Origin of the sequence: Candidatus Berkiella aquae, assembly GCF_001431295.2 — a bacterium.
GTDB classification, from domain to species: domain Bacteria; phylum Pseudomonadota; class Gammaproteobacteria; order Berkiellales; family Berkiellaceae; genus Berkiella; species Berkiella aquae.
The window spans coordinates 3,285,896-3,343,566 of sequence record NZ_LKAJ02000001.1 but is presented as its reverse complement, the minus strand read 5'-3'; the positions used below and the strand labels follow the sequence as shown (position 1 = coordinate 3,343,566).

48 protein-coding genes (2 of these 48 running past the window's edge) are annotated in these 57,671 nt (G+C 39.4%); 29 read left to right on the top strand and 19 right to left on the bottom strand.

Features of this window, described 5'->3' with window-relative positions; all coding sequences use genetic code 11:
• Positions 1-629, top strand: the 3' portion of a protein-coding gene (locus HT99x_RS14750) for a Ulp1 family isopeptidase (protein ID WP_075065165.1). It extends 367 nt beyond the left edge of the window; the window shows 629 of its 996 coding nt (coding positions 368-996); its start codon lies beyond the left edge, outside the window; its stop codon occupies positions 627-629.
• On the opposite strand, the gene HT99x_RS14745 is transcribed toward HT99x_RS14750, so the two are convergent.
• From HT99x_RS14745 to HT99x_RS14720, 6 genes are all read right to left on the bottom strand, one after another.
• Entirely contained in the window at positions 616-1,341 is a 726-nt protein-coding gene (locus HT99x_RS14745) for a ferredoxin reductase domain-containing protein (RefSeq protein WP_075065166.1), read from the bottom strand. The genes HT99x_RS14750 and HT99x_RS14745 overlap by 14 nt on opposite strands.
• A gap of 4 nt (positions 1,342-1,345) precedes the next feature.
• The gene (gene ubiD, locus HT99x_RS14740) at positions 1,346-2,815 is read right to left on the bottom strand and encodes a 4-hydroxy-3-polyprenylbenzoate decarboxylase (RefSeq protein WP_075065167.1); all 1,470 of its coding nucleotides are present in this window, start codon (positions 2,813-2,815) and stop codon (positions 1,346-1,348) included.
• A 3-nt stretch (positions 2,816-2,818) separates the two neighbouring features.
• Positions 2,819-4,075 (bottom strand): transcription termination factor Rho, encoded by a 1,257-nt coding sequence (gene rho, locus HT99x_RS14735; RefSeq protein WP_075065168.1) that lies wholly within the window; start codon positions 4,073-4,075, stop codon positions 2,819-2,821.
• A 314-nt stretch (positions 4,076-4,389) separates the two neighbouring features.
• On the bottom strand, positions 4,390-4,716 hold the full coding sequence (gene trxA, locus HT99x_RS14730; RefSeq protein WP_075065169.1) for a thioredoxin TrxA: 327 nt from the start codon (positions 4,714-4,716) through the stop codon (positions 4,390-4,392).
• A 158-nt stretch (positions 4,717-4,874) separates the two neighbouring features.
• Positions 4,875-5,876, bottom strand: coding sequence for a porphobilinogen synthase (gene hemB / locus HT99x_RS14725; protein ID WP_075065170.1), 1,002 nt, complete (start codon positions 5,874-5,876; stop codon positions 4,875-4,877).
• Between the two features lie 69 nt (positions 5,877-5,945).
• Complete coding sequence (locus tag HT99x_RS14720) at positions 5,946-6,422, bottom strand: hypothetical protein (protein WP_075065171.1); 477 nt, start codon at positions 6,420-6,422, stop codon at positions 5,946-5,948.
• A 333-nt stretch (positions 6,423-6,755) separates the two neighbouring features.
• Here HT99x_RS14720 and HT99x_RS14715 point away from each other — a divergent pair, with 333 nt between their 5' ends.
• On the top strand, positions 6,756-7,607 hold the full coding sequence (locus HT99x_RS14715) for a sterol desaturase family protein (protein WP_075065172.1): 852 nt from the start codon (positions 6,756-6,758) through the stop codon (positions 7,605-7,607).
• Here HT99x_RS14715 and HT99x_RS14710 read toward each other — a convergent pair whose 3' ends face one another.
• Together HT99x_RS14710 and HT99x_RS14705 are read right to left on the bottom strand one after the other, a co-directional pair.
• Complete coding sequence (locus HT99x_RS14710; RefSeq protein WP_075065173.1) at positions 7,608-8,801, bottom strand: hypothetical protein; 1,194 nt, start codon at positions 8,799-8,801, stop codon at positions 7,608-7,610.
• A 119-nt stretch (positions 8,802-8,920) separates the two neighbouring features.
• Positions 8,921-9,274: a hypothetical protein gene (locus tag HT99x_RS14705; protein ID WP_075065174.1), complete on the bottom strand. Its 354-nt coding sequence runs from the start codon at positions 9,272-9,274 to the stop codon at positions 8,921-8,923.
• 166 nt (positions 9,275-9,440) lie between these two features.
• Here HT99x_RS14705 and rpoH point away from each other — a divergent pair, with 166 nt between their 5' ends.
• Complete coding sequence (gene rpoH / locus HT99x_RS14700) at positions 9,441-10,331, top strand: RNA polymerase sigma factor RpoH (protein ID WP_075065175.1); 891 nt, start codon at positions 9,441-9,443, stop codon at positions 10,329-10,331.
• Here rpoH and HT99x_RS14695 read toward each other — a convergent pair.
• The 4 genes from HT99x_RS14695 to gpmI form a co-directional block, all read right to left on the bottom strand.
• Positions 10,290-12,305: a heavy metal translocating P-type ATPase gene (locus HT99x_RS14695; RefSeq protein WP_075065176.1), complete on the bottom strand. Its 2,016-nt coding sequence runs from the start codon at positions 12,303-12,305 to the stop codon at positions 10,290-10,292. The genes rpoH and HT99x_RS14695 overlap by 42 nt on opposite strands.
• Positions 12,306-12,437: 132 nt before the next feature.
• The gene (locus tag HT99x_RS14690; RefSeq protein ID WP_075065177.1) at positions 12,438-13,931 is read right to left on the bottom strand and encodes a S41 family peptidase; all 1,494 of its coding nucleotides are present in this window, start codon (positions 13,929-13,931) and stop codon (positions 12,438-12,440) included.
• A 64-nt stretch (positions 13,932-13,995) separates the two neighbouring features.
• A complete protein-coding gene (locus tag HT99x_RS14685) occupies positions 13,996-15,168 on the bottom strand; it encodes a peptidoglycan DD-metalloendopeptidase family protein (protein WP_075065178.1) in 1,173 nt (390 codons plus the stop codon).
• On the bottom strand, positions 15,131-16,735 hold the full coding sequence (gene gpmI / locus HT99x_RS14680; RefSeq protein ID WP_075065179.1) for a 2,3-bisphosphoglycerate-independent phosphoglycerate mutase: 1,605 nt from the start codon (positions 16,733-16,735) through the stop codon (positions 15,131-15,133). The genes HT99x_RS14685 and gpmI overlap by 38 nt, the downstream gene beginning before the upstream one ends.
• Before the next feature lie 187 nt (positions 16,736-16,922).
• Here gpmI and HT99x_RS14675 point away from each other — a divergent pair, with 187 nt between their 5' ends.
• The 3 genes from HT99x_RS14675 to HT99x_RS14665 are packed head-to-tail and all read left to right on the top strand — an operon-like array spanning position 16,923 to position 18,844.
• Complete coding sequence (locus HT99x_RS14675) at positions 16,923-17,345, top strand: rhodanese-like domain-containing protein (protein ID WP_075065180.1); 423 nt, start codon at positions 16,923-16,925, stop codon at positions 17,343-17,345.
• Between the two features lie 24 nt (positions 17,346-17,369).
• Positions 17,370-17,849, top strand: coding sequence for a protein-export chaperone SecB (gene secB / locus HT99x_RS14670; protein WP_075065181.1), 480 nt, complete (start codon positions 17,370-17,372; stop codon positions 17,847-17,849).
• A complete protein-coding gene (locus HT99x_RS14665; protein WP_075065182.1) occupies positions 17,846-18,844 on the top strand; it encodes an NAD(P)H-dependent glycerol-3-phosphate dehydrogenase in 999 nt (332 codons plus the stop codon). Before secB ends, HT99x_RS14665 begins: the two co-directional genes overlap by 4 nt.
• On the opposite strand, the gene HT99x_RS14660 is transcribed toward HT99x_RS14665, so the two are convergent.
• Together HT99x_RS14660 and HT99x_RS14655 are read right to left on the bottom strand one after the other, a co-directional pair.
• Positions 18,841-19,296: a TrmH family RNA methyltransferase gene (locus HT99x_RS14660; RefSeq protein WP_075065183.1), complete on the bottom strand. Its 456-nt coding sequence runs from the start codon at positions 19,294-19,296 to the stop codon at positions 18,841-18,843. The two genes, HT99x_RS14665 and HT99x_RS14660, sit on opposite strands and share 4 nt — an antisense overlap.
• A 47-nt stretch (positions 19,297-19,343) precedes the next feature.
• Positions 19,344-20,288, bottom strand: a complete 945-nt coding sequence (locus HT99x_RS14655; protein WP_075065184.1) for a L,D-transpeptidase family protein — start codon at positions 20,286-20,288, stop codon at positions 19,344-19,346.
• Positions 20,289-20,466: 178 nt separating this feature from the next.
• Between HT99x_RS14655 and HT99x_RS14650 the strand changes: the two genes are divergently transcribed.
• The 12 genes from HT99x_RS14650 (at position 20,467) to HT99x_RS14595 (ending at position 30,431) form a co-directional block, all read left to right on the top strand.
• Complete coding sequence (locus HT99x_RS14650; protein WP_075065185.1) at positions 20,467-21,384, top strand: pilus assembly protein PilM; 918 nt, start codon at positions 20,467-20,469, stop codon at positions 21,382-21,384.
• Positions 21,381-21,977, top strand: a complete 597-nt coding sequence (locus HT99x_RS14645) for a hypothetical protein (RefSeq protein WP_139016555.1) — start codon at positions 21,381-21,383, stop codon at positions 21,975-21,977. Before HT99x_RS14650 ends, HT99x_RS14645 begins: the two co-directional genes overlap by 4 nt.
• Positions 21,974-22,684 carry a hypothetical protein gene (locus tag HT99x_RS14640; RefSeq protein WP_259566917.1) on the top strand — a complete coding sequence of 237 codons (711 nt, stop codon included), beginning with the start codon at positions 21,974-21,976 and terminating at the stop codon, positions 22,682-22,684. Before HT99x_RS14645 ends, HT99x_RS14640 begins: the two co-directional genes overlap by 4 nt.
• On the top strand, positions 22,677-24,365 hold the full coding sequence (locus HT99x_RS14635) for an ATPase, T2SS/T4P/T4SS family (RefSeq protein WP_075065188.1): 1,689 nt from the start codon (positions 22,677-22,679) through the stop codon (positions 24,363-24,365). Before HT99x_RS14640 ends, HT99x_RS14635 begins: the two co-directional genes overlap by 8 nt.
• An 11-nt stretch (positions 24,366-24,376) precedes the next feature.
• The gene (locus HT99x_RS14630) at positions 24,377-25,615 is read left to right on the top strand and encodes a type II secretion system F family protein (RefSeq protein WP_075065189.1); all 1,239 of its coding nucleotides are present in this window, start codon (positions 24,377-24,379) and stop codon (positions 25,613-25,615) included.
• A 62-nt stretch (positions 25,616-25,677) separates the two neighbouring features.
• On the top strand, positions 25,678-26,205 hold the full coding sequence (locus tag HT99x_RS14625; protein WP_075065190.1) for a prepilin-type N-terminal cleavage/methylation domain-containing protein: 528 nt from the start codon (positions 25,678-25,680) through the stop codon (positions 26,203-26,205).
• Between the two features lie 14 nt (positions 26,206-26,219).
• A complete protein-coding gene (locus HT99x_RS15930; RefSeq protein WP_075065191.1) occupies positions 26,220-26,777 on the top strand; it encodes a pilus assembly FimT family protein in 558 nt (185 codons plus the stop codon).
• A gap of 122 nt (positions 26,778-26,899) precedes the next feature.
• On the top strand, positions 26,900-27,268 hold the full coding sequence (locus HT99x_RS14615) for a hypothetical protein (protein ID WP_139016556.1): 369 nt from the start codon (positions 26,900-26,902) through the stop codon (positions 27,266-27,268).
• Entirely contained in the window at positions 27,255-27,758 is a 504-nt protein-coding gene (locus HT99x_RS14610; protein ID WP_075065193.1) for a hypothetical protein, read from the top strand. Before HT99x_RS14615 ends, HT99x_RS14610 begins: the two co-directional genes overlap by 14 nt.
• A complete protein-coding gene (locus HT99x_RS14605; RefSeq protein WP_075065194.1) occupies positions 27,727-28,407 on the top strand; it encodes a prepilin-type N-terminal cleavage/methylation domain-containing protein in 681 nt (226 codons plus the stop codon). The genes HT99x_RS14610 and HT99x_RS14605 overlap by 32 nt, the downstream gene beginning before the upstream one ends.
• Positions 28,404-28,823 carry a hypothetical protein gene (locus HT99x_RS14600; protein WP_075065195.1) on the top strand — a complete coding sequence of 140 codons (420 nt, stop codon included), beginning with the start codon at positions 28,404-28,406 and terminating at the stop codon, positions 28,821-28,823. The genes HT99x_RS14605 and HT99x_RS14600 overlap by 4 nt, the downstream gene beginning before the upstream one ends.
• Before the next feature lie 141 nt (positions 28,824-28,964).
• The gene (locus HT99x_RS14595; protein WP_075065196.1) at positions 28,965-30,431 is read left to right on the top strand and encodes a hypothetical protein; all 1,467 of its coding nucleotides are present in this window, start codon (positions 28,965-28,967) and stop codon (positions 30,429-30,431) included.
• A gap of 2 nt (positions 30,432-30,433) precedes the next feature.
• Here HT99x_RS14595 and HT99x_RS14590 read toward each other — a convergent pair whose 3' ends face one another.
• The 3 genes from HT99x_RS14590 to HT99x_RS14580 all read right to left on the bottom strand — a co-directional run bounded on the left by HT99x_RS14590 (position 30,434) and on the right by HT99x_RS14580 (position 32,988).
• Positions 30,434-30,943 carry a DUF4124 domain-containing protein gene (locus HT99x_RS14590; protein ID WP_075065197.1) on the bottom strand — a complete coding sequence of 170 codons (510 nt, stop codon included), beginning with the start codon at positions 30,941-30,943 and terminating at the stop codon, positions 30,434-30,436.
• 2 nt (positions 30,944-30,945) lie between these two features.
• Complete coding sequence (gene glnA, locus HT99x_RS14585; RefSeq protein WP_075065198.1) at positions 30,946-32,355, bottom strand: glutamate--ammonia ligase; 1,410 nt, start codon at positions 32,353-32,355, stop codon at positions 30,946-30,948.
• Between the two features lie 72 nt (positions 32,356-32,427).
• Positions 32,428-32,988: a hypothetical protein gene (locus HT99x_RS14580; RefSeq protein WP_075065199.1), complete on the bottom strand. Its 561-nt coding sequence runs from the start codon at positions 32,986-32,988 to the stop codon at positions 32,428-32,430.
• A gap of 171 nt (positions 32,989-33,159) precedes the next feature.
• Between HT99x_RS14580 and typA the strand changes: the two genes are divergently transcribed.
• The 8 genes from typA to HT99x_RS14540 all read left to right on the top strand — a co-directional run bounded on the left by typA (position 33,160) and on the right by HT99x_RS14540 (position 43,981).
• A complete protein-coding gene (gene typA / locus HT99x_RS14575; RefSeq protein WP_075065200.1) occupies positions 33,160-34,977 on the top strand; it encodes a translational GTPase TypA in 1,818 nt (605 codons plus the stop codon).
• Between the two features lie 217 nt (positions 34,978-35,194).
• On the top strand, positions 35,195-36,145 hold the full coding sequence (pip, locus tag HT99x_RS14570; protein ID WP_075065201.1) for a prolyl aminopeptidase: 951 nt from the start codon (positions 35,195-35,197) through the stop codon (positions 36,143-36,145).
• Positions 36,146-36,174: 29 nt separating this feature from the next.
• On the top strand, positions 36,175-36,483 hold the full coding sequence (locus HT99x_RS14565) for a hypothetical protein (RefSeq protein ID WP_075065202.1): 309 nt from the start codon (positions 36,175-36,177) through the stop codon (positions 36,481-36,483).
• 302 nt (positions 36,484-36,785) lie between these two features.
• Complete coding sequence (locus HT99x_RS14560; protein ID WP_075065203.1) at positions 36,786-38,312, top strand: hypothetical protein; 1,527 nt, start codon at positions 36,786-36,788, stop codon at positions 38,310-38,312.
• A gap of 70 nt (positions 38,313-38,382) precedes the next feature.
• Positions 38,383-39,591, top strand: coding sequence for an MFS transporter (locus HT99x_RS14555; RefSeq protein WP_075065204.1), 1,209 nt, complete (start codon positions 38,383-38,385; stop codon positions 39,589-39,591).
• Complete coding sequence (locus HT99x_RS14550) at positions 39,578-39,838, top strand: hypothetical protein (RefSeq protein WP_075065205.1); 261 nt, start codon at positions 39,578-39,580, stop codon at positions 39,836-39,838. The genes HT99x_RS14555 and HT99x_RS14550 overlap by 14 nt, the downstream gene beginning before the upstream one ends.
• Positions 39,839-40,052: 214 nt before the next feature.
• Positions 40,053-40,670, top strand: coding sequence for a hypothetical protein (locus tag HT99x_RS14545; protein ID WP_075065206.1), 618 nt, complete (start codon positions 40,053-40,055; stop codon positions 40,668-40,670).
• A 254-nt stretch (positions 40,671-40,924) separates the two neighbouring features.
• Complete coding sequence (locus HT99x_RS14540) at positions 40,925-43,981, top strand: hypothetical protein (RefSeq protein ID WP_075065207.1); 3,057 nt, start codon at positions 40,925-40,927, stop codon at positions 43,979-43,981.
• A 6-nt stretch (positions 43,982-43,987) separates the two neighbouring features.
• Here HT99x_RS14540 and HT99x_RS14535 read toward each other — a convergent pair whose 3' ends face one another.
• Positions 43,988-44,650, bottom strand: coding sequence for an alpha/beta fold hydrolase (locus HT99x_RS14535; protein WP_075065208.1), 663 nt, complete (start codon positions 44,648-44,650; stop codon positions 43,988-43,990).
• 9 nt (positions 44,651-44,659) lie between these two features.
• On the bottom strand, positions 44,660-45,556 hold the full coding sequence (locus HT99x_RS14530; protein ID WP_158003350.1) for an EAL domain-containing protein: 897 nt from the start codon (positions 45,554-45,556) through the stop codon (positions 44,660-44,662).
• Between HT99x_RS14530 and HT99x_RS14525 the strand changes: the two genes are divergently transcribed.
• The 3 genes from HT99x_RS14525 to HT99x_RS14515 all read left to right on the top strand — a co-directional run.
• On the top strand, positions 45,550-54,885 hold the full coding sequence (locus HT99x_RS14525; protein ID WP_075065210.1) for a preprotein translocase subunit SecA: 9,336 nt from the start codon (positions 45,550-45,552) through the stop codon (positions 54,883-54,885). The two genes, HT99x_RS14530 and HT99x_RS14525, sit on opposite strands and share 7 nt — an antisense overlap.
• A 102-nt stretch (positions 54,886-54,987) precedes the next feature.
• Positions 54,988-56,883 (top strand): ATP-binding cassette domain-containing protein, encoded by a 1,896-nt coding sequence (locus HT99x_RS14520; protein ID WP_075065518.1) that lies wholly within the window; start codon positions 54,988-54,990, stop codon positions 56,881-56,883.
• Positions 56,884-57,169: 286 nt separating this feature from the next.
• On the top strand, positions 57,170-57,671 hold the 5' end (the start) of the coding sequence (locus HT99x_RS14515; protein WP_075065211.1) for a trypsin-like peptidase domain-containing protein. Its footprint extends 1,028 nt past the window's final position; 502 of the gene's 1,530 nt are visible here — the first part of the coding sequence; its start codon is at positions 57,170-57,172; its stop codon lies beyond the right edge, outside the window.

Here is a 57,671-nt window from a genome sequence, read left to right as displayed (position 1 = left end):
CACTGGAATTTTCAGAGAAGATTGCGCATCTAGAGTCAAGTTATCATCATGCGAAAGATTTTATCTCTTCGCTCAACTCCTCTGATAGAACAAATTTACGTAATAAACTTAAAGCAGCCAACGTCATTTTTTGGCCATATTGTGATGATTGTCATTGGTATTTGCTGCTCATAGAAAGAGTACGTGGTAACGTTTTTACTGTAAAATGTTTAGATGGCTTCAATCACACGCAAAATCATCCAGGGATTATTGCTAAAGGGGAAGCTTTATTAGGAAGTATCTATAGTCACTGTCAGATTGTAGCACAAGATGATGTGAGTTATCTGGTTCCTCAACAAGACAACGGCAGTGATTGTGGAACCGTTATTAGTTACTATGCCCTTAGAAAAGCACAAGACGAAGACTTATCCGTTTATGCAGATTACAGCAGATATTCTTGTAATTATGTCCAATTTCGTCTTCATATGGCACAAAAACTGGCTGAATCAATGATAGCACCTGCATCCCAGCGTACTTATTTACCGCAAAGTAGTAGTCCAAGCTCAAGCTCAAGCTCAAGAAACAAATCGAAGACAAGTCCCGTACAACCGGCTTCAGAGGATAAAAGAAGATCCATTAAATCGTTTTAATCGTTTTGGGTAACATATCTGAAATAAAGCGATGGGTTTTTAGCCCCTGATGGGTGAATAATCTTTGTGCTGCCTGAATCATTTCAAAAGGTCCACTGGCAAATAAACATAACGCTTTCATATCAGGGTGTTTTTGGGCGACATAATCATGAACAAAGCCGGTTGGGGCTGTCCAAGAAGGGTGCTGGTGGGGCTCGGATAAGACTAAGGTATAGTCAAAGCGCGGATAACGTGTTTTCCATTGTTGTAATAAGGGTTCATCATAGGCATCTTCGGGGCGGCGAATGCCCCAATACAGCAACAAGGGTTGTTGACTATTCACCAAGGCGAGTTGTAACAGTGCTTTGATAGGTGCAAAGCCAGTACCCCCCGCTAAGAAAACAAGTTCCTCTTGCGATTGAATATTTTGCTCTAAAGTGCTTTCGCCAAAAGGGCCTCGCAACACAACGTTAGCATCTTGTTCAAGCTCATTTAAAAAAAGCTTTGCTATAGGGTGTGCCTCATCATGGCGCAGATGAAATTCGATATGGCCATCGGTTTGCGGAGCATTGGCAATAGAAAGTAATAAGCAGTGGCCTGAGCGGAGTAAAATTTCAACAAATTGCCCGGCTTGATAAGTCAGAGCGTGTGAAATTGGAACTATCGTAATCAATGAGATATCACGGGTTTTAATGAGTTTTTCTTGGCAAAGATAATGATAGGTATTTGTCATGATTTTATAACCCAAGCGACGGCCATAATTCATCAATACGCGTAATGATGTCTTGAGATTGGTGTATCGGTTTACCCCATTCGCGATCGGTTTCGCCAGGCAGTTTCGTTGTTGCATCAAGTCCCATTTTGCCCCCAAGACCTGAAACAGGCGATGCAAAATCAAGATAATCAATTGGCGTATTATCCAGCAGTACGGTATCTCTTTTGGGATCCATCCGTGTGGTAATTGCCCAGATCACATCTTGCCAGTTTCTAGCATCAACATCATCGTCAGTAACAATAATGAATTTGGTATACATAAATTGCCGTAAAAATGACCAAACTCCGAACATCACTCGTTTAGCATGACCGGGATATTCCTTTTTAATCGTGACAACTGCCATGCGATAAGAGCAACCCTCTGGCGGTAAATAAAAATCAACGATTTCTGGAAACTGTTTTTGTAAAACCGGTACAAATACTTCATTTAAAGCAACGCCTAAGACAGCAGGTTCATCAGGGGGTCTGCCAGTATAGGTGCTATGATAGATAGGGTTATCTCTCATAGAAATGCTTTCAATCGTCATCACCGGAAAACGTTCTACTTCATTGTAGTAACCCGTATGATCGCCAAAAGGGCCTTCTAATGCCGTATCATTAGGATAGATAAAGCCTTCTAAAATCATTTCGCTTGTTGCAGGAACATCTAATGAATGCAGATGGCAAGGGACGAGTCGTGTTTTATGACCTCGCAATAATCCGGCAAACGCATATTCTGATAAAGTATCAGGGATAGGGGTGACAGCGGCGAGTATTGTCGCTGGATCCGCCCCAATTGCAACAGCGATGGGAAATGGTTTGTCTTTGTGTTTTTGACACCATTTAGCGTAATCTAACGCACCGCCACGATGGCCCAGCCAACGCATAATCACTTTGTTCTTAGCAATAACTTGTTGTCGATAGATCCCTAAATTTTGTCTTGATGCATAAGGGCCTTGTGTGACAACCAATCCCCAAGTAATCAGCGGGGCAACATCTTCAGGCCAACATGTTTGAATTGGTAAACGATAAAGATCAATTTCATCACCTTGCAAACGATTACGTTGACAAAGGGCTTTACCAAGCGTTTCTCTGGTTGGCGCCATATTGAGGATTTGCTTGTAAAGAGGCAATTGTTTTAATGCATCTTTAAATCCTTTGGGAGGTTCGGGTTCTTTAAGGAAAGCAAGAAACTTGCCCACTTCGCGTAAATCACTTAAAGATTCTTGCCCCATTGCTGCGGCAACTCGCTCTGGTGTGCCAAATAAATTGGTAAGTACCGGGATCGAGTGATTTTTGGGTGATTCGAATAGTAAAGCGGGGCCTTGTTGTCTTAAGACACGATGAGAAATTTCAGTCATTTCCAAAAAAGGATCAACACTTGCACTAACGCGCTTGAGTTGATCCTTTTCTGCTAAATGACGAATAAAGTCACGAAGATCTTCGTATTTCATTCATTAACGTTTCATAGCATCAAAGAAATCTTCATTGTTCTTTGTGCCTTTGAGGCGTTCAATGAGGAATTCAATCGCAGCTAATTCATCCATAGGATGCAATAACTTACGCAGAATCCACATTTTCTGTAATTCATCAGGTGTGGTGAGCTTTTCTTCACGTCTTGTACCGGAGCGATTAATGTTAATCGCAGGATAAACGCGTTTTTCAGCAATACGGCGATCGAGATGTAATTCAAGGTTACCTGTTCCTTTGAATTCTTCGTAAATCACTTCATCCATCTTCGAGCCAGTATCAATCAGCGCAGTTGCAATAATGGTTAAACTGCCACCTTCTTCAATATTACGAGCCGCACCAAAGAATCGTTTAGGGCGTTGTAATGCGGCCGCATCAACACCACCGGTTAATACTTTGCCTGAATGAGGAATGGTTGTGTTGTAAGCACGAGCTAAACGAGTGATGGAGTCAAGTAAAATAACGACATCCATTTTATGCTCAACCAGACGTTTTGCTTTTTCGATAACCATTTCAGAAACTTGCACGTGACGATTAGGTGGTTCATCGAAGGTGCTCGCAATCACTTCACCTTGTACGGAGCGTTCCATCTCCGTGACTTCTTCGGGACGTTCATCGATTAATAGAACAATCAATTTGCATTCAGGATAATTCGTTGAAATAGAATGCGCGATATTTTGTAACATCATTGTCTTACCTGCTTTAGGAGGTGAAACAATAAGGCCACGTTGTCCTCTACCAATCGGAGAGACTAAATCAATAATTCGTGCCGTAATATCTTCTGTACTGCCATTGCCCACTTCCATTTTAAGGCGTTTTTCAGCATGCAGTGGGGTGAGATTTTCAAATAAGAGTTTATTGCGGACTGCTTCAGGATTTTCGTAGTTAATTTCGTTGACTTTCAGTAGAGCAAAATAACGTTCGCCTTCTTTAGGGGGGCGAATTTTACCGGAAACCGTATCGCCTGTGCGCAATCCAAAACGACGGATTTGACTAGGGGAGACATAGATATCATCTGGGCCTGGCAAATAAGAGGTTCTGGCAGAGCGCAAAAATCCAAAGCCATCTTGTAAAAGTTCGAGGACACCATCACCATAGATGTCTTCACCGCTTTTTGAATGAGCCTTTAAGATCCCAAAAATGAGATCCTGCTTACGCAAGCGCGGAACATTTTCAACGCCCAATTCAAGGGCCATTTCAGAAAGCTCTGCAGCAGGTTTATTTTTTAATTCTGAAAGATTCATACGTGTGCTTATTTAGTTGATGGATGATGGAATTTGGCTTGATCACAAAGGATGGAATAGTGACGACTATTTGATGGATAACGTTTAGTGGACATTAAACCTTGAACACTCTGTGACAAAACCTTATTCATTTGCTCTTTCATTTTCAGTGAATGCCAAAGCATTTGCATACAAGGTGACGTTACACTGAAAAACAAAGACGGAGTATAAATAGGGAACTTGGAGTTTAGCAAGAGGCGCTTTGCTTGGCCATGCTAGCCCAAGTCATCACGCATCCTACCAAACTTTTTTTTAAGATGCTAGGGGAATATCCACTATAGGTGAGTATCCAAAAAGGCGGTTAATTGTGATTTAGAAATCGCACCAACTTTTGTGGATTCTAGCTCGCCATTTTTGAATAACATCAATGTAGGAATACCACGAACGCCAAATTTTTGGGGGGTTGTCGTATTATCATCAATATTGATTTTAGCGACTTGCAGGCGTCCTTCGTAGGCTTTTGCAATATCATCAAGAATGGGGGCAATCATTTTGCAAGGACCACACCATTCTGCCCAAAAATCAACAAGAACGGGTAATTCTGCATTCATGACATCCTTTTCAAAAGAGTCATCACTGACAGCAATAATCTGGTTATTCATGGTAAATTCACTCTCCTCAATCGGTATTCTATTTAAATTTCGTTATCTCATGCTAACAAGGCTTATCTCAATTGTCATCGCATTTGGTACATCTAGTTAATTTACTATGAATATATGGGCGATGTCCTTGCTATTCAAGTCTTTTTGACGCAGCTACACTATTTTTGCATCAACGTCATCGCAACTTCTTTGGCAAAATAAGTCAAAATGGCATCAGCGCCTGCTCGTTTCATGCCTAATAAGCTTTCCATAATCACATTTTCATTGAGCCAACCTTTTTCAATAGCGGCTTTATGCATCGCATATTCGCCACTCACCTGATAGACAAAGGTTGGAACACCAAAAGTTTCTTTTACTCGCCACACGATATCAAGATAAGGTTGTCCGGGTTTTACCATGACAATGTCGGCGCCTTCTTGTAAATCCAGTTCGACTTCGCGTAACGCTTCCAAGGCGTTGGCGGGATCCATTTGATAAGTTGCTTTAGAGCCCTTGCCAAGCTGTGATTTAGAGCCGACAGCATCGCGAAAAGGGCCGTAAAAAGCAGAGGCGTATTTAGCAGAGTAAGCTAGGATATTAACGGCTGAAAAACCGTCTTTTTCCAAGGCTTGACGAATTTTGCCAATACGCCCATCCATCATGTCAGAGGGGGCAACCATATCGACCCCAGCGCGTGCTAGGCTGAGTGCTTGTTCGACCAATACCAAGTTTGTTTCGTCGTTTAAGATATCGCCCTGTTCGTTCGTTAAACCATCTTGACCATGGGTTGTAAAGGGATCTAATGCTACATCAACAATCACACCTAACTGTGGGAAATCCGATTTCAGTGCGCGAACCGCTTGTTGCATTAAACCATTATCATTATAGGCTTCTTTGGCATCGAGGGATTTTTTAGCAAGAGGCACATTAGGAAAAAGTGCGATAGCAGGGATATTGAGTTCCACTAATGTGGCTGCTTCTTTTAATAATTCATCGATGGTTAAGCGATCTAACCCTGGCATTGACAAAATAGGTTCGCGTTTTTGATGCCCTTCGATCACAAAAAGAGGATAAATAAGATCAGAAACGTGTAGGTGGGTTTCTTGAATGAGCTGGCGACTAAATTCCTGAAGCCGTAAGCGGCGTAAACGGGTTGAAGGGAAGCCAGCAAATCGACTCATTTTGTTCATTCCTCAAAAAAATCAAGGAATGAACGTTAACAAAAAATTTCTCAAGTTTGAAGAGATTGGCTATTCCCAGCTTAATCCAAGATGTGTCAAAGCAACCAGATCGGCATGCTGTTGTTGACAATATTTTACAAAAACATCTAAAGCCGATTGTTGGGCCTTGTATTTTTTTAAGATCTGAATACGTTGCTCTTTAATACCCGCAGTATCGAGCGCTTGCAATAAAATGCCTTCCATAAAACATAGCGGGGGCAAGTGGGTATATTGCTGTTGGATCTGTTTTAACAAAGCTTTGATTAATCGAAGTTCTTGGCGTTGCCAAATGCGATGTTCTTGATAAAGATGAAGAAGGCAAACTGTGCTGACTAGCAAAGCGCTGGTTGTGGTCGCTATTTCAATAATCAGTACTGTATCAAACAGATTTGTCATGGCGCATAAAAAGGCTGCGCATCCAATCAGGGCAATGCCCCATATTACCTGCTTGACGAGTTTGTTACCAAGTTCATTAGAGATTTCAGTTGAATAATGATTATATTGCATGTGACACCGCGGCTTAAATGAGATTAATCTAGAAAGGCTCCTATTTATTCGTTAATAAAGTGTAGAACAGAAAAAAATTTTTGCTGACTGTGAAGCAAACATACCTCAAACGGGATGGGTACAGTATAATTTTATATATACCGCTCGTACTTGAAGATGCGAGATTCTTCAATTCCTGGCGAGGGGTATAATCTTGTTTGAATGCTGCGCGCCGAGTAAATCGGCACTTGCAATCAGGGGATCCCCATCGCGTAGGGAAGCACTTCAAATCATGCTTTGCATTTTGAAGTGTATTGGGTATATACCGCTTACCAGTTAAAGGGCGCCACCACCATGGAAAAATGGATTGTTCAATATCAAGATATCTGTCGCCTGTTGATCTTTATTTTCTTTTTTCTATTGCTCGCAACAATAGAAAAAAAATATGGCATTTGGCGATGGGCAGACAAGCGATCTGTACGCTGGACTACCCATTTGAGTTTGGCGCTTATTTCTAAAGTAACCATCCGGCTGATTTTTCCTTTTTTGGCAGTTACAACCGCCTGGATAGCACAGCAAAAGGGAATAGGGTATTTCAATCAAAATCCGACCCTGTGGATAATTGAGGTAATTCTTTCCATGGTTTTTTTGGATCTTGTGATGTATACACAGCATTTGATGATGCATCGTATCAAAGCATTTTGGCGAGTTCATCGAGTGCATCACATGGATAGACACCTTGATGTGAGTACGGGAATACGATTTCATCCCATAGAAGAAATGTTTACCATGGGGTTTAAATTATTGGCAGTGGCTTTTATCGGCGCGCCGGTTATAGCCGTATTTCTTTATGAAATACTTCTAAATGTGATGACCATGTTTGTGCATATGAATGTTTATATACAACCCAGGTTTGATAAAGTACTTCGCCTCTTTATGATTACCCCGAACATGCATCGTATCCATCATTCTGATTATCTTAAAGAAACCAATAGTAATTATGGGTTTTGTTTAAGTATTTGGGATAAATTGTTTGGCACTTATACGTATCGTTCAATTTCGGGTGATAATAAAATTTATATTGGTTTAGAAGAGTTTCGTTATCCGCAATTTAAAACATTACCCAATATGTTGCTGGTTCCTTTTAATCCTAGGCGCTTGAAAGTAAGGCACCGCAAAAGGGTGCCTTCTCGAATGAAGAGTTGATTATGGTGATCCTAGCCCTACAGTTGCCGTTGTTTGGGGTACTGCTGTCAAGGTCGTAGGAGTGACAGGTGGCATCCCTTGGGCTTGTGTTTGCTGAGGGAATTGGATTAATAAGTTAACGTTACCGCCATTGCCACCTGTTGCATTAGCCTTGCCACCGGTTGCGGTAGCTTGCGCTGTTGCAGCAGAAGAAGACCATCCTTGTAATCCTGAATATAAGCCATAGCCTGCAAGACTTGTGATACCAACACCTGCAGCGACAACCCAACCCGGATGTATGCCTAGCGCTTCTGCTATCAAGTGAACAGAGCTTTCAACCGCATGATAAACATCATTGGGTTTTTGCGATAATTTGGAGATCCCATTGTATGCACTTGAGCAAGCATCCGCCATAAAGCGAGCGGTAGGCTCGGCACGCTGTTCAAGGCTTCTCATGAAATGGTTTTGGTATTGGCTTGTCTGCTCTTTGATTGTTTCAGTAACCGGCGTAATCACATTTCTGATAGTCGGCGCAACTTCTTGAAACAGCTGGGTAGGTGTGTCTTGTTGGAACACCTGCTCTAAAGGTGTTGGACCGATATCTTTAGCAGCGCTACCCCATTCTGAAAAAGGGGTTGTCATCATGTCTTTAAAAGAAGACAAAAGCCCTGTGATAGTTGAACCGGTTTCTCCAGGCATGGTAGCCGCTTGTTTTACCGCTGCAAAGGTTTGTTCTGGCAGCATGGGACATTCGCAAACGATTTCGACATTTTGTGTTGCTTGCATTAAACCTTGATTTTGCAAGTAATCTATAAAAGGCGTAGTGACTTTTTCAACAAAAGGCTTTAAGAATTTTTCGCCAATAGGAGCTAATTTTTGCCAGTGCTTTTCGATCTCGCCTTGATATTCGGCAAGCAATCCTTCTAGTGCGGTCCAGCCAATAAATTTTTTGCCTCCTTTTAAAGGGGTTAACAAAAAAGAACTGGTTGAAACAGGATTGATATTTCTAAACCAATTCAATGGATTGAGGCGAGAAGCAAAGCTTTTTTGTTCGGTACTGGGATCTTGTTTACCTTGTGCCCAATCAGCAACATCGCCGATTTTATCTGCAACAAATAGAGCGCCGACTTGGGGTAGGATTTTGCCAATGGTATGCCAAATCATTTGGGCACCATCAGCGGCCACTTTGGTATAGAGTTCATTGGTATTTGGCATAATTCGTTCTCATTTCAATCATTTAAAATTAAGAACGCAGACTAACTACCAATGCTCCACTTCGCAATGACTAGGCAGATAAGCGGTAGGATCTCGCTGAGGAGAGGGCTTGTTCGAGCTTAAGCGGCACCAGAGATAGTATTAATGCGCAAAAACTCATTCACTGCAAAGCATAACGCTTCTTTAAAATGCATGGGAAGCAGCAGTTGGCCACACTCATCAAAAACAAATGGGGTTTCTAATTCTTGGCCAAAAGGCATGCATTTTATGCCTAATTGCTGTGCATGTTCACTCAGGCGTTGAATGATGGTGGGGGCTTTGCTCGGATAAGGAACCAGTAGCGTTAACGGTCGATAAAGTGGCTCGTCATTGAGTAATTCGGTCATGCGATAAAAATTAGGATAGCCAAGCTCATCTTTAAAAAAGATTTCAAAGCACTGTTCGTAGGGGGTATCAACAATAAAGTAAGCCATAGGTTCTCCCTTTCCTGTTATCAAAAAGTATAAGCGATAAAAAGAAAGTTTGCTTAATCACACCTGTTAAAATTATAAGTAATTGAATATATTGACATTTATGAGCTAGCACTCTCTTCCAGAGAGTGCTACACTAGATAACAATATGACTAGGAGAAGTAGTGAAATGTCTGTGCAATTACAACCACTCAAATCTTTGGCAGTGCCAGTAGATGGGTTGCAAGCTTATATGCAACAGGTCAATGCTGAGCCACTGCTTAGCGCTGAAGAAGAATATAGCTTGGCAAAACGTTTTCGTGAGGAAGGCGATTTATTAGCCGCGCAACGTTTGGTCTTATCCCATCTTCGTTATGTTGTACGTATTGCCAAAATGTATAGCGGTTATGGTTTGCAGGTTGCTGATCTCATTCAAGAAGGCTCCATTGGGCTTATGAAGGCAGTCAAACGTTTTGATCCCGACATGAAAGTGCGTCTGGTTTCTTTTGCTGTGCATTGGATTAAATCAGAAATTCACGAGTTTGTGATTCGTAATTGGCGTATTGTTAAAGTGGCAACCACCAAAGCGCAACGTAAACTCTTTTTCAAACTGCGACAAGCTAAGCGACGTTTAGGTTGGTTTTCACAGCAAGAGGTTCTGGATGTCGCGAATGATTTAGGCGTGACTCCCAAAGATGTCATGGAAATGGAAAATCGCTTAAATGCACATGATGCTTCCTTTGACATGGATGAAGATGATGATGGAGAAAATGTTTCGCCATCTTATTATTTGAGTGCGCCTCAAAATGCCGATCCAGCTTATTCTGTATTAGAGGGTAATAGCGAAGAAGAAGCACAGGCTCAATTACAAGTTGCGTTACAAACGCTCGATCCTCGGACATTAGATATCGTTTCTAAGCGCTGGCTACAAGAGCCTAAAGCTTCTTTAAAAGAATTAGCACAATCGTATGATATTTCATTAGAAAGGGTTCGTCAGTTAGAAAATGCGGGCCTGAAAAAATTACGAACCGTTTTTCCACTAGATGGGCAACTCTCGCAAGCTAGTAGCGCCTTTGAATAATGAAAATTTAAAGAATTTTAAACGGGCCGTGTTTGCCATTACGATTAATGCACTTAGACATAAACTGATTAACATCATTAAGGGTGTCAATTGTCCAAGTGCCGCAAACGGTAGCATAAAAAGACAAAATCCTAACCCTAATAAATGGTTTTGCCGCAATATTTTTCGAGCGGCGATACTCAGTAGTAAGCAATCTTTGATTAGGTTTAGTTCAGGATGTTTTAAGATAATATCGGAAGAAGCAATTGAAATCGCATTTCCGGTTCCAATCGCAATACCAATATCAGCCCGTCGTAAAGCAGGGGCATCATTCAGGCCATCCCCCACCATCGCGGTAATATTGCCTTGATCTTGTAGTAGGGCAACTTGGGCTTCTTTGTCTTGCGGCATGGCTTGTGCTGTTGCAATGATAGGACCTAATTGGCTGGCAATTGCATTGACGATAGCAGGTCTGTCGCCACTTAATACCGTCATTTCGATATTACGTTGTTTGAGAAAATGAATAACTTCTGCTGCTTCTTTACGAATGTTATCTTTTAAATGAATGCGTGCAACTTCTAAGCCGTCAATCGCGCAATGTACAAAAATAAGATCGGAATGGATCTGCGTTTCTTGCGCCGCGATGACGTCTGCTGGAACAAAAATACCATTTTTGCGTAACCAATCAGAAGAGCCAATCAGGATAAATTTGCCGTTGATGATGGCGCGTACACCCTTTCCAGGAAAAACGCGTAGGCGCTGGATGTTAGCGCTAGCGAGTTCTTTATAGCGTGCTTGGCTATATTGCACAATGGCATGCGCAATAGGGTGGTGCGTGTTCTGCTCAATCAGCGCAATCAAAGGCATTGCTTCTTCTGGCTTGGCCCCATTGAAAAATTCAGCTTTAGCAACAATTAAATTACCTTCGGTCAACGTGCCCGTCTTATCAAAGAGAATGTGCTCAACTTCTGAAAACTTAAAGAAAGCGGAGGGATTTTTGATAAGGATGCCCTTTTTAGCACAGACTTCTTGCACGCAGGCGCAAGTCAGAGGATAAGCAATAGCAACTGTACAAGGACAGGTAATCAAGATAGCGCAGGTTGCACAAAATAAAGCAAATGGATGATCAAAGGGAAGCCACCAGCAATAAATAGCGGCAGAGCAAGTTAAGGCAATCATCTGATGCCAAAGTGCGATTGAGTCGCAAGGAGAGCTTTCTTTCGTTTTATTAGGGACGGATTGTTGGAGCGTTGCCAGGATCTTGCCAAAATAAGAATGATGAAAAGTGCTAGTGGCTCTGATGGTAATCGCTTTATCTAAGTTACAAGTACCAGCCCGAACAACTTCATGCGTAAATTTGGGGATGGCATGGGCTTCACCGGTGATCATTGATTCATCAACACTGGTATCACTTTCAAGGATAATGCCATCGACTGGGAAATATTCGCCAGGTCCAATGTATAAGATATCTCCTAAAACGATATCCTTGAGCTCGCAAGAATGAAATTGATTGTCCGCTCTAATCACTTTGACTTGGGTTGAAGGGATAACGTTTAAGTTTTGTGAAAGTCGACCAATGCGGCGTCGGCAAAAAATTTCAAGATAGCGGCCGGCATAGACAATGAATAATACGATAAGAATAGAATCAAAATAGGCGAATAAATTATCGGCTGGAAATAAAGTCGCATATAAAGAATAACTGTAACCGAGAATCAAGGCGATTAATAAGGGAATGTCGATAGAAAAACGAGCTGAATCAACGACAAACATTGAGCGAAAGAAAGGAAGCGCAGCAAAATATAAAATAGGCGTTGTTAGCGTAAGGCCTGCCCAGTAGTAAATTTCCTGAGAGAAAGCAGGAGTACCAAACTCAATTAAAACCGATAGCCAAGTCAAAAAAAGTACACCGACGCCAGAAATGACGAGCCTTAATAACAGACCCTTTTCCAATGCCCCTATACGCTTAAGATCTTGATCAAAATGATTAAAAATCATTCAAAAGAACTTCTTTACTACACAGAACCGCTAAAATTTCCAATCATAACAAAAAATGATGACTTTCTATAGGGCTCATTCAATTTTGAAAGTTATCAAAATTTTAGCGAATCTACACGAACGCCGTGAATGTCACTGCGGTGTTTTTACAGTCTCCTTTTCCTTGGCATTTTTAATATTTAAAGTCGAATTGCTTTTTTGTGACTGCCGAGATTCAATAAACGTTAAGCCCTTTAAGAGATTAAGTGCTTCGTTAAGTTGGTAATCGTTTTTAAGTGCTAATTTACCTTCATCTGATTCACTTTTTGCTTCTTTGCTTGGTGTTTCAGTTGTATTGCTGGCCTGCGGCTCTTTTTCAGGACTGCTTTCAGGTTTTTTCGCGCCGTTCTCTAAGTGGCCGTCTAGATCGCTTTCACGAATATTAACCAGTTCTTCTAACTCATCATGTTTTACTTCTGGCATTTTAATATCTGGGATCTCAATATCGGGCACAATCCCTTTTGCTTGAATTGAGCGTCCAGCGGGAGTGAAATAAAGTGCCGTCGTGAGTTTCAAGCCATGATTATCTCTTAAAGGTAAGACGGTTTGCACAGAGCCTTTACCAAACGTTTGGGTTCCCACAATTAAAGCGCGTTTATGATCTTGTAATGCACCCGCCACAATTTCAGAGGCAGAGGCAGAACCACCATTGACGATAACAACAACCGGCGCACCTTGTAGAATATCACCATCGGTTGCAAGTTCTTTAATTTCAGAACCCGGTAATCGTCCTTCAGTATAAACAATCATGCCATTATAATTTAATCTTGATTTATCAAGGAATGCATCGGCAACCTTCACAGAGGATTCTAAAATTCCTCCAGGATTGTTGCGTAAATCAATAATCAAGCCTTTAAGCTGGTTATTGGTCTCTTTCTGTAGTTTTTCGACAGCTTGAACGAGATCTTCTCCAGAATGTGTTTGGAACTGTGAAACACGTACATAACCATAAGATTTATCTAATATTTTCGTGCGGATACTTTTTACTTGAATAATATCGCGGGTCACTTTGATTTTTAAAGGGGCATTGGTGCCTTTGCGAACCACGGTAAGCAATATATTGGTGCCGCGATCGCCACGCATCATCTCAACCGCTTTTTTCAACGTTAAGCCTTTTACAGGCGTGTCATCCAATTTGACAATAAAGTCTCCTGATTTAAGACCGGCGCGACTAGCAGGCGTATCATCAATAGGGCTAATGACTCTGACAAAGCCATCTTCCATGGTGACTTCAATACCCAGTCCGCCAAATTTACCAGAGGTATTGGCTCGAAGATCAGAAAATTCATTTTCATCTAAATAAGCTGAATGTGGATCAAGTCCGCTTAACATGCCCCGGATAGCATTTTCAAATAATTCTTTATCATTGACCGGTTTGACATAATACTTGCGGATTTGCTCAACAACAGAGGTGAAGCGTTGCAAATCATCTAAGGGAAGTGTTTCCTGTATAGTGGCTTTTACTTTGGCGTTGCTGGCGGCGTCATCTTTCTCTTTTGCTAATACTGGTAAAGAAGTTACAGTTGTTTGCAATGCCAGTACAAATAACAGTGCTCTTAGTGGAGCACGGTTTATCAATGGGCTCATACCTATATCCTTATACGTTGAGCAGAATTTACAAAGCGTATAGTCTTCGCAGACTCTATCCCGTTCAGGCTTTGCTGAACCAAGGAGTAGGATCTAACGCTTCACCGTCCTTTCTTATCTCAAAGTATAATCCGGGTTCTGCATGTCCGCCGCTTTGACCCACACGAGCGATCATTTCTCCGGCCGAGACCCATTCGCCTAAACTTTTATACAGTTTCTGATTATTACCATAAAGACTCATATAACCATCGCCATGATCGATGATTAAAAGTAATCCAACACCCCGTAACCACTCTGCAAAAACCACTCGTCCAGGAAAAATGGCATTGACCGGTGTGCCGGCATTGGCTTGGATATAAGATTTTTTTGCTTTTGCCTTTTTGAGATGAGGTAGTTTTGTTAAAAAAGCGCCAGATTCTTGAATAGGTAAAGCTAAACGGCGCTTCATTTTCGCGAATTCTTGAGCGGGATCAATGTAGGTTGGTGTTGTTGATATTTTTTCTTGAATGGCTTTAAAAAGTTGTTCAAGATGCTGTTCTTGACTTTGTAGTTGTGCCAATTTTTCTTCAGAACTCTTTCGTTCGTTGGTCAACATATTCAGTAATTGTGCTCGTTCCGTTTTGTTAGCTAATAATTCGTTTTGTTTTTGTTTTAAATCTTGGGTCAATAGTAAAATGGCTTGTTGTTTTTGTTTTACTTTATTTTGTAAGACGATGACATGGCTTAAATGAGCTTGAAGTTCGCGAATTTTATTAGCACGCTGTGCATAAAAATGAACATAATATTGATTTAATCTTGCAAGCTTTGACATCTCTTGCGGATTGAACAACAAGTTTAATCTTTCTTTATGGTAATGTTCAAAAGTAACATTAATTAATCGACTTAATGCTTTTTGATGTTCTAGATTTGTTTGCTGCAACGTTGCTGTTTGCTGCTCAAGTGTTTTTAATTCTTGTTGATGCTCTTGAATTTTATTTTCTTGGATGAGCAAATTATCTGCTTGTTCACCAATTTGTTTTTCGATCTCCGCTAATTTTTGGATATGTGAACGCTCTTGTGTATGTGTTTGATAGAGATCTTTTTCAATTTTTTTAATCTCAGATTGCACACCTTGCAAATTTTTTTTAATTTGCGAGGGATCTTCTGCTGCCCACAATATTGAAGGCAGCAAAAAAAGAATCCAACCTAAAAAAAACCCATTAAGTAAACGTTTTTGAATTGCTGGTTTTTGTGTCATAAGGTGTCACCGATTCGGGTTGAATCAAAGAATGCCCTGTCATTTCACTTGGTTTTGGCAATCCCATGAGTTGCAATAGCGTGGGTGTAACGTCAGATAATTTCCCATCAGCCATAAAATGTAAGTGTTCTTTACCATAGTAAACTAATGGAACTAATGAGGTTGTATGCGCTGTATGGGGTTGATGAGTTTCACTATCTATCATGCATTCTGCATTACCATGATCAGAGGTAATTAATGCACACCCTCCAACACTATCTAAGGCAGCTAATATTTTGCCAAGACAAATATCTAACGTCTGGATAGCACCAACAGCCGCAGTAAAATCGCCAGTATGACCCACCATGTCAGCATTGGCATAATTACAAACAATGCAATCATATTTTAGACTGGTAATCCCTTCGATGAGCTTCTCCGTTAAGGGATAAGCGCTCATCTGTGGTTCTTGATCATAAGTCGTCACCTTAGGAGAGGGTATTAATACACGGTCTTCTTTGAGAAAAGGTTTTTCAACACCGCCATTAAAAAAGAAAGTAACATGGGCGTATTTTTCTGTTTCTGCTAATCGTAATTGCGATAATCCTTGGTTTTGTAAATACTCACCCAATCCATTTCGATGAGTTTGTGGCGCGAAAGCAACTTTCACATTTAAAGAACTATCATATTCGGTTAGGCCAACAAACTCTCCCAATTGAGGGTAATTACCACGCTCAAATCCATTGAATTCAGGCGAGGTTAAAGCATAAGCCAATGCTCTGGCACGATCGGAGCGAAAGTTCATATAAACAACAACATCTCCTGTTTGCACAGTCACGGGTGTTTCGTGTGGCGATACGATACATGTTGGTTTAACAAATTCATCTGTTTCAGCTCGAAGATAAGCTAATTCAAGGGCTTCGATCCCAGAGGATGCAACAAAGGGAGACTGGCCGTATACGATGGCATCATAAGCGAGCTTAACGCGTTCCCAACGCTTGTCACGATCCATAGCATAGTATCTTCCACTCACGCTGGCCAATTTAGCACCGGGTGTTTTTGCAATGACTTCTTGCAGTTTCTCAAGGGAAGCTTTTGCACTTTGGGGTGGCGTATCGCGACCATCTAAAAAAGCATGAATATAAATTTGGGAACAATGATTTTGCGCAGCCATTTGTATCGCAGCAAAGAGGTGGTCTTCATGGCTATGGACACCACCTGCAGATAAAAGTGCCATCAAATGTATGCTTTTTTGTTCAGTTGCTGCCTTATTGAAAGCTTCTTTTAGCGTACTATTTTGAAAAAATTCACCCTTTTCAATCGATTTCGTAATGCGAGTGAGATCTTGATAAATCGTGCGCCCAGATCCCAAGGTAAGATGGCCGACTTCCGAATTTCCCATTTGTCCATCCGGTAGACCGACGTCTTCACCAGAGGCAGAAAGAACGGTATGTGGGGCTTGGGCAAGCAGACGGTCCCAGTTTGGTGTTTTGGCCGCTAAAATGGCATTGCCAGCTTGTTCATGAGGTTCATACCAACCCCATCCATCAAAAATGAGTAAAACAACTGGTTTAGGACGAGATATGGACATGATTAAGCTTACTTATTATGAAGTTACAAGCTTCATTGTAGGGCGGAGAAATCCATGGTTTCAAGTCAGCAATCCTGGGTGAATCGTCACAAGCACAGACAAGGATAAACAATTGCCGGTTTCACGTCGCTAGTTAACTTGATAGTGTGTATAATAAACGGCTTTGATTTAGAGCGAGGTAGGGAGAATGAATCCCCTCTTAACGTTTTTTGTCGAACACTGGGCTCTTAGTGGTACCTTTCTTGCCATTGTTTTCATCTTGTTAGTGAATGAATGGCGCCATCGCTCGATGGGGATACCTCAGTTAGCTCCGCAAGATTTGGTCAATCTGCTAAATCACTCTGCAGGCGTGGTCGTTGATATTCGTACTCAAGCGCGCTTTGAGCAAGGCCATATCATTGGTGCTATCAATTTGCCGCAAGCAGATTTTCAAGGGAAGCTTAATACCTTAAACAAATACAAAACAAAACCGCTTGTTTTAGTTTGTGCAAATGGTTCCGATGCTCCTAAAATGGCGAAAATTCTTAACGCCAATGGTTTTAATCAGGTATATTTTCTTGCAAATGGCATGGATGGGTGGGCCACAGCTGGCATGCCCGTAGTCAAATAAATTTTAATATAAGGAAAAGTAGGAATGACAGATAAAAACACGAATCAAGATGGTCCCGTTTTCACCATTCAGCGCATTTACGTTAAAGATGTTTCTTTTGAAACACCCCATGCACCAGAAATTTTCAGAGAAGAATGGAAACCGGAAGTGAATGTTGATTTGCAAACCAAAACAAATCGATTAGAAGAATCGATTTATGAAGTTGTGTTGCATTTAACGGTCACAGTAAAAATGGGTGAGCGAGTTGCCTTTTTAGTTGAAGTCCATGAAGCAGGTATCTTTACCGTCAAAGGTTTCAATCAAGATCAACTTGGTCATGCACTCGGTAGTATGTGTCCTAATATTCTTTATCCTTATGCGCGTGAAACGATTTCAGATATCGTCATTCGTGGCGGCTTCCCACAGTTATTGTTAGCGCCGGTAAATTTTGATGCGCTTTACTTGCAACATTTAGAGCAACAAAAGCAAGGCAAAGCAGGCGAAGGTCAAGCAACACGTCAATGAAATCTTTTTTAGTATTAGGATCAGGTTCCTGGGGTAGTGCGCTTGCGCTCTACCTTGCAAAACAAGGGCATCAAGTTGTGCTATGGGGACATGATCCCGACGCAATGGCAGCTTGCGCCAAGACACGTGTCAATGAGCAGTATCTTCCTCATTTTACTTTTCCTGCCAATGTCAGTTTTAGTAGTTCCTTGCCACAAGCCTTCCAATCTGCGGGAAAAGAAGCCGTTGTTTTTTTGGTTGTGCCAAGTCACGCTTTTGCTGAGGTAACCAAAGCGATTGCCCCATTCTTAACTGCGCAAGCAGGCATCATTTGGGGAACAAAAGGCTTATCGGAAAACGGTGATTTATTGCATGAGCTCTGTGAGCTTCATTGTGGTCAGCGCCCAATGGCTGTTTTATCTGGTCCAAGTTTTGCAACAGAAGTTGCCAAAGGATTACCTACCGCAATTACCATTGCAGCCAATGAAATTGCTTTTGGTCAAGCGCTGCAAACCGCTTTTCATAGTGAACAATTTCGTGTTTATTTATCCGATGATATGCCTGGCGTTGAATTAGGTGGTGCTGTCAAAAATGTACTTGCCATCGCTGTGGGTATGTCAGATGGTTTAGGTTATGGCGCAAATGCGCGCTCTGCATTGATTACTCGTGGATTGGCCGAGTTATGTCGTTTAGGAGATGCATTAGGCGCTAAACTCGCAACGTTGATGGGATTATCGGGTGTTGGTGATATTGTCCTGACATGTACTGACAATCAATCGCGCAATCGTCGATTTGGTTTAGCGTTAGGCCAAGGGATCTCACAAGATCAAGCAGAGCAAACCATCGGGCAGGTTGTTGAAGGTAAAATAAATGCGAAACAAGTGATGCTTCTTGCCCATAAATTAAAGATTGATATGCCTATTTGCCAACAAGTTTATGATGTACTTTTTGCAAAGACCACACCACAACAAGCCGTTACCAACCTTCTTAATCGCCCGCCAAAAACGGAAGGCTAAGTAAAATTAATTTGCCGCCAAGCCTCGTAAAGCATTACTGCAGCAGTATTGGAAAGATTTAAGCTACGATCAGCGGTTATTTGTGGTAATCGCAGAATATGTTCCTGTGTAAAGGTTTGCAGAACGTCTTGTGGTAAGCCGCGCGTTTCAGGGCCAAATAAAAAAGCATCGTCTGCCGAAAACGAAGGCGTCGTATAAAGTGTTTTACCTTTTGCACTTAGCGCAAAAATACGCTTATCGCTGAAATGGGCAAGACAAGAATCAAAATCAGGATGAACATGAATTTGCGTTAGGGGATGATAATCTAAGCCGGCACGGCGTAAATTTTTATCATCTAACACAAAACCTAGGGGTTCAATCAAATGCAAAGTAGCGCCAGTATTGGCACATAAGCGAATGATATTACCGGTATTAGGCGGAATTTCAGGTTGATATAAAATGATAGAAAACATATCGACTCTCCAAAAAGAGAGTCGATATTGACACAGATTGCTATTTTTTAAAAGATAGATCCGATAGGCTCTGGATATCCGCGATGATTTCGTTGCAGCTCATCCACTTTTTGCCATTCGATAGTATATTTATCGCCGGCTTTACTGGTGACTTTTTTAATTAATGATCCCACATCGCGATAATCTGCCATAGTGAGCGTTTCTGAGACTGGGACATGTGACTCTAGATAAACTTTATTATCTAATTGCCCAATTTTAACAGGTTGATGAATGATTTCTACAGGCGTACCTACTTTAACCATTTTGTATAAATCACCCACATCACTATTTCGCATCCGAATACAGCCATGACTTGAACGAAGTCCTACGGCTTTTTCTTTGGTATCAGGTGTGCCGTGAATGACAATATTTTTAAATCCAGTCGTGATTGCATATTCACCTAATGGATTATCCGGTCCTGCGGGTTTTACTTTTGGGATAACTTTCCCATGACGTAAATGATTCTCCATAATAGAATCAGGCACGACCCAAGTCGGTTTTTCTCGCATACGAACAACGGCGTTTTTTCCTAACGGCGTATCCCAGCCCTCTTGCCCGACTCCAATCGGATAAGTAGAAACATGCACCCCATCAGGATGATAATAATATAAGCGTAATTCAGCGATGTTAATGACGATGCCTTGACGAGATCCTTCGGGGAGAATAAATCTTGAAGGCACGATTAATGTGGCTCCGACGGGGGGATCACGAAAGCTAACGCCTGGGTTTGCTTCCATCATTTCGTAACCGCCAACACCGTGTCGTAAACCTAACGTTGCTAACGTGTCACCGGGCATAACGGTTGCATGTTGAATATTGCCGATAATACTACCGTTGTGAGGTAGTACATAAGTTGTTCCAAAGCTAGTTTGGGGGGATATACCAATGCCAATTCCTAACGTGATTGCAGCAAGGAACATCCTAACTGTTGGTACCTTATTTAAATTTTCCATGAGCATACCTGCTTATTTATCTTTGCCAACAAAAAGTCTGACAAGCTAATCATCGGCATTTTCAAAAAGAGCTGAAGTAAACTTGTATAAGTTGGTTAGGCGACTACAATTCGTATATAAGGCTTACATTGGCCATAGCAGGATCTATATCTAGCAAACCAAGGAATGAGGTTTTGTCATGCCGCTTTTCAAAGTGAAAAATGACCCGTTACAGGAAAAGCAATTAGGGATTCAATTTACCACTCAAGGCATACGGTTTGCGCTTATTGAAGAAAAGCAGAACAACAAAATTTTATTAGAAGTTGATCATCATGAAACATCCCAATGGGACCAGCAAAAGCAATTCTTAAAAGAGAAAATTGCACAGCTAAATTTATCTGCAATCAAAACCAATATATTGATTCCACAAAGTGATTATCAAATTTTTTTGGTAGAGCAGCCCATGGTTTCAATCAATGAGAAGAAAGATGCCGTGCGTTGGCGTATTGCAGATTATCTTGATTATCCTATCGAAGAGGCGGTGGTTGATTACATTGAAGTGCCTCAAAAAAATAAAGAGAATAATGCAATGCTGACTTATGTCATTGCAACTAAAAAAAGCACAGTAGACGAATATGCAGAATTTATAAAGGAATTGGGGCTAAATGTCATATCCGTTGATATTTGCCAAAGCGCATTGCGCGAAATTGCATTTCAACTAGACGATTCGGATGAAGGGCAAGCACTCTTACATATAGAAGAACATAAAAGTCATATTATATTATTCAAAAATAAAATACTTTATATGATGAGAGATTTTGATATTGGCCATCGTCAACTAAAAACAGAATCAGAATTACAAGATCTGGCTGTAGAGATTCAGCGTTCAATTGATTATTGTTCTAGCAATTTAAAAAATATAGTTATTTCACGGATTGTTTTGACACCATTGCCAGAGCGCAAAGCAGAAATATTGACAAACCTAAGTAACATTTTGAGTCTTCCAGTAAGAATGATTAACTATGCTGAATTTATAAAAGAATCAGAAAAACTGGACATGAGTCAATCTAACAGCAACACCTTCGTAATTGGAGCTGCGATCAGTGGAGCACTATGATGCAATTTTTTAAACAGAAAATTAATCTTTATCAAAAAACGCAAGCTTATCTTCCAACGTTATCTGCAATGAGAATTATGCAAATTTGGTTAGCATTACTTGCATTGCTTATTATATCCGCATTTATACATAAATTAATTCTTATTAATCATGTCAAAGAAATTGAAACATTAAAAGAAGAGCAATCTCAAGAAAATAGTGAATTACTAGAATTGTCGCAAAACAAAAAAGTAAATAATGTCGTTAAAGCTAAAAATGAAATGATACTGCTTAAAGAAAAAATTGCAGATATTGACAGTATTGTATCGCAGCTTAAGCAATTAGAAGATGAAGATCGTTCACCTTTTTCATTTTACGTGGAATCAATAGCGATGCGCCATGTAAAAGGAACTTACCTTGCCTATATCAATTTACAAGATGAAGGAAGAAGAATGTCATTTTCAGGTGTAGCATTAGAGCCACAGTTAGTTCCTATTATGGTTCAATCATGGCAAAAATCACCTTCTATTATAAGCACCCAAGTTAAGAAAGTAAGATTAGACAATCTAAAGCAAGATAAAGATTATGTAAAATTTAATTTGCAGGCTGAATGATGCAACATAGTAACATGATGAAGAAAATTACCGATTCCTGGGAAAGCATACAATCCATCGTTAATATGCGAACCATTAGAGAGCGCGTATTATTATTGGTTACGGGAGGGGTGTTTGTTATTGCATTGATGCAAAATATGTTTATCTCTTCATTGAATGAACAGATCGCAATGAAAAAAGAAGAAAAAACGAATTTGCAGCAACAATATGAAGCCACGCATGCACAGTTGCTGACTTTGCAGTCAGGATCCAGAAACGTTAATAATATAGAAAAGCCGAAGGCACAGCAACAATTAGAAGAATTATTAATAAAAAAGAATGAATCATTACTTAAATTTAAAAATAGGATTATACCGCCAACGCGAATCCCTTATTTACTAGAAAGCATGTTGCGTGATTTAAGCGATTTAAAATTGGTCAGTTTGGAAACAATTGAAAAAATTCCATTTAATGCAGATAAGGACAGTTCAGTTCTTTATAAGCACCGCGTTAAGATTACTTTTACAGGTGAGTATCAAAATATGCTACGTTACTTGAAAAAGGTTGAGAAATTACCTTTCCCAATAGGATGGAAATCGTTGGAGTATAAGGTAACCCGTTTTCCACAAGCACAGATTATTCTCATTGTCTATATGCTAAGCAGCCCGCTTGAAACAAACGCTGAAGTTAAAGAAACGAGTGTTAATGCGGGAGCTATTAATGATTAAAAAAATAAGATTAGGAGATTTGCTTGTTGAAAACAAGATAATTTCCTTTTCACAGCTTGAAAAGGCTTTGCGCAAGCAACAAGGTACGGGACGAAAGTTAGGAGATGTTTTAATTGAACTTGGATATTTAAAAGAAACTGATTTGGTAATGTTTTTAGCAAAACAATTAAATATCCCCTTTCTAGAATTAAGCTCCTATAAAATAAAGCCGGAGGTCATTAGAGAACTACCAGAAGCCATCGCAAGAAGGTTAAAGGCGATACCGCTTGACAGAGTTAAAGATGGATTCTTAGTGGCAATGACTGATCCGACAGATATTGTTGGCTATGATGAAATTGCACGAAAGTTAAAAAAGAACATTCGTATTGTGATTGTGCGCGAGAGTGAGCTTTCAAAAATCATTGATGAAGTTTATCGTCGTACAGAAGAAATTGCATCACTGGTAGGCGAACTTGAGCAAGAAATAGCTTTTACTAATGTGATTAATGATATTGAAGATGAATCACATGATGCGCCTATTAAAAAACTTTTGCACTCCATCTTTGAAGATGCGATACAAGTCAATGCATCTGATATTCATATTGAACCAGCAGAAGATGGCCTACGGATCAGATTGCGAGTTGATGGTGTGCTTCAAGAGCAAGTTATTCAAGGTAGAAATATTGTTAGTGCATTAGTTCTTAAATTAAAACTAATTGCCAGATTGAATATTTCAGAAAGGCGCTTGCCACAAGATGGTCGTTTCACTATTAGGGTCAAAGATAGAAAAGTGGATGTGCGAATTGCAACAATGCCTGTGCAAAATGGTGAATCCGTTGTGATGCGTTTGCTTGATAAAACGACAGGGTTATTGCGGTTAGATGATTTAGGCATGGAATCGAAATATATTAAACATTTCAGATCCTATTTAAAAAGACCGTACGGAATGATTCTTGTTACAGGCCCAACAGGGAGTGGTAAATCAACGACGTTATATGCAGCACTGAGTGAAATTAATTCACAAGATAAGAAAATCATTACTGTTGAAGATCCAGTAGAGTATTCATTTGACAGAATCAATCAAATACAAATTCAACCTAAAATTGGCTTGAATTTTTCAACCGTATTACGCTCGGTATTACGCCATGATCCAGATATCATCATGGTTGGTGAAATACGCGATGAAGAAACGGCACAGATTGCCTTGCGTTCAGCGATGACAGGTCATTTGGTTCTATCTACTTTGCATACGAATGATGCAAGAAGTGCTGTTGTGCGTTTGTTAGATATGGGTATCCAGCCTTATTTAGCATCGAGTGCAATTCATTTAGTGATAGCCCAACGCCTTGCAAGACGTGTTTGTACGCGTTGTCTTGAAACCTATCATCCGTCACAGGAAGAGCTAAAAATGTTAAGCAATTTGGGGTTTAATGTAGACAAGGATGTTAGATTTGTTGAAGGCAAAGGGTGCACTCATTGCGCGATGCGAGGTTACAAGGGACGAATTGGTATTTATGAATATCTAGAGATTACGGAAAGTATGGTTGATGCTTTACGTGATAATGATTTAAAAACTTATAATCAGTTAGTGAATAAAAATCCATTGTTTTGCTCATTGTCCCAATCTGCATTTGAATACGCAAAACTGGGCGTCATCAGTTTATCTGAAGTCTCACGATTATCACTAGAATATTTTGAATAATCGAGGATAAGATGCCAAGTTATCGATATAGAGGACGTGATAAAAATGGTCAACTAGTTGAAGGTTTGATTGAAGCAGCAAGTGCTAATAACGTTGCAATCAAGCTTTCAGGTATTGATATTATTCCTATTTCAATTGTTATAACGGAAGATAGTCAAACAGTTGAAGATTTACTGATGAATTTGTTTGGCATGGGACTTCCATCAGCAGAAGAACTCATTATATTTTCTCAACAAATGTATGCCTTGTTAAAAGCCGGAGTTTCGCTCATTTATGGTTTAAAAGTGGTTAGTGAAACAACAAAACATACGGTATTTAGAAATATTATTACCGATGTGATTATTAGCCTTGAATCTGGCTATAGTTTTAGTAAAGCTTTAAGTAAACATCCTATGGTGTTCCAACCACTCATGATTGCAATGGTTGAGGTCGGCGAAAACACAGGGCAATTGGAAACATCTTTTTTACAAATTAGAGAATATTTAGAAACAGAACAGTCAACGAAACAAAGAATTAAAACAGCGCTTCGTTATCCTATCATTGTGATTGCCGCAATCTTAACCGCGCTCATTATTATTAATATCATGGTGATTCCTGCTTTTCGTGATTTCTTCTCAAATTTTGGAGCAAAATTACCCTTGCCAACTAGGATATTAATTACAACATCTGATCTTTTTGTATTGCATGGTTGGTTGATAAGCGGATTTTGCATCTTAATGGTAATAGGGGCTCTATATTATGCCCATACCATCCAAGGAAAATGGTGGATATCCTATTTTAAACTAAAAATACCATTTGTAGGCTCAATAGTAAGACGTTCAATTTATGCAAGATTTTGTCGAGCATTTGCAATGACAATAAGTGCAAACGTGCCACTCCTTCAAGCTTTTAAAGTGGTTGCAAATGTAACTGGAAATTCGTATTTGTCACAGAAAATATTAAATATGCGCCATCATATAGAACTTGGTGAATCACTTTATCATGCGGCAAAAGAAAGTAACCTGTTTTCACCAATTGCTTTGCAGATGATGGCAATTGGGGAAGAAACAGGAGAAGTGGATAAAATACTTTTGGATATCGCATATTATTATGAGAAAGATGTTGATTATGATCTTAAGCAACTAGGCGATTTGATTGAACCTATATTAATAATCATTATTGCCCTAATGGTCCTACTGTTGGCCTTAGGCGTATTTCTACCCATGTGGGATATATCAACAGTAGCCTTAAGAAAAATGGATGGGGTTTAAGGAATCGAAAAAAATTGCCTACTATAATTTTATAATATATGTAACTTCGGATATTTGCGTTTATGCGAAATGAAAGCGGGTTTACCTTAATAGAGTTAGTGATCGTTGTTGTACTGCTAGGTTTATTAGCAGCCGTTGCATTACCACGATATTTAAATATCAGTGATAAAGCACGTTCAGCAGTTGTTGCTTCAACTGGTGGGGCTTTCAGTGCTGGTTTAAATGTTGCTAAAACACAATGGGAATTAAATGAACGTACCGATAGGTTTGTTGATATTGATGGCACTGGCGTTGCGAGATTGCGTTTTAATAAAGAAGGATATCCTGTCGCGATAAGTGGGGATGGGGTGCATGGCTTGTCAGAAATCAAGGATGGTGGTGTTGCAGGTAATGACACCTGTGGTCAGATTTTCTATAAGGTTGTTAAAACATCAGGGATTAGTATTATTCCTGCTGATGAAACAGGAAAATGTAATAGTGGAGATTTTTGCGCGACGGCAACCAGTGAAAACAGTTGTGTTTTTACCTATAGACGCACAAATGAAAAAATTACTTATGATGCTAAAACGGGTGAAGTTTCATATCCATAATAAAAGGTCAATTCATGAGGTCAATGCACGGGCAAAAGGGCTTTACACTAATTGAATTAGTGATAGTTATCGTTTTATTAGGCATTTTAGCGTCAGTGGCGTTACCGAGATTTCTAAATATTACCAAAGATGCCCATAATGCAAGTGTTAGTGGTACCGCGGGAGCCATTGCCTCAGCTATTAATATTGCTCATGCAAAATGGCTTGCTAGCGGCCAGCCTGTTTCTGTGCCACCGATTGCGGGCATCGACTTTACTAATAGTGGCCACGCTGATGTTGGATTTAATGTTGAAGGTTGGCCAGATGCGGCAAGTGATAAAACAGACATTTCGGCTGAAAATGTTTTAGGTAACGGTGGTAAAGATAATGAAACATGTGCACTCCTCATGAAAAATCTTTTGTCATCTTCCAGTGTCACATTTGGTAGTGGTGATGATTGTAATGAGCAGTATTGCGCCATATATAAAGCACCTGAATGTATTTATACCTATCAGCAAAATAAGGAAGTAGTGCGAACCATTACCTATTCCACAACCAGTGGCATAGTGAGTAAGAAGTTGCCTACACATTGATGCACAGAAGAGCTCATCAAAATCATAATGGCTTTACGCTGGTAGAAGGAGTGATGGTAATACTCCTGATTATGATAATAGGGACAAGTTCTATTTCAATATTTAAAGGCCACGAAGTATTCATGGAAAGATTTTTTACTGATGAAATATCGCAAATGATTCTATATGCGAGAAAAGTTGCGATGACAACGGAATGTGACGTTGAAATTTCATACACTCAGAAAGTCATAACATTGTTGCAGAAACAGCATTGTCAGGAAGGCAACTTTACACAATCATTACCAGGGAATAACTTACTGGACAATACCAAACAATTTACTGTTGCTGTTCCCAAAGGTATCAATTTCATAGGGCAATTCCCAATTGTTATTAATAAACATGGGGTATTGCAAGATAAAAATAATGTGAAATTAGCAAAAATCTCATGGCAAATTAATCATAAAGTTATCAATGTTGATCCGGTTAGTGGATTCGCTTATGAATCAAAATAAATTAATTAAGCAAAAAGGTATGACATTGATTGAATTAGTGATATTAATGATCGTCTTGGCGGTTGGGTTAACCGGCATCATATCCGTTATTATGACGGTAACCAATAGTAAATTTGAACCATTATTACAATGGCAAGCAATTCAAGTCGGAAGCAATGTGATTGATACTTTGTTAGCAAAAAAATATGACTCTTCATCAGATTGTGAAAAATTAGGTGAAACTAAGCAAGAATATTTATGCGAGTTTCAAGGAATAGATAAGCAAAAATTGCAAGCAACTTTCCCTGAGATTGCTGCTCGCATGGGTAACATACCTGCATTTGATATATCGATTGATATTCGACCCTTTTATGAAGAAAAACTAACAAAGGATGTCCTTGCAATTAATGTAACAATTAGTGAGCCAAGATTAGGTGATATTCATTTGTCTGCATTGAAAGCTGCGAGAATAAAAAGTGATGAAAAAGCAAACAGGGTTCACGCTTATTGAACTTGTCATAACGATGGTCATATCTGCCATCTTAGCGAGCGTTGTAATAGAAATTATTGCTGGGCCGATACGTTCTTATTTTTGGTATGCCAAGCGTAGCGCATTAGTTAATATTGCAGAATCAAATTTTGACACCATACAACAAGACTTACACAATAGTTTGTCGCAATCGGTTGTTATTCAAAATAATGAACACTCACAAAATCTTTCCTTTAGAAAAATTTTATATAAAGGCATTATGTTACCAAATCAAACGCTAGTATTGCCAGAGCATATTAATTTGGCCAATCAAAATGAGCCTCTTTTTATTGTTTTTCCAAATTCCGCTGAAAAGGAAAAATTACATCCTTTCTCCTTAAGAAATGATAAAGATAAAATGAGTGAAAATATACTGCATCCAGTTCCATATTATATCGTGGGTTCATTGATGCAATATCGATGCAAGCAAAATGAACATCAGTTGGAACGAATTTTAGAATTAAATGACAATCTTCAAGAAAAATCTTTAATGACCAATCAAATATCAGATTGTCAGTTTTCGCAATTAACGGATGGATCTCGTCGTGGCGTATTAATCTCATTAACATTCGGGCAGGAAAAAGAACAAGTTAAATTAACGCAACCTATCTATGTCGAGCAACTGCTATGAGTAGTGTAGGAAAAATAAAAGGATTTACGTTGCTTGGGACCGTATTTATTTTATTAATCTTATCATTAGCCGGTGTTTATCTTTTAAAAATGGGCACTACACAAACTCAACTTATTAATTATCAATTATTAAACAAGAAGGCGGAGTTTGCTGCATTAGGTGCTTTAGAAATTGCTTCGCAAAAATTTCAGCAAAATCCTGCAATATGTCCCAAACAAAAATTGCAATATAACGAAGCCGCTACTGGACTTAAGGGTTTTACGGTTGATATATCATGTGAACAAATGTCGATGTACCCTGAGCAAATGCCACATTATTTTGCAGTGCTCTTGCGTGCTAAATCAAGCAAAGGAAATTTTGGTGATAGAGATTATGTTTCACATACCCAAAGCCGACTATTATTCATTGAACAATAAACAGTTAGCAATTTGCGTAACATTTTGATGCTATTTCAAACAATACTTGCTAAGCAAGTAGTAGATTGATATAACAATATAGAATAAAAAATAGAAACATAATAATTGCTATGTATTTCTACTATATCAAGGATCATCATTATGACTGCTATACGAACCGAGTTCGAAGCAGGGTGTTATGCTGTTACCCCTTCAGTTCAAAATATCATCATTCTTGACCGGTTTAGACAAATCAACGTTGCAAAGGTAGATGATTTTTCGCCTCTTTTTCAAATATTGAAAATTAAGATGGAAAAATACTTCTCTATCGAGACGCTGATAAAAGCGAACATCATTTTTTCACTAGCAAGAGAACTGGGATTACAACCAGGTATGTTTGTTGACGGTGATAAAGCAATAATTGATCATTGTCGCGCAAAAATCGCAGGAAATGTATTAGAAGCAGATCACGAATTGCTGCTACAAGAGCTGATAGATGCTTGGTATGAAATAGCAAATCATCCTTTGTTAAAGAAATATATTCGCTTGGGCGAATTTATGGGTGTTGATAATGTCGTGGGTTGCCTATTTGCGCCGATAGGTGGTTATGAATTATTTGTTAATGACTTTTATACGGGATGTATGAAAGCATTTGTTAACGCGCATTTTGCACCATCGCAATTGATGGAGCAATTTGCAGGCTTACTTTATTCATCTTTTGATGGCGATGGACTTCAGCACGATATTTTTTATTGTAAAGAAATGTTCCTTAAAAAAAGCCAACTGATTTTAAGTGAAATGGGAAATGAAGAAGCGAAAGCTAAAGCTTATCTTGTGACGCAACATAAATCTTTTACAACCTTTAAAGGTGCTTGGTTTTTTGCGGTGATAGGTTGGGCAAAAATTGAATTAGATGATGTTGAGAATTTTCCAGAAGCGCAAGTCGCACTCGGCCAGCTTCTTGATAGAAAATTGATTACGTCAGAAGAAGCCGAACTCAAATTTCAGCTAACGGATTTGCAAGCTCAATTAGCTGAAGAATCCCCATCTCAGATTTTCCAATTCAATTTTTCACATTTGAGCCCGATTCATGATAAAAACAAACTGATTGTTTCCGCGATAGAGTATGCAATCGCAAACTATGCAAAACAATACGTGGTAAAGCCCTATGGCAAAAGAACACAAGAAGAGCTGCCATTATACCTATTAGCGGGTCAAGGGCGTGATGCAGAAAATCAGCTAAAGGTTGCGATATTAGAAGGAAGGGCAGAAGATTTTCAACCTTTTGAATGGTATGCCATCACACAAAAAGCGAAAAGCAAAAGCCTCAAAGACATAACACGGCAAATGATAGCCATTCGTGCATTTAAAGAAGAGCCATTATGGCTTGGTGTGCCGAATATCCATTTGGTAGGAACTTCTTATATCGTTCAACGTTTTGTTCCTCCGGTCACTTTTCAGTATCGTCGATTAGACAATGTCATTAAAGGAGCAAGAAAAAGAGATCGTATTGCAATGCCATCGAATGCTTTGAGTTTGTCTGAAGAAGGTGTTGATAACCTAGCTGATTCATTACAGGAAACACTCAATTTGCAAGAAATGTCTCCCAACAGCTGCATTCTATTGTAAGTTTAATGTAGCATCGGCCGTTTTTGATAAAAGGTTACCTCATTGCTTTGAGCAATGGATTGGTTTGTCTGCGCTGAAATCACTTGAGCTTGCACTCGATAAGCGCCACGAAACAAAGATTGCAAAGTGAAAGAAGTCGATTCACTTGGGGTGCCATAAGGCTGCCCATTTAATAATAATTGAATCTTGTCACCAGGCTGTAGGGTGGGCGTGATATTCACTTTAACGTCAATAGTCGTGATTTCATTAGTAAAGGTTTGATTTTGTTCAGGTGCAACAATGCTTAGTTGATAAACGATAGCTTTGCTTTTCGTCAAGGGCTCGATTTTCGTTGTGACAGGTGGCGCAGAATAAGTTTGCGGAGATTCAATTTCTATTTTATTACTATTTTCAAAAGGTTGATCACTATAAATAGTTCTACCAGAGCCATCAGTCCCTTTGTAGATAGTTTCAGCAAATGGCGCTGAAGAATAAATCAGCGCCAAGAGTAGCAAGTAACGAATTGTTTGCATGATTACAAGCTATAGTACATTTCAAATTCAAGAGGATGCGTTGTCATATTAACGCGTTTTACTTCTTGTTCTTTGAGTTCAATATAGCCATTGATCAGCTCATCAGAGAAAACACCGCCTTCTTTTAAGAAAGCATTATCTTTCTTGAGAGCATCTAATGCTTCTGTCAGTGTTTCTGCAACGGTATCGAGTTCAGCTGCTTCTTCTGGGGGCAAATCATAAAGATCTTTATCCATTGCATCACCCGGATGAATTTGCTTACGAATACCATCAAGACCAGCCATTAACATTGCAGAGAATGCTAAATAGGGATTGGTCGCAGCATCAGGGAAACGGACTTCGATGCGACGAGCTTTAGGTGAAGGTGTGTAAGGAATACGAATAGAAGCTGAACGATTATGTGCAGAATAAGCCAGATAAACCGGTGCCTCGTAACCTGGTACTAAACGTTTATAGCTATTGGTTGAGGCGTTGGTAAAAGCATTCAATGCTTTTGCATGTTTTATGATACCGCCCATATAAAATAGCGCAATATCAGATAAACCCGCATAACCATCACCACTAAACAAATTCACTCCACCTTTAAACAAAGACTGATGGCAATGCATACCGCTGCCGTTGTCTCCGACGATAGGTTTTGGCATAAATGTTGCTGTTTTACCGTAAGCATGCGAAACATTATGCACAACATATTTTAAGATCTGGAGTTCATCTGCTTTGCGTAGGAGCGTACGAAATTTAGTGCCGATTTCATTTTGACCAGCGGTTGCGACTTCATGGTGATGGGTTTCTACTTCTAATCCCATTTTTTCAAGGGTTTGGCACATGGCAGAACGTAGATCTTGCGATGAATCAACGGGAGGAACTGGGAAATAACCGCCTTTAACCGTAGGGCGATGGCCCATATTTCCGCCGGTCATATTCCGTTCGGAATTCCAAGCAGCTTCATCAGCATCAATCATATAGTATGCGCTATTCATGCTGATTTTCCAGCGCACATCATCGAGAATAAAAAACTCTGGTTCTGGACCAAAAAAGGCAGTGTCTGCAATGCCGGTTGATTTCAAATATTGCTCAGCTCTTCGGGCAAGTGAGCGAGGATCCCTGATATAGCTTTGCATTGTTGTTGGATCATGAATATCGCAACGAATCAGTAGTGTTGCTTCTTCGAGAAAAGGATCAATAACAGCGGTTTCTGGATCAGGCAGTAAAATCATGTCAGATTCATTAATTCCTTTCCAACCCGCAATGGAGGAACCATCAAACATTTTGCCTTCAGCTAAAAATTCTTCATTAACGACGTGGGCTGGAACAGAAACATGTTGTTCTTTGCCACGTGTATCAGTAAAGCGTAAGTCGACGAATTTGATTTTATTTTCTTGAATTTGTTCTAGTACTTTTTGAATGGACATGCTGCAATCCCCTTTGCATACGGAGCGATTATTTTAACCCAATCGGGATAGAGCAGGAAGCCGGTATCAAAATTAATTTATTAATTTTTTGTTAGTGTCAGTAATAGGAAGTGAAGCAGTTACTTGGCGTAATCTTTTCCAAGCTACCTGGCTACCCGTTTCATGCCAAAGCTCCAAAGATTGAAATAAATCGATGGTTTCAGATGTCGTGCGCATGGTGAGCAAGACATCCAATAATTTGGGAAATTCGTAGCAGAGTTGGTTAAATAATTCTTCTTGATGCACAACGTAGCTCGATAAAGTTGAATAAGCTGTTTGACCCAACTTAACAAAGTAGCTTAACTTTACCCGTCGCTTAACAGCCCTACCCGGGAACAGACCTGCTAGTAAGAGACATTTATCGCCAACGTCCTTAAGGTGTAGGTGAGAAGATGAGACTTGTTGATAACTTTTTAGAAAATCGAGTCCTAACACGCTAGATGCAATTTCAGGTTGGCCGGTAAAACGTTGCAGTAAAAAAACGAGATAGGATTCGAGATCTTCAGACAATGAAATAGCACAAGCATGCTCGGCTTCATTTACCAACGCGTACCACTGTGCAATGGTTGTTGGGTGTAATATCAGAGATGACATAGGTTTGCACCCCCTATTTTTAGTCTCCCTCAGTCTTGATATCGACACAAGTCAAGGGCACTTTACCCTTCAATGCGTTTAATTTCGTGCAGATGCGCATAAGAAGAATAAGAAACTTATCTGCTTCGATGAGAATCAATGTTAGAATGCTTTTATTTTTTTAGGTGGACCATGCAGCAACAGCTTAGAAACATCGCCATTATCGCTCACGTCGATCATGGTAAAACAACACTTGTCGATCGTCTGCTACAGCAATCTGGTACCTTAGATGCCAGAATGGGTAATGTTAACTGCATTATGGACTCTAACGACTTAGAAAAAGAGCGTGGAATCACCATTTTAGCGAAAAACACCGCCATTAAATGGCGTGATTATCGAATTAACATTGTCGATACCCCGGGGCACGCCGATTTTGGTGGCGAAGTTGAACGGATTTTATCGATGGTTGATGCGGTATTGTTATTAGTCGATGCCGTCGATGGCCCGATGCCCCAAACCCGCTTTGTAACGCAAAAAGCCTTTGCCCAAGGTTTACGACCTATTGTTGTGGTGAATAAAGTTGATAGACCCGGTAGTCGGCCTTCGTGGGTTATTGATAGAGTTTTCGATTTATTCGATAAATTAGGAGCAACAGAAGAACAATTAGATTTCCCCGTTGTTTATACTTCTGCGCTATTGGGCACCGCGACGACGAACTTAGCAGAGCCAGGCACGGATATGACGCCTTTGTTTGAAGAAATTGTTAAGCGTGTTGAGCCACCTGTTTGCGATCCTAATGGCCCGTTCCAAATGCAAATTAGTTCTTTGGATTATTCAAGTTATGTAGGAACCATTGGTATCGGTTTAATCAAACGTGGCACGATTAAAAGTAATACACAGGTTTCTATTATCGATAGCCAAGGACGAACCAGACCCGGCAAAGTATTACAAATCTTGGGTTATTTGGGCTTAGAGCGCATTGAACAACCGGAAGGAAAAGCCGGTGAAATTGTTGCGATTACGGGTATTGAGCCATTAGCCATTTCTGACACGATATGTGATAAAGGCAATGTTGAAGCATTACCTGCCTTAAAAGTAGATGAACCCACCATTAGCATGACTTTCCAGGTCAATACCTCGCCATTTGCTGGGTTAGATGGAAAATTTGTCACTAGCCGCCAAATCCGCGAACGATTAGCCAGAGAATGTTTACATAATGTGGCACTAAGAGTGGAAGATACGGAAGATCCCGATAAATTCCGCGTTTCTGGTCGTGGAGAGCTACATTTATCGATTCTAATCGAAACGATGCGCCGTGAAGGCTATGAGATTGCGGTTTCTCGCCCAGAAGTCATTTTGCATAAAGAAGGCGAAGAAATATTAGAGCCTTATGAAACATTGGCTATTGATGTGGAAGAGAAAGATCAAGGCCCGATCATGGAGCAATTAGGTGCAAGACGTGGACAACTTGTCGACATGATGCCAGACGGTAAGGGAAGAGTACGGATGGATTACGTGATTCCTTCACGTGGTCTCATTGGTTTTCATTCACTATTTTTGACCTTAACTTCCGGTACAGGTATTGCGACTCACGTGTTTGATCACTATGGCCCTTACAAACCAGGAACTGTGGCTTCCCGATTACAAGGCGTCATGATTGCAAATGCGGCGGGTAAAGCAACTGCCTATTCATTATGGGGATTGCAAGCTCGGGGCCGTTTATTAATTGGTCCACAAACAGAAGTGTATGAAGGCATGATTGTCGGTATCCATTCACGTGACAATGATTTAGTCGTAAATGTGACAAAAGGCAAGCAGCTGACAAACATTCGTGCTGCTGGTACCGATGAAAATATTATCCTCACACCACACATCAAACAGTCTTTAGAGCAATCGTTAGAATTTATTGAAGATGATGAATTGGTGGAAGTAACCCCTAATGCGATTCGGATCCGTAAGAAGTTCTTGAAAGAACACGAACGTAAACGCGATTCACGCAGCAACGCCTAAAAAAAAGCCCGGGAGGGGTCCCGGGCTAATCCGAATTATGGTCGGTTGGAGATTGACCATGTCAGTATCGCATTGGTTGTGCTTGGGAAATAGAGGAGAACGCCAAATGCGATGTAAGCAATTTACCATTTAACACTACCGACAGTAGCTTAAAATGGCAAATTCAGACACAATCAAAAGAAACAGAACCTGTGAATGCCAGTAGAAGGGAATGTCTATGAAGCCTTTATATCCTGCAATCAAGCCTTATGCACAGCACCAAATAAAAGTGGATACACACCATACACTCCATGTTGAGGAATGTGGCGATAAAGAAGGATTACCCGTCTTATTTGTGCATGGGGGCCCTGGTGCAGGAACCACACCCGATGATCGTCGTTTCTTCGATCCTGAGCATTATCGCATTATTTTATTTGATCAACGTGGTTGTGGACATTCAACACCTCACGGCAGTTTAGAAAATAATACGACTCAAGATCTATTGAGTGACATAGAAGCAATCAGGTCTTATTTCAATATCAAGCAATGGGTATTATTTGGCGGTTCATGGGGTTCAACTTTAAGCCTACTTTATGCGCAAAAACATCCCGAAAATGTGATGGGTATGATATTGCGAGGAATCTTTCTTGGGCGGCAACAAGAACTACGCTGGTTTTATCAAGGCGGTGCAAAAGCGGTGTTTCCAGATTATTGGGAAGAATTTGTTTTTCCAATCCCCGAGGAAGAACGAGATAATCTTATTCACGCCTACTACAAGCGTTTAACAGGGCCAGATGAATTAGCCAGAATGAATGCAGCAAAGCATTGGGCACAATGGGAAGGTCAATGCGCCACACTACATCCTTGCAAGGCGGTACTTGAACGATTTACCCAATGTCATACCGCAGCCAGTTTAGCAGCGATTGAAACGCATTACTTTATGAATCATTGTTTCATCCAAGAAAATCAAATTTTACGGGATGCTTATAAACTGGAAGGTATCCCCGGCATTATTGTGCATGGTCGTTATGACATGATCTGCCCATTTGAGAATGCACGCGCCTTGAATCAGGCTTGGCCAGAAAGTGAATTATATGTCATTCGTGATGCAGGACACTCATCGGCGGAACCCGGTATTACGGATGCCTTAGTGAATGCAACCGAAAAGATGCTTAAAAGACATCGCTAAGGGCAATCATCATAGAAAAAGGAATGACGATGCATTTAAAAATGACAATCACATTAGGATTAATGTTCATGATGCAATCTGTCATGGCAGCCCTTCCGCCTACCGCAGAAAGCATGCGTCGCATTAAAACAATCATGGAATCTAAAGAGGTGTATGATGCACTGGGTGGCGCAGAATGGGTGAAAACAATCACGGAAACTGATCATGGTTATGTATTAGAAACGCAAAAGTGTAAACTTTACGTTAAAGTAAACGCGATTGATAAACCAGCGTCTTCGCCAAAATTAATCGGGCCATCGCCGCTTGAGGTGAGTATTCAAAAGAAAGAATGCCATTAGCCCATAACGATTCAGGGCGGCTCACATACTTTATGTATGCTGTGCCCTTTCGACCCATTTTTTAGCCAAATTTTTTAAAAATGGACGTTCTCAGGTACTATGACATTATCAGTGTACATACCGCCTAAACCCTTGTGATATTTGCTGAGCATTTCAGAATTATTCCTAGTCGCCATTTACTTTAGTTAGCTAGTCGCATATTATGCCCCTCTGGTCAGATAACAATATGATTGAAAATAATCGTGCGGATGTGCACTTTTAAAAGTCATATAAATCCTGGGTGATAATTAAAGGAATCTTCTATGAGTAATACCGGCACATTATTAGGACTTTATGATATAAAAGATCTATTGGCAGGGTACACAAGAGCTTATCTCAATAAAAAAAGACTGCAACGTCATCAACAGTGGGATTTGGGCGCATTCGAAGAAGGTCGGATTCTACGCACAGAAGATGGGTGTATTTTTGCCTTTGTGACTTGTCCTGCGATTACTGATAGTGATGATGCGAGTGCAAGGCAAAGCGTTAGTGCTAATCTACAAGAAGTCTTCCTTAATTTAATCGCTGATTTGATAGCAAAAGAATATCAAGAATTACCCAGCAACAATATTAAAATTGCTTTTGGCATTAATCATCTTAATTCACATTGGACGGGTTTATTAGCGGAGTTTAATGGCTTAGATGCCAATGATTATCAGGCATTATATCAAGCTCATGCGGCACATGCAGCCTTACCAGAAAATCAAGCGCAATACGTCGATGAAAGTGGCAATCCTAAGAGTCACACCATTCAAGTCAATAATGTTAAAAATTTCTTGATAGCTAATTGTGGCATTGTTTTGAAATCTGCCGATCATGGTAACTGGCAACTTCCTTTGCAACCCAATCAAATGTTATTGCGTCATTTAGATTCAATCGGAACGAAAACTGGCTATGCTCAGAATGTGTATGCGGCAAGCAAAGAATTTATGCGAACGCACCGTGGCACTAAATTTCGTTATGAAAGATGCTCTCGTCAATCAGGGAATACCTGTGGAGATTGGACCGTCTTTAATACCTTTACGCGAGGTGTATTAAATGAACGTAAAGAGGCAACTTCAGAAATTTTACGTTCTTTGCATGAAAATTTAACGGCAAGAAATGCGAGTAGTGTCTTGTACACTGAAAATCCAAAGATGCTTAAGCCAACTGCCAGGACACGGATCTGCGTCACCAAAGAAGAGCGTAAAATGGTTTCGCATCAAGATTATCTAGATGAGCTTGAAGCAGCTAAGACCACATTAGGTCAAATCAGAAATATGTTGCCAGAATGGGAAGGGGTTTCACGGATATTATTTGCTTCAACCTTGGCAGGTATTTGTTATATTGGCTTACCATGGTTAATGCCAATAAGCTTTCTTGTTCAATGTGGGATAGCAGGCGTTGCTGGTAGCGCAGGTTTGTTGTGTTTTAATAAACTGGCTCGCTCAATCTTTGGGCAACATAACATTAAAGTTAAATTAGATAGTAGCGCACGACCACTGAAAGTCGCCTATGAAAAATCCGAAGGGCTTACAGCTTGGTTAGGCCTTAGTGCGACGCCTTATCTAAAAACATTAACAGAACTAGAACAAGAGATTGCTTCATTATTACAAAATAAAGAAGCAAATAGCGCAAAACCAGCATCGTCCACGACAAGTGTTGAAAAATGCAACACGCTTTCGCGTTATTATGCTAGGAAGATCGTTACTGGTCATCCAAACTATTTCTATGATGTCGATAGAAGAGCCGTGGACAATGAAAAATATGTGAACGAAAAGCAAGCTAGACGCTTTTTAAGAGCGCGCTAATAGTTAACCTTTTTAAAAATGTGCGGTATGCTATGCTGGTAAATAAATTGTTTATCAGCATTGGACGCACATGCTAATCGATATCTCCCCTCTCAAACATAATCGCGATTTTCGTTATCTCTTTTTTGGGCAGTTCATCTCTTTTTTTGGCACCATGATGACGTTTGTTGCACTTCCGTATCAAGTTTTTCAACTTACGAATTCAACCTTGGCGGTTGGTATGTTAGGGCTGGTAGAATTTGTTCCCTTGTTGATCACCGCTTTTATTGGTGGCGCTCTATCCGATGCCATGGATAGAAGAAAATTATTGATTGGCGCCGAAATTGGCATGGCTCTCGGGATTAGTGTCCTCCTATTCAATTCGTTATTGCCAGCACCTCATGTTTGGCTGATTTTTGTGATCGCCGCATTTCTTTCCGCTTTAAATGGTATTCATCGCCCCTCATTAGATGCGATGGCGCCTCGCTTAGTAAAACATCATGAAATTCAAGCGGCGGCTATTTTAACCACGTTCAAAGCAACGGTTGGTATGATAGGGGGGCCTGCGATAGCGGGTATTTTTATTGCGAACTTTGGTTTGGCATGGACCTATACCCTAGATTTAGCGACCTTTGTTTTCTCCATACTCGCTATTAATTTAATCAAAGCGATGCCGCCGTTGATTGAGAGCCAGAATCCGCTTTCCTTTAAGAGCATCATCGAATCACTACGCTATGCGATGAGTCGACATGAATTATTAGGAACCTATGCGGTCGATTTTGCCGCCATGGTATTTGCGATGCCAAATGCTTTATTTCCGGCGTTGGCTAGTTCACTACACAGCACCAAATGGCTTGGCTGGTTTTATTCGGCACCTGCAATAGGTGCTTTGATTATTACCCTATTTAGTGGTTGGACAAAAAAGATCATGCATCATGGTAGAGCGGTGATTTTCGCTGCTTTGTTGTGGGGTGTCGCTATTATTGGTTTTGGACTCTCAATGAGCCCTTGGTTAATGGTCGCTTTTCTAGTATTGGCAGGTGCTGCAGATTCAGTGAGCGGTATATTTAGAGTCACCATTTGGAATGAAACCATTCCGGATAATATACGTGGCAGAATGGCAAGCTTAGAATTGATAAGCTATATGAGTGGACCTGCTTTGGGGAATGCCCAAGCGGGGTTGATGGCCTCAACCATTGGATTACATCAAGCGATTACCTTAGGTGGGACCTTATGTATCATTGGGGTTATTGCTGCTGCGTTATTGCTGCCAGGATTCTGGAAATATGTCAAAAAGTAAAATGCTTGCACATCTTATTGCATTGTTATGTGCAGTGTTGGGGTTTTATCTTATTTATAAAATCTCATGTCACTTAATTTTGCCTGGGCAAAAATATGTAACGCCGGTTTTATATGCGCGCTGGCTATGGGCAACGAATGATTGGTTTTTTCGTTTACTGATCGTGATGAACTTTTTCATTAAACCGTTTTTTATCTATTATTTAATCTGGAATTTACTCGAACTAAGATTTAGAAAACGTCATTAAATGATCTCCGCTCCAACTTGTTGCTTTGGAATGTCACTTTGCTTATTTGAACAATCATTGCCACAAATTAGAACAAACATAAAAACACCAATCACTAAATCATTTTTATTCGACAAACGATAAGCGATCAGATAAAAAACATATTAATAAGTTGAAAACCAAACTTGTTTTGTTAAGATTGCCCATTCATTTTTTATGATTAATGAGGCAAGTGATGAATGGTTTTAATTGGCGGGAGTTACCGGAGCAAGAAGAAGGTGAGAGCCTTGAAGAACAAGATATTCATGATACGCAGGAGCACGCCCAGATAGAAAATGAAGAAGTTCTTACAACACAAAATTCACAAAGATCAACATCTTTTGCCGGCCACAAGCGTAAATTCAATCAAACAACGAAAGATTCGAATATTCCTTCGTTACCAAAACGAAGAAAATTAAACAATGGAGAGCAGGAACCAGAGCCAACCCAAGATATTGTTACTACTGTAGTAAAAGCAGTGTTACATCCAGTTTCGGCGATATCTAGAATGATTTCATCATGGTTTGAACCCTCACCTACAGAGCAATGGAATGATTTTTATAAATCTTATGAAACTAAATCTGAATCAGAAAAATCGTTAGACGCTAAACTCTGGGAGCTTGTGGAAAAAAAATTATGGTCTGGATTAAATCTGAATATATTTGAATTCCAGCTTGGTGGAAGTCACCTGAGTGAAAAATTACTAAATTTTACCGAAGGCCAAAATTTTCTATTGAATAATATTAATAGAAAAGATAGCGAGGGTAAGACGTTATTTACTTTCTCTGCTATGCGTGATTTGAATTTATTTTAAAAAATGCAGATGCTGCACAATTAGATTTTAATTCAAGAATAAAGACAGGAAGATATCAAGATGACACGATATTTGCCTTTGCTGCAGTTGAAGCGATTAAAGGTGATTCAAAATTCCTTAACTTAATTCTAAAAAAAGCAGATCTTATACAATTAGATTATAATTTAATAATAAATCATGGAAAATTTAAAGGTCACACGATATTAGAAGCTGTAGTAGGCAACGCTCTTAATGGTAATTTAAGACCCTTTGAAATGCTTTTAGAGAAAGCAGGGGCGCGGCTAGATTTAAATTCAATAATAAATCATGGAAAATATAAAGATCACACGATATTAGAAGCTGTAGTAGATAAAGCTTTTAATGGTAATTTAAGACCCTTTGAAATGCTTTTAGAAAAAGCAGGGGCGCAGCTAGATTTAAACTCAATAATAAATCATGGAAGATATAAAGATCACACGATATTAGAAGCTGTAGTAGATGACGCTCTTAATGGTAATTCAAAACTCTTTGAAATAGTTGTAGAGAAAGCATGGGCAAAGATAGATTTAAATGTAATAAATAATGGAAGATATAAAGGCTTCACGATATTTGACATCGCGGTAGAGAGAGTTCTCAATGGTGATTTAAAATTCTTTGAAATTCTTCTGGAGAAAACAGGGGATCTGCTAGATATTAATTCAAAAATGAAAATCTATAAATTGGAAGCCGTTGTTGATAGGGCAATTGATAGGGCATTTGGTGGTAAATCAAGACTTTTTGAAATGATTTTAGAAAAAGCTGGAGAGCAGTTAGATGTAAATTCCATAAGAGAAAAAGGTCCATATAAAGGCTACTCAATACTGGGTGCAATAGCCAAAAGTGCATGTATACGTAGCAATTCCAAATTGCTTGAATTGATTTTAAATAAAATAGATATTTCTAAAATTGATCTAAATGCAAGAGATAAGTTAGGTTATTCTATATTATGGAGGGCTGTGTATCTTGCTCGTAAAGAGAGTCCAAAATTACTCGAACTGATTTTAGCGAAAGCAGATATTTCAACATTAGACTTCAATGCAAGGCACTTAGAAGGATGCTCAGTACTGTGGAAAGTCGCAGAACTTGTTTCGAGATACCCTGAGCTGCTGGGCACAATTTTAGAGAAGGCTCGTCCTTCGATACTTGATTTTAATGTAAAGAATCAACGAAGCAAAATATCCGTTATCGAATTAATTGTTAATGCGGCTAGTAAACAACCAGAACTATTCCCATTGTTGCGCAAAGCGATATTTTGTACTTCTTTATATGGCATTAAGCTGGTAGATTTTCTCAATAACGACGCACTTCAGACATGTTTTACTTCTCTTGAAGAAATAAAGCAGTATTTACATTCAAAGGTTAGTTTTTTAGATGAAATTAAAGCTTGTTCTGCAGTACAAATTGCAGCGCTGAAGTTATTGGAGAATAAAGAAAAAGTTGAAAAATTGAAATCTCAATTAGCTCATGGAAGAGAAGGTGCAATGGAAGATGGTGACGTAAGCTCTGCAAATTATCATTTTACAAATACCGTAAAACCCCATTTTGAAATGCAATTTCTATCGTATAGTGCCACAGAAGATAGGGAAGAATGCCTTTTAAAAATTGAGTGCGAGATCAGAGCTTTAATTTTAGAAGCTATTTTGGAAGAAGCGCAAGAGCAAGGGAACGAAGAAGTTAAGCAATTTATTGAGAAAAATAAGGAACAGTTAATTGAAGGTGAAACAAGTACGATGGGAGCCTCTTGCCAAGTTCTAAAGCTTGCTACACCAGCACACTCAGCATGGCGTTGCTATAATCCATTTGCAAAAGTGGGGAATCCTCATTTCCCCAATTTATTGACGGCTCCCACGAGCAATCGTGAAATTTATACCACTCAAGCTTCCGATCCAACAGGTAACGCAAATCATGCAGAAGATGCCTCTAAGATTGTTAGGGAGAGAGTAGCATATTATTACCTAGCGGTGATGGATAAGCTTGATGGTAACGAAAGTGATAGAAAAAATCGCATAGCGAATTTTATAGGTCTTCTTGCCGAAATCAGAAATACCCATGGTCAAGATGATCCCTCATGTTTTCCCGGTCATTTAACGCGAATTGCGAATATGGGACATTATCATGCTGTGGCGCAAATGCCGGATTCTCGCGATAATATTATACAAGATTATTTCAGAGAAAGGGTTTTAGCCTTGTTTAAAGAGGAAATTGAAAAGCGAAGTTCGCTTAAAGAGAAAAAGAGGTTGCTGAAAGCATTGACTGCATTAACTGAAGAAACAGCGATAGACATTGTCAAGCAACCAGCAAAATATCCTGATAATATGCTAGAAATTCGTCAGCAAGTGATTGCATCTTTAGGTAGCCTAGAAAACGTTGTTGAGAGTGTCAATGCTATTCTTGCAGAGAAGGGCTTGGCATCTATAAAGCAATCTTCACAAAGCGATGGAGAAAGCTTAGATAGAATTAAGGATGAAAGATTAATTGTTTTGAGATATATACTAGATATCGCTAGAGGCCAAACGAATGCCGCGTTGGGACTTTGTTTTGATAAGCTAACAGACAGCGCGCCAAGCGTTGAGGATATTGCATCACTAAATCCTTTTGATGCTATTGTTGAAGAACCTGCGCATCAATTATTTGCTGAATTGTTTGGGTTGTTACTTGAGCATATGCCAACATGTCGGCAAAGTTTGCATCAATCAAAGAATTTGGCGATGTGTCTTCAGGGTAAAATACAGCCACTGTTAGATCCATCAGAAGACAAGCAGGCATTGTTGGAGGAATTTTGTCATCATATTATGCAAGATGTTCAAGATGAAAGAGAAGCAACAGCCGAGATTATTGCAAGTCTTCGCGAAAAAGGATTACTTAGTAAAGATACCGAAATGATGAAGAACCCTTTTGATGATAATGTACAAAGATTCGAAAGACTATTCAGCATGAACCCTAGCATGAGGCAGCATCTTGAAAATGCTCGAAAAAAACAGGGATTGTTCAATGAATTCATGTCAAACGCACAGGTAAATGTAGAGAAAGGTCTCTTGCCAAGAAGCGTATTAAAAGAATTAATTGAGGCAATGGTTATTCAAATGGTGAGCGACAAAGAAGAGATCTTGAATCAAGAGAAATTTCTTGCCGAAAATAAAGATAATCCCCTCTTTGAGAAGGTTAATTTAAACTACATTGTTGGCTTGATTGCTAATGCAGGGCGAGAACCTATGTCCGATGTAAAACAGCAACCTGAAGAAGAAGAGCCGAGCCCAGAGCAGGATAAAGGTAAGCAAAAAATGCGGATGTAATTAGTATTAAAAAGGCGGCAAAAACCGTCCGTGTGCTAAAAAATGACTTATTTGTTGAATGACATTAGGATTATACATCATAAATGAATGACTGGTCCGCAAGATGAGATGATCAGTCATTCGCTCAAGCTTGGTGCTTTCGAACGTTACCTTTCCATCATTTCCAGATGGCAGAATAAAATAACAAATAGGATCAATGTTAAAGCTACCGGCAATGATACCTACTTCACAATGCGAGGGTAATGCAGGATAGGGATGTGATTTAGCATATGTGGTTGTCATCTCTTCAAGCGCGGGTCCATAAAAAGCTCTAAAGAGCTTATAAGCATAAACAAAATCGGCAACCTCTGAACCTTGATTAGGAGGTCCTAACATAATGATGCGCTGCACTTTTTCTAATGGAAGTTTATGTAGCAAGTGCCTAGCAACCAATCCACCCATTGAATGCGTCACAAAATGTATCGTCAAATGTTCAAGCTGCGGATAAGTAAGTATTTGTTGATAAATATTATCAGCAGATGAAACAATTGACTTTTGACGGGAAGGATAATCAATATTGAGCGTTTGATATTGCTGTTTTCGTAGAGTCTTTTCAATACGGCGCATTGAATGCGAAGTTCTGCCAATACCATGTAATAAAACAACCAATTCGTTATGAAGGGAATTCATGTCAAATATTCACATCAGCTTTAAAATTTCAGAAACGGACAGCGGTGGGTACCAATAGAATCCTTGGCCATAGTGTGCACCAGAAGCAAGTATTTTATCAGCTTGAGATTTAGTTTCAACACCCTCCACCACGATTTTAGCGTGCAGCGTCTTACCAATTGTAATCAATTGACTTAGTAAGGTGGAAACCGGCCCTTCATGCATTGCCCAATCGACAAAGGCTTTATCGATCTTAACAATGTCTGGCGTGAGTTCTTGTAAATAGCGCACATTGGAAGCACCTGAGCCAAAATCATCGATGCTCAAACGATGTCCAGCTGTCCGTAATGCTTTAAGGTATTGACTTGTTTGGGGATTAACCGCAACACGCTCTGTAAGCTCTATCATAATTTGTGAAGATTGTAGATGTGATGAACGCAGCGCCTTCTCAAGATATTCAATCGTGTCTTCATCGATATCAGCTGCAGACAAATTAATAGCAAGATAGGCATCCGTAAATCGAGGAAGTATTTGTAAATAACCTTCAAAGGCAAGACTAATAACCGTTCGGGTTAATTCACTAATTAATTGATAACGCTCGCATAAGCTAACAATGGTATCAGCTGAAATATCCAGCCCCGTGAGAGATTGATATCTCACTAAAGCTTCAAACCCCACAATATGATTTGAATCATGTATATTCACGAGTGGTTGATAAACCACTGTCACCTTTTGATTTTTGATAGCATTTTCAAGTTCTTCAACCGTGATTTCGGGGTGCATAAAGCCTGAATAATTTTTAGGGATATACATTATGTTCGGCAAAGCTCTATTTTTCAAAACGTGTAGATACTTTCGGAACCAATTTAACAATAAGTATTCTAAATAGAATAGATAGACAAATTGATAGGTAATACCGTATGTCACTTGATGCACCATCCCAATATACCCTCAATTTGAAAGCAATAAGCGAAGCTGATGCAATATCGCGCTTTGTGCAGCAGGCAAAAGAGAGCGGATCAACCCAAATTGTGCTTGAAAACATGGGAGATCTTTCACCTGATTTACAAACGCACTTAATGAATGAATTAGAAAATAAGCTTGCGCAAGCGATCTCTTTTAAAGTAGTGGAACATGAAGAGCGTCCATTAATGCAGGGAGAATTCCAGCAACGCCTGGTTGAGATTGAGCTCCGAAATAAATTATTAGCATTATATGGCATACAAAAAGTAGAACATGAAAATTTATGGCATGCCTTGATAGCCGCGCATTTATATAGTGACATCCATGCCAGAGGTCGCTATCAACTGACTAAAAAAATGGATACCAGAGAAAAAACGCAAGAATTGGCCCAATTGACGGGTCAATTAGAAGGTACTTGGTTTAGACATTTATTTTCCTACTTGCAAAAAAATGGCGATAGTTTTGCAGCAACCAGTTTTCCTTATCGTGAGTTAACACCTGGTTTAATGTCAATGGATCCTTATCATCCCGTTGCCCAATTAAAGGAAATGAATCGTTATCTATCTCAAGATGGCGTTTATATGCCATTTAAAACAATTTCAATAGAATATACGGCATTTGAAGGTGCTGGCAAAGACGTTGATTTAGTGACTGAAACGTTAAAATTGGTCCAGAATAATATGAAAGAAGGAAGCCCTATTGAAAAAATAGCGTTTTATCACATTGGCAGAAATGATGTCGCGAAAGATGAACAAGATGCGATTAATGATCTGCTTGATAAACTGCTTGAAAAGCTACAAAAAGATAATACGGATAACGTATCAGCAAAAATCATCACGCAATTTGTATTTGATGGGATGAATTTAAGCAAAGAAGAAAAACTTAAAGTAAAAGAAATTCAAAACCTGATTGCCGTTAATGTTAGGAATCATCATAAACTTGAACGAGCAGGACACGTTAAACAAGAGCAACGTATTGCGCCAGCTAGACAAGTGCAGCAAAAAGCAATCGATCCCAATACGATTAGAGCCTGCAAACGTAATCCAAAGGAGGTTTTAGCAGGACTTGATGTTGAAATTCAAATGCAACAACAACAAGAGCAGCAGCAACAACAGCAAGAACAGCAGCAAATGCAGATGATGCAAAGTCGACAGGCATTGCTGGATGAATTGCTGCAGCGAAAATCAGGACAGGGGAATTTTGAAGAGGCAGATAAGTCACAATATCTAAATTTAGAGCAATTTATTGCGCTGTATGAAAAAAGCAACAAAGTCGCAAATATGGGTGGGGCATATCGTGGTGAAAATTCTAACATCCTTGAGAAGCTTTGGCGTAATTTTACCGGTAGTTCAGAATCTTTTCCTGGTAAAATTGGAGGAATTACCAAAGCGATGGCTGAAATTCTGATTTCATACCCTGATATTCTTTCAGATGGGATTAATCAACATAATATACCGCCAGGCTTTGTGATCAAACAAAACAAAGACAATCCTGATGAATTGTTAATCGATTATGACCCCGTTAGAGCAAAATTAGATACAAGAAATGTGAATGATCTTCAAGTGAAGTTTTTACCGAAAACGGCAGGTGCCCGCATTGATTTGCAAGGCGATCATCGACAGTTTAGTTTATCTGAAGAAGATTATAAATTATTAACAGACGTCTATGTTCACAATAGCATTGATATCCGCGATCGTATCATTTCAAAATTGCCGCCACAATATGCTGCTGAATATGAAAAATTCAAGACTAGAAATCAAGTTGCGTTGCTTGTTGAGTATGTTAAAAATAGATCCATTGAAGATTTAGAAGAACTATTAGAAAATATTAAAACGAAAGGAGAAGATTACTTAAAAGAAGCCGCAGCCAAAGTAACCATCAGTGACAAAGATTATACAGAGTTTGTCGATAATCTCATTGCACAATCAAAATTAGCTACCTTTCATCAATTATTGCAGCAGGAAGATGCTGCATTAGGTCCCATCATCACTGAACAATATAGTGATTTATTTAAATTATTTAATTCCGACAGAAGCATTGTTGGCCTCACTTTAATTGTACATCAAGAAGGTGCACAAGGGGTTAAAATATTCTTAGACAAGCTCGATGCGATTAGAAAAAATCAAGGCAATGAAGCATTGCAAGGTTTTCTTAAGCTGTTTGTCAACAACGACATTAACTCAGCTGTTAATTTAATGAAAACCGAAGAATTAGTCGCACTTGATTATATCGCAGGACTGAGTAAAGGACAGTATGCTTGGTGGGAGTCTCTGCTTAGTCAACAAGCGAAATATGATGAAAATATTAATCTTGTTGATGTTGCTAAAGGGTTCAAGAAATTTCTAGATAAATTGGCTGAAATTGATCCTGCCTTACCGTTAAAGCTAACTGAACCCTGTCCTATCCAGAATGCTAAAAATATGAAAGCAGCCTGCGATCGAATATGGTTTATTCTTAATAATGCCGTTGATCCAAAAGAGCAATTTGATCATTTAGAGGGATTGCCACTAGGTCCGCTCGATGCTTATGCCGCAATGCGAGATCAAGAATATTTCTTTGTTTCGCAAGAGATGAACCTGCAAGCGCAGAGTGAGTTTTTAGGTTCAGAAGCCTTTTTATCGTTGGATCCAAACCAGCAAAACAGAGCGCCTTACAGTGTCAATTTAAGTGAGTTCATTTACGCTAATCGTGTTGGTAGCGATTATGAAGAGTGTCGAACGCAATATTACCGTTTGCTGGCTAAGCAACCTTTTCTAGATAATTATGATAAATATTTGAAAGTAATGGGGTTGGTCGACCAAGCTTATGAAAAGTGGAAAGGGAATATTTCTGAAAAAGCAGCAAAACTACTAGGACAAGAAAGCGCACAAGTTGCGGTGCCGGATCCTCGTGTTGCATTAGCCTTAATAGCCTATGCCACCAGTCATAAAGAGGCAATGGGCACCATAGAACCGAAAGCGGTTGATAAACTATTTAGTGAATTGGCGAAAATAGAGGCTTGGAAAAAACTATCAAAAGACGCAACTTATCAACGATTATTATCCTACCTTAATTTGGGTGGTGACCCCCCTAAATCTCCTGGGGTCATAACAGCGCCAACGCTAAGTCAACTATCCTCTCTTGTGCGCTTTCATCATGAGTTGGGTAAGGATCATCCCTTTAATAAACCTGTCAAGGATCTTAAGTCTGTTGATGTTGAGTCGTATTTGTCTCTTTCCGGTAAGCATTTCTTTGCCGTATTAGATGATGTTGCTAAAGCCAATGAAAAAGGCTTGGCTGCATTAAGTTCGCAAGCGATTGCTGATTCGCTTAAAGAGATTAGCGAATATGATGATTTAAAAGGCGAACCACAAAATGAGCTGCGTGAAATATTGTTAAAAGTCGTTGGCAAATTATCAAATGCTCATTATAACGATGAAAATAGATTAAAATTGCTGACTCAATGCAGTCAATTTCTGAAAAATGATAAAGATAAAGCAAAACTCATGCAAGTGATGGAAGTATTATCTGGCATTGATGTTGCACATCAGAGTACAACGCAGCTAGCCAATATAGAACAACTGATGCATGTGATTGATGCAGCAATGCAATCGCCAAGCGATAGCCCTAATGAATTGATGCGTTTGATTAGTACGCAAGAAGGATTTGATAAGTGCTTTTTTGGTAATCAGCCATTAAGTGATTTTGATCCAGAAAGCATCGCTGCCTTTTTAAAAGAAAATGAAGCGCAAATCAGAGAACAATTAGGTGGCTATATTGTTTTTGAAGATGCAGATTTCACTGATCCAAAACATTTTATTCAGAAGTTGAAAGATTTTGAAGACAAAATCCCAGCAATTATATTAAAGCCATTATTGAATCAAGCCTTTAATATGGTCAAAGGAAGCCATGAAGCCCTTATTATGCAAAAATTGCAACAGCAATTTTGGGCAGCCAATGATACCCTTCGTAAAGAAGAATCGGAGCTATTTATTAACAGGTTATTACCTATTAATAAACCTGATGATTTAACCAAAATGCTTGCCTTGACAGATACGCTAACGGCCAGAGTCGATGATATCGACAAAATGATAACGACACTGATGAGTGTGAAAGCACGTTCAATTGATGATTATAAAAAATTACTTTCGACTTTGAATAATTTTCCTGGCGTATCACAGATCCCAATTGAGACCTTAAATGAAGTGATTGGGCAGATGAATCGCTTTCATAAAGGGAAGTTTCCGGTCGAAATATTAACTACGATTGTTGAGAATACTCAAGTCAAGAAAGGGCTTGTCGCGGACTGGGAAGTAACCAAGCGCTGGATGTTACCGCTGGTCAGAGAAAAATCGGTCAACTTAAAAGAAGTATCAGGGATGATTGATTTAGGACTTAATTTAAGCGCTAAAAATGTTAGTGTAGATAACATTGTTAAATTAAATGAGTTTCTGATAAAGCAAGCCGATACAAGAAAAGATTTTATTGAAATTTTTCAGGCCATCGAAAAAGATCCACAATTTGCGAATCAATATTCACAAATTATTAGTAACACTTTAAAGCTGTTTGAATATCTTGATAAGCAAAATAACAGCCGTGAACTCAAACGTGATTTTATCAATGCGTTTGGTAAAGCGCCACATCTGTTTGCTGAAGCCATTAAGCAAATTTCTAACAGTCAACTCGATGATTCAAGTAAAGCTCAACTGATCATCATTTTAAGTCGAAGAACAGAAGCATTTACGGATGATGAATTAAAGCAAATGAGGACCCAAAAAGAAAAAGCATCTAAAGCTGAACAAGCGGATATTAAGCAGAAGGAAGTAAAAGAGATTACCGATTTAGTGGCTGCATTGTCACAAAAAAGCCCCGCATTTTTACAAGCATTAGCACAATTTGATCCGGATATTGGCTTTCCTAAAGCAGAAGATATTATCGCACACCAAAAAGATAATATTGATGATCTGATAGAAAAAATTGTTGCTCAAAAGCAAGCTGCCAGAGAAAAGAACTTAGCAAAACAATTTGACACTGCTGAAGTATCAAGAATTTTAGAAGGGATGCAAAATTTAGCAACCAATAATGGATTAAGTTATGCACAACGTGAAAGATTACAGCACGATTTCTATTTTGTGAATGCCATAGGGCACAGCCATAGTGTTAGTACTAACCCCTCTGATCCTCAAGCTAAACGCGCGATTATTAAGGATATGTCAAAACAAGAGATCCAGCAGCTTTTAGGCTACTATCAAAAATTGGTCAGAGATCCTAATGTCACAGAAGAAAGCAAACGTCAAGGGCGTCTAATTTACTTAGCTTTATTAAGAGAAGTGATGTATCGCACCACAGGGCGAGTTCCCTTCTCTACGCAAATATTGAGCGTTTTAAATGCCATGCATCAAAATGGTAATAATATTGCGGAAATTCAAACAGGGCAAGGAAAATCATTAACTTCTGCGCTCTTTGCTGGCATGTTACATTTAGATGGGCAAACGGTTGATATCTGTACTTCCAACATGCAATTGGCACGTGAAGGGTTAGCAGAGAATAAAAAGTTTTATGAATATTTAGGTGTTAAATTTACTGCAATTGATAGTTCCTCACGCCTTGATGATTATAGCGAAGGAGGTATTCATTATTCCGATGTTGCTCAGCTTTCCTTATTTCGTTCGCGATCGCAAATTGAAGGCGGACGAGAACCAACGAAAGCTTCATTAGTATTAGATGAAGCAGATTATACCCTGTTAGATGATAGCACCCAATATCGTTATGCAGTTAATTTGGATGATGTAGGTGATCCCTTCTATAACCCAATGGAATTTGCTTATGCTTTAATAAATGAATTTATTGAAACAGATGAATTTAAAAATCCTAATGCTAGCAGTGAAGATGACACTCGCAATTTGAGGCAGTATTTAATAAAGCATGCCAAAGGTGCGCAAAAAGATTTAGCTAAAGATCCGCAAATGATATCTAACAAGCAATTAGATATCTGGATTGATTCAGCGGTTGCGGCAAAAGAGCTCTATACACAACGTGATAAGCGCTGGGTGCTAAGTGAGGAAACACGTTTTGACGAAAAAATCTCTGTTGCTAGATTAATTATTAATGATCGCATTAGCCCTGATGCACAATGGAGTAATGGTGTGCAACAATTCTTGCATGCAAGAATTAATGAAGACGATGCGATTAAAAATGGACAAAAAGCGAAATGTACCTTAGATCCTGAGAAATCTGCTGTAGCTTCATCAACCAGTAAAAATTTCTTAGATTATTATAATAAGAAAAACGGTGTTGTTTGGGGTATGACAGGTACGATAGGTTCAATAGAGGAAAAAAATGAGCATCAAGAAAAGTTTGGATTTAAGCTAACGGGCATTCCACCTCATCAAATGCAAAAGCGCATTGATCGTGAGCCTATCCTTGTTGAAACCGATGAGAAGCATCAGAAGAAGATTTTTGATGAAGTACTTAAACGCTTACGTCAAAACGACAAAATGCCAACATTGATCATTTGTAAAGATGCGATTACCTCAAAAGCCTTAGCAAAATATATTGAAGAACAGCTCCAAAAAGAAAAGAAAGTACATCCCATCGCACTACAACTTTACAACGGGATTGATAATGAAAGAGTTGATTTCAATGGTAAAACGGCAAATCGTTCAAGTATTGCCAATGAAAGTGAAGCTACTTCGCAAGCGGGAATGCAAGGTACGATTACCATTTCGACGCCGATGTTTGGACGTGGCACCGATTTCAAGCCAAGAATGAAAACCAAAGAAGGTTTAGAAGCGGCTCATCCCAAGGGACTATTTGTGGTGCAATCCTATCTAGATAGCGAGAGAACATCACGACAAATTGTGGGTAGAGGAGGGCGACAAGGATGGGAAGGTGAGTCAATGACTATTATTAGCAAGGAGTCATTACTATTAGATCTTGCGAGTACGGATAAAAATGCTGCGCAAATTAATCAAAAATTACTCCAAGATAGAATGGATGATGTTAGACTTTACCGCAATATGACAGCAAAACAACAAAGATTGTATTCAGAAGGTTATGGGGATGTTAGAAATCAGTTTTTCTCGATGATGATTGAAATGTTGGAAAAAATACCTGAATTTTGTGGAGAAAAGGAACGGCTTTATAACGAAGAAATGCAAAAGCCAGAGGGTGAACGCAATTTAGATGGGTTGTCGATTCCTGAACCAACGAAAATGAGAAAGGCATTGCTAAAAGACTGGGAACAATTCTTAAATGAATCCGATATTGCATGGAAGAAGCAGCTTAATCAATCTCCTAAACCGAGCTTAGAAGTCGCATTACAGGGTTTAACCAAACAAGCGATGAATGAATGGAATAAGCTTGTCACGGATCCCAATCATCGTCAATTAGGCGATTATCAACTCAGTAAAGAAGCAGGTGAACGAATTGTTGCCAATGTACTTACACGACCTGATAAGGTGGCAAAAGAAGCTGTGGTTGAAAGCTATCGCAAACTACCCCTTGCGATTAATATTCACAAAGCCTACTGCGATAATTTAAATTTGGTTGATACGCCTGATATCCATAGTTTAAAAACGGCATATCACTCTGAAATGGATAGTATGTATCAAAGGTTAAAAGAAATTGTTTCACATGAAAAACCAAAATCAGTGAAGTTAACCAGTGATTGGGAAAAGACAACCGATTATAATGCAAAATATCGATTATTAAATGAGTTATTACTGAAAGCGCAAACGAACAGTCGCAAGGAACATTCACATCAAGAATTAACACAATTGATGACGCAGACGGTAGCCATTATCAACTGGATGGAAAAATATCCGAGCCTCGAATCGGATGTTAAACAGCTTAAGCAAATGCTCTTACAAGCACATGTCAATTATCGCAAAGAATTAGACCGAACTTCACCGTTCAAATTGTTACAACATGATAGAGAAATGCAAGTATATTCAGCAAAGGGGTATTACCCAACCTCACACAGCTATAATCAATTGATGAAGCGAGACTTATCTGCTTGGCATAATATTAAAAATAATTCGCTGTCACAGTTGAAAGAATATAAAAAATCTGCTTTAACTTCAAAAGCTCGTGATAGACAAGTGGACGAAATCATTAAATATTTAAATAATAGTCAAACTTATGATGCACAAGGATTGTATAAACAATTGTTTGAGGCAAGAAAACAAGCCTATCAAGATGATGCAAAAATGAGCATCAAAAAAAGGCTGTTCAAAAATAAAATTAATTTTGGCAATCGCTTTCATAAGATGATAGATGATATCCAAGCAAGAGTCGTGGCGAATACGAATTCATTACAAGAATTAGAAGCGATTCATAAACTTGAAATCCAAGACATTCGATTACTGCTTCAAGCAGTTAATGCAAAGTATAATAATCCTGGCATGAATGATTTAGTAAATAATGTTAAAGTACAACTGGGCCATGGTGACACTCAAGCCGCATTAAAATCATTAGAAGCGCTCAAATTCGAATTAAAAGACGATAGTCGTCTTTCAAAAAATTTGCAAGATAAAATGCTCTCTCTTGATGAGATTCATCTGCGAGAGCAACGTTTGCATTTATTAGCAGAATCAGCTAAATCTACACTCAATAATGAGCCATCTCCAATAGTGACACCATGGGTAAAAGGTGTCATTCCTAAGGAACACGAAACAGTTAGCCCTCCAGAAACCACGGTATCTGAAGCTATTGTAATTCCCGAAACTACCGTCATTCCCGATGCTTCACAAACCGATCTCTTCTCTTTCTTAGATGATCTATTATTGCCAGAAACACCTCGTGAGAAACTAAGCGAAAACGGTGTATTAAAAGCCAAAACTGAGCTTAATACGGATAATTTTCCTCCTTTACCTCCTATTCCAACGAATACTGTTTTGCCACAACAACCTTCTGATAGCTCACAGAGCATGAAGGGAAAGCCACAAGCCCTAGTTGATTTATTGGTCAGCAAAATTGACCAAGCAAAGAAAGGTGATGTCAAGGTTGATTTTCACTTTGAAAATATGAAACGCTTGTTAATCAGTATTGATAAACGTTCAAGTGTGAAAGGGAATAATGAGCAACAAAGGCATCTTCAAATCCATGAAATGCTAGAAAGCTACAGCAAGGATACGAAGGTGCATTCTGATGTGAGAACATTGGCCCAAGCCTTGATAAAAGATGTCCAACAGCATTCCAGAAAGTCCTTTATTCAATCCTTCCATGATCCTTATCGCAGTGCTAAGAAAGAGAATATGAGCCCCATTGAGCCGCAGGAGAGTGTTCGTCCAAAAAGTGGCCCTAAACAATGAAAAGGGCTGAGCATGGGGTAAAAAGGCCTACTAGCTGTATTCTGGCGATAAATTTGGTTATAATTCGCGATTATTTTAATAAAAATGGATGGTTTGGCGCATATGCCTTTGGTGACCTTGAAAGATCTGTATTTCTCTGTAGGTGAGTTTCCGTTGCTGGATAATGTCAATTTTGATATTAACCCACAAGAACGTATAGCGCTGATAGGCCGAAATGGGGAAGGGAAGTCAACGCTTTTTCGGATTCTATCTCAAACTATCGCTGCTGATGCGGGCCAGATTATTAAGCCGAACTATCTACGCATCGCTATGTTAGCACAAGAGTTACCTGAGCTACATGAGATCACCGTTTATGAAGCCGTGTCAGAAGGGTTGGCTGATCTACGAGATGTCTTGCTAGCTTATCATCAACATATCTCACAGCTTGATAATCATGATGAAGCGTGGATTAATAAATTGAGTGATCTGCAACAAATTTTAGACCAACGAGATGGTTGGCAGATCCAGCAACGTGTTGATCGCGTCATACAAGCATTAGGGCTGCCTGCTGATAAAAAAATGTCAGAATTATCGGGTGGTTGGCGCCGCCGAGTTGCATTAGGGGCTGCCTTAGTAGAAGAGCCGGATGTTTTATTATTAGATGAACCAACTAACCATTTGGACTTAGACGCGATTCAGTGGTTAGAAACCATGCTGAAGCAATATCCCAAAACCTTGATTTTTATTACTCACGATAGGGCATTATTGCGCGCATTAGCAACCCGAATCGTCGAGCTTGATCGCGGTAAATTAATTTCCTATCCACCTGATTATGATGCTTTTCTTGCAAGAAAAGAAGCGGCCCTCGCTGAAGAACAAAGACATAATGCGCTGTTTGATAAAAAATTATCCGAAGAAGAACAATGGATAAGACAAGGAGTTAAAGCCAGAAGAACACGTAATGAAGGCAGAGTGCGTGCCCTCAAAGCATTAAGGGAAGAGCGTAAACAGCGCAGAGAATTAAAAGAAAAGCCCGTGTTTGCGATTAATGAATCTGCAACAACCGGTAAAACCGTCATCCAAGCACAGAATATTTTCTTTGGTTATGAAAACCGGCCGCCCTTAATTAAGGATTTCACCTTTACGGTCCAAAGAGGCGATAAGATTGCGATTGTTGGTCCAAATGGTTCTGGTAAAACAACCTTAATCAAATTGCTATTGGGATTATTGAAACCGACCTCTGGCATGTTAAAGCATAGTCCTGCAAATCAAATAGCGTTCTTTGATCAAACGCGTGATCGCTTACGTCCTGAAGAAACGGTGATGAGCAATGTAGCTGAAGGTGATGATTTTGTTGAAATAGATGGAAAAAAACGCCACATTGTTGGCTATTTGGGTGATTTTCTATTTTCGCCTGTCAAGTGTCGTGCTTTAGTAAAAACCTTATCTGGCGGAGAACAGAATCGATTACTATTGGCAAAATTATTTTCAAAACCTGCTAACGTTTTAGTACTCGATGAGCCCACCAATGATTTGGATATTGAATCTTTAGATGTGCTAGAGAACCTATTACTACATTATCCAGGCACGGTTATTATCATTAGCCATGACCGAGAATTTATCGATAATATTGCAACACATTGTATTGCTTTCACAGACGAAGGAATTTCTATTAATGTGGGAGGTTATAGTGATTTCCTACAAAGAAATGCCCTAATACAAAATGCCACTAAGGAAAAAGAAGTCAAAACGATAAAGACTCAAGCGTCTAAAAAAGGAGTTGAATCTAAGAAAGAACAAAAACTTTCTTATAATCAACAACGTGAACTTGCTAGTTTACCTTCACAGATTGAAAAGCTTGAGAAGGAAATTCAAGTGATTCAAAATCAAATGTGCGAGCCGAATTTCTATGACAAACCCAAAACGGAAGTCCAAACAATCGGTTGCAAACTGAGTGATTTAGAAAAGAAGCTGAGTGAAGCGTATCAACGTTGGGAAGAATTGGATTCGAAAGAATAAATAACTACTTCGACTAGACTGCTTCGTCGCTTATCAGCTCCTCGCAGTGACGTAACCCTGCGTCATTGCGAATGAAAGACAGCAATCTAAAAATTCCTAATTTGACTAGACTGCTTCGTCGCTTATCAGCTCCTCGCAATGACGCTCGCTACTTGTCCTCCTGGCATGAATTTTGTATGGTGGATAAGGATCTAGCCATATAAAATATTTCCTCCACACTGACAAATTGTTAGCTATAGTTAGGTTATAGGTCGTTACAATTTGTATTTCCCAGGAGGAAAACATCATGGGTAGAAATAAAGCGTCCTCTTCAAGCGATAAGCAATTTGCCGTCAAAATCTACACAACCGCTCTGGATTACGATTATCAATTTCCCTGGAAATCTCCAACAATATCACGCTGGACAGGTTCTGGTTTTGTGATTGAGGGTAACAAAATCATTACCAATGCTCATGTGGCAGGCGGATCGACTTTTGTTGAAGTTGAACTGGCTAATGACTCGATTAAATATGCAGCTAAATTAATGGCAGTTAATCATGAATGTGATCTTGCCATGTTAGAAGTGGAAGATGAATCGTTTTGGCAAAAAGCAAAATCCTTAGAAATTGGCGAGACGCCAACACAGTTACAAAAAATCGCGGTTCATGGTTTTCCGATTGGCGGAGAAGGATATTGCATCACAACGGGTAAAGTTTCAAGAATTGAAAATGATTGGTATGCGCATGGCGAGCAGATGCTTTTATCCACACAAGTGAGTGCCCCCATCAATCCGGGTAATAGTGGTGGGG

Excerpts from the sequence above, each read along its gene's own strand:
- HT99x_RS14665 (WP_075065182.1), top strand. The coding sequence starts at position 17,846 with ATGAAATCTTTTTTAGTATTAGGATCAGGTTCCTGGGGTAGTGCGCTT.
- HT99x_RS14640 (WP_259566917.1), top strand. The coding sequence starts at position 21,974 with ATGATGCAACATAGTAACATGATGAAGAAAATTACCGATTCCTGGGAA.
- HT99x_RS14630 (WP_075065189.1), top strand. The coding sequence starts at position 24,377 with ATGCCAAGTTATCGATATAGAGGACGTGATAAAAATGGTCAACTAGTT.
- typA (WP_075065200.1), top strand. The coding sequence starts at position 33,160 with ATGCAGCAACAGCTTAGAAACATCGCCATTATCGCTCACGTCGATCAT.
- HT99x_RS14645 (WP_139016555.1), top strand. The coding sequence starts at position 21,381 with ATGATGCAATTTTTTAAACAGAAAATTAATCTTTATCAAAAAACGCAA.
- secB (WP_075065181.1), top strand. The coding sequence starts at position 17,370 with ATGACAGATAAAAACACGAATCAAGATGGTCCCGTTTTCACCATTCAG.
- HT99x_RS14715 (WP_075065172.1), top strand. The coding sequence starts at position 6,756 with ATGGAAAAATGGATTGTTCAATATCAAGATATCTGTCGCCTGTTGATC.
- pip (WP_075065201.1), top strand. The coding sequence starts at position 35,195 with ATGAAGCCTTTATATCCTGCAATCAAGCCTTATGCACAGCACCAAATA.
- gpmI (WP_075065179.1), bottom strand. The coding sequence starts at position 16,735 with ATGTCCATATCTCGTCCTAAACCAGTTGTTTTACTCATTTTTGATGGA.
- HT99x_RS14710 (WP_075065173.1), bottom strand. The coding sequence starts at position 8,801 with ATGCCAAATACCAATGAACTCTATACCAAAGTGGCCGCTGATGGTGCC.
- HT99x_RS14520 (WP_075065518.1), top strand. The coding sequence starts at position 54,988 with ATGCCTTTGGTGACCTTGAAAGATCTGTATTTCTCTGTAGGTGAGTTT.
- HT99x_RS14550 (WP_075065205.1), top strand. The coding sequence starts at position 39,578 with ATGTCAAAAAGTAAAATGCTTGCACATCTTATTGCATTGTTATGTGCA.
- HT99x_RS14590 (WP_075065197.1), bottom strand. The coding sequence starts at position 30,943 with ATGCAAACAATTCGTTACTTGCTACTCTTGGCGCTGATTTATTCTTCA.
- HT99x_RS14605 (WP_075065194.1), top strand. The coding sequence starts at position 27,727 with ATGAAAAAGCAAACAGGGTTCACGCTTATTGAACTTGTCATAACGATG.
- trxA (WP_075065169.1), bottom strand. The coding sequence starts at position 4,716 with ATGAATAACCAGATTATTGCTGTCAGTGATGACTCTTTTGAAAAGGAT.
- HT99x_RS14660 (WP_075065183.1), bottom strand. The coding sequence starts at position 19,296 with ATGTTTTCTATCATTTTATATCAACCTGAAATTCCGCCTAATACCGGT.
- HT99x_RS14540 (WP_075065207.1), top strand. The coding sequence starts at position 40,925 with ATGCTTTTAGAGAAAGCAGGGGCGCGGCTAGATTTAAATTCAATAATA.
- rho (WP_075065168.1), bottom strand. The coding sequence starts at position 4,075 with ATGAATCTTTCAGAATTAAAAAATAAACCTGCTGCAGAGCTTTCTGAA.
- rpoH (WP_075065175.1), top strand. The coding sequence starts at position 9,441 with ATGTCTGTGCAATTACAACCACTCAAATCTTTGGCAGTGCCAGTAGAT.
- HT99x_RS15930 (WP_075065191.1), top strand. The coding sequence starts at position 26,220 with ATGAGGTCAATGCACGGGCAAAAGGGCTTTACACTAATTGAATTAGTG.
- HT99x_RS14655 (WP_075065184.1), bottom strand. The coding sequence starts at position 20,288 with ATGGAAAATTTAAATAAGGTACCAACAGTTAGGATGTTCCTTGCTGCA.
- HT99x_RS14560 (WP_075065203.1), top strand. The coding sequence starts at position 36,786 with ATGAGTAATACCGGCACATTATTAGGACTTTATGATATAAAAGATCTA.
- HT99x_RS14535 (WP_075065208.1), bottom strand. The coding sequence starts at position 44,650 with ATGAATTCCCTTCATAACGAATTGGTTGTTTTATTACATGGTATTGGC.
- HT99x_RS14650 (WP_075065185.1), top strand. The coding sequence starts at position 20,467 with ATGCCGCTTTTCAAAGTGAAAAATGACCCGTTACAGGAAAAGCAATTA.
- HT99x_RS14525 (WP_075065210.1), top strand. The coding sequence starts at position 45,550 with ATGTCACTTGATGCACCATCCCAATATACCCTCAATTTGAAAGCAATA.
- HT99x_RS14565 (WP_075065202.1), top strand. The coding sequence starts at position 36,175 with ATGCATTTAAAAATGACAATCACATTAGGATTAATGTTCATGATGCAA.
- ubiD (WP_075065167.1), bottom strand. The coding sequence starts at position 2,815 with ATGAAATACGAAGATCTTCGTGACTTTATTCGTCATTTAGCAGAAAAG.
- HT99x_RS14675 (WP_075065180.1), top strand. The coding sequence starts at position 16,923 with ATGAATCCCCTCTTAACGTTTTTTGTCGAACACTGGGCTCTTAGTGGT.
- HT99x_RS14695 (WP_075065176.1), bottom strand. The coding sequence starts at position 12,305 with ATGATTTTTAATCATTTTGATCAAGATCTTAAGCGTATAGGGGCATTG.
- HT99x_RS14635 (WP_075065188.1), top strand. The coding sequence starts at position 22,677 with ATGATTAAAAAAATAAGATTAGGAGATTTGCTTGTTGAAAACAAGATA.
- HT99x_RS14685 (WP_075065178.1), bottom strand. The coding sequence starts at position 15,168 with ATGACACAAAAACCAGCAATTCAAAAACGTTTACTTAATGGGTTTTTT.
- HT99x_RS14555 (WP_075065204.1), top strand. The coding sequence starts at position 38,383 with ATGCTAATCGATATCTCCCCTCTCAAACATAATCGCGATTTTCGTTAT.
- glnA (WP_075065198.1), bottom strand. The coding sequence starts at position 32,355 with ATGTCCATTCAAAAAGTACTAGAACAAATTCAAGAAAATAAAATCAAA.
- HT99x_RS14705 (WP_075065174.1), bottom strand. The coding sequence starts at position 9,274 with ATGGCTTACTTTATTGTTGATACCCCCTACGAACAGTGCTTTGAAATC.
- HT99x_RS14600 (WP_075065195.1), top strand. The coding sequence starts at position 28,404 with ATGAGTAGTGTAGGAAAAATAAAAGGATTTACGTTGCTTGGGACCGTA.
- HT99x_RS14625 (WP_075065190.1), top strand. The coding sequence starts at position 25,678 with ATGCGAAATGAAAGCGGGTTTACCTTAATAGAGTTAGTGATCGTTGTT.
- hemB (WP_075065170.1), bottom strand. The coding sequence starts at position 5,876 with ATGAGTCGATTTGCTGGCTTCCCTTCAACCCGTTTACGCCGCTTACGG.
- HT99x_RS14745 (WP_075065166.1), bottom strand. The coding sequence starts at position 1,341 with ATGACAAATACCTATCATTATCTTTGCCAAGAAAAACTCATTAAAACC.
- HT99x_RS14615 (WP_139016556.1), top strand. The coding sequence starts at position 26,900 with ATGGAAAGATTTTTTACTGATGAAATATCGCAAATGATTCTATATGCG.
- HT99x_RS14595 (WP_075065196.1), top strand. The coding sequence starts at position 28,965 with ATGACTGCTATACGAACCGAGTTCGAAGCAGGGTGTTATGCTGTTACC.
- HT99x_RS14690 (WP_075065177.1), bottom strand. The coding sequence starts at position 13,931 with ATGAGCCCATTGATAAACCGTGCTCCACTAAGAGCACTGTTATTTGTA.
- HT99x_RS14545 (WP_075065206.1), top strand. The coding sequence starts at position 40,053 with ATGAATGGTTTTAATTGGCGGGAGTTACCGGAGCAAGAAGAAGGTGAG.
- HT99x_RS14580 (WP_075065199.1), bottom strand. The coding sequence starts at position 32,988 with ATGTCATCTCTGATATTACACCCAACAACCATTGCACAGTGGTACGCG.
- HT99x_RS14720 (WP_075065171.1), bottom strand. The coding sequence starts at position 6,422 with ATGCAATATAATCATTATTCAACTGAAATCTCTAATGAACTTGGTAAC.
- HT99x_RS14610 (WP_075065193.1), top strand. The coding sequence starts at position 27,255 with ATGAATCAAAATAAATTAATTAAGCAAAAAGGTATGACATTGATTGAA.